The sequence below is a fragment of the Sphingobacterium sp. IITKGP-BTPF85 genome (assembly GCF_001006065.1).
Classification (GTDB): domain Bacteria; phylum Bacteroidota; class Bacteroidia; order Sphingobacteriales; family Sphingobacteriaceae; genus Sphingobacterium; species Sphingobacterium anhuiense.
Map to the genome: position 1 here is coordinate 1 of NZ_ASZT02000011.1, position 57671 is coordinate 57671.

Annotated in this window: 45 protein-coding genes and 8 pseudogenes (1 of these 53 running past the window's edge); 33 read left to right on the plus strand and 20 right to left on the minus strand. The window is 36.1% G+C overall.

Features of this window, described 5'->3' with window-relative positions:
• The 15 genes and pseudogenes from L950_RS03710 to L950_RS37050 form a co-directional block, all read right to left on the minus strand.
• Nucleotides 1–827 (minus strand): annotated as a pseudogene (locus tag L950_RS03710) (carbohydrate kinase); the annotation flags it as partial.
• Nucleotides 824–1111 (minus strand): hypothetical protein, encoded by a 288-nt coding sequence (locus L950_RS31830; protein ID WP_021191826.1) that lies wholly within the window; start codon nucleotides 1109–1111, stop codon nucleotides 824–826. The pseudogene L950_RS03710 and the gene L950_RS31830, both read right to left, overlap by 4 nt.
• Before the next feature lie 10 nt (nucleotides 1112–1121).
• Complete coding sequence (locus tag L950_RS03715; RefSeq protein ID WP_021191827.1) at nucleotides 1122–2396, minus strand: TIM barrel protein; 1275 nt, start codon at nucleotides 2394–2396, stop codon at nucleotides 1122–1124.
• A gap of 81 nt (nucleotides 2397–2477) precedes the next feature.
• A pseudogene (locus L950_RS03720) lies at nucleotides 2478–4584 on the minus strand (bifunctional aldolase/short-chain dehydrogenase).
• A 16-nt stretch (nucleotides 4585–4600) separates the two neighbouring features.
• Complete coding sequence (rhaT, locus tag L950_RS03725) at nucleotides 4601–5677, minus strand: L-rhamnose/proton symporter RhaT (protein WP_021191828.1); 1077 nt, start codon at nucleotides 5675–5677, stop codon at nucleotides 4601–4603.
• 191 nt (nucleotides 5678–5868) lie between these two features.
• Nucleotides 5869–6051 carry a hypothetical protein gene (locus L950_RS29355; protein ID WP_197086221.1) on the minus strand — a complete coding sequence of 61 codons (183 nt, stop codon included), beginning with the start codon at nucleotides 6049–6051 and terminating at the stop codon, nucleotides 5869–5871.
• A complete protein-coding gene (locus L950_RS03730) occupies nucleotides 6048–7610 on the minus strand; it encodes a RagB/SusD family nutrient uptake outer membrane protein (protein ID WP_197086222.1) in 1563 nt (520 codons plus the stop codon). Before L950_RS03730 ends, L950_RS29355 begins: the two co-directional genes overlap by 4 nt.
• Before the next feature lie 91 nt (nucleotides 7611–7701).
• On the minus strand, nucleotides 7702–9513 hold the full coding sequence (locus L950_RS29360; protein ID WP_197086223.1) for a SusC/RagA family TonB-linked outer membrane protein: 1812 nt from the start codon (nucleotides 9511–9513) through the stop codon (nucleotides 7702–7704).
• Nucleotides 9489–9803 (minus strand): hypothetical protein, encoded by a 315-nt coding sequence (locus L950_RS29365; protein ID WP_197086224.1) that lies wholly within the window; start codon nucleotides 9801–9803, stop codon nucleotides 9489–9491. Before L950_RS29365 ends, L950_RS29360 begins: the two co-directional genes overlap by 25 nt.
• 95 nt (nucleotides 9804–9898) lie before the next feature.
• The gene (locus tag L950_RS29370; protein ID WP_197086225.1) at nucleotides 9899–10642 is read right to left on the minus strand and encodes a TonB-dependent receptor plug domain-containing protein; all 744 of its coding nucleotides are present in this window, start codon (nucleotides 10640–10642) and stop codon (nucleotides 9899–9901) included.
• A gap of 608 nt (nucleotides 10643–11250) precedes the next feature.
• Nucleotides 11251–13275: a DUF2264 domain-containing protein gene (locus tag L950_RS03740; RefSeq protein WP_031289336.1), complete on the minus strand. Its 2025-nt coding sequence runs from the start codon at nucleotides 13273–13275 to the stop codon at nucleotides 11251–11253.
• A 2-nt stretch (nucleotides 13276–13277) separates the two neighbouring features.
• Nucleotides 13278–13967, minus strand: a complete 690-nt coding sequence (locus tag L950_RS29375; RefSeq protein ID WP_197086226.1) for a BNR-4 repeat-containing protein — start codon at nucleotides 13965–13967, stop codon at nucleotides 13278–13280.
• Complete coding sequence (locus L950_RS29380; protein WP_197086227.1) at nucleotides 13946–14536, minus strand: BNR repeat-containing protein; 591 nt, start codon at nucleotides 14534–14536, stop codon at nucleotides 13946–13948. The genes L950_RS29375 and L950_RS29380 overlap by 22 nt, the downstream gene beginning before the upstream one ends.
• A 108-nt stretch (nucleotides 14537–14644) precedes the next feature.
• Nucleotides 14645–15865 carry a DUF2264 domain-containing protein gene (locus L950_RS03750; protein ID WP_021191830.1) on the minus strand — a complete coding sequence of 407 codons (1221 nt, stop codon included), beginning with the start codon at nucleotides 15863–15865 and terminating at the stop codon, nucleotides 14645–14647.
• A gap of 13 nt (nucleotides 15866–15878) precedes the next feature.
• Nucleotides 15879–16990, minus strand: a pseudogene (locus L950_RS37050) (glycoside hydrolase family 88 protein).
• A gap of 595 nt (nucleotides 16991–17585) precedes the next feature.
• Here L950_RS37050 and L950_RS03760 point away from each other — a divergent pair.
• From L950_RS03760 to L950_RS03870, 26 genes and pseudogenes are all read left to right on the plus strand, one after another.
• Nucleotides 17586–17927: a two-component regulator propeller domain-containing protein gene (locus L950_RS03760; RefSeq protein WP_084825354.1), complete on the plus strand. Its 342-nt coding sequence runs from the start codon at nucleotides 17586–17588 to the stop codon at nucleotides 17925–17927.
• A gap of 17 nt (nucleotides 17928–17944) precedes the next feature.
• Nucleotides 17945–18910: a two-component regulator propeller domain-containing protein gene (locus L950_RS03765; RefSeq protein ID WP_031289339.1), complete on the plus strand. Its 966-nt coding sequence runs from the start codon at nucleotides 17945–17947 to the stop codon at nucleotides 18908–18910.
• A gap of 179 nt (nucleotides 18911–19089) precedes the next feature.
• A complete protein-coding gene (locus L950_RS37055; RefSeq protein WP_410528089.1) occupies nucleotides 19090–19362 on the plus strand; it encodes a two-component regulator propeller domain-containing protein in 273 nt (90 codons plus the stop codon).
• Entirely contained in the window at nucleotides 19343–20323 is a 981-nt protein-coding gene (locus L950_RS03770) for a triple tyrosine motif-containing protein (RefSeq protein WP_231576835.1), read from the plus strand. The genes L950_RS37055 and L950_RS03770 overlap by 20 nt, the downstream gene beginning before the upstream one ends.
• 9 nt (nucleotides 20324–20332) lie before the next feature.
• Nucleotides 20333–21556, plus strand: coding sequence for a response regulator (locus tag L950_RS03775; protein WP_031289341.1), 1224 nt, complete (start codon nucleotides 20333–20335; stop codon nucleotides 21554–21556).
• Nucleotides 21557–21636: 80 nt separating this feature from the next.
• Entirely contained in the window at nucleotides 21637–22263 is a 627-nt protein-coding gene (locus tag L950_RS03780) for a 3'-5' exonuclease (RefSeq protein ID WP_021191833.1), read from the plus strand.
• A 10-nt stretch (nucleotides 22264–22273) separates the two neighbouring features.
• A complete protein-coding gene (locus L950_RS03785) occupies nucleotides 22274–23755 on the plus strand; it encodes a DUF294 nucleotidyltransferase-like domain-containing protein (protein WP_231576836.1) in 1482 nt (493 codons plus the stop codon).
• Nucleotides 23756–23766: 11 nt separating this feature from the next.
• Nucleotides 23767–24186 carry a putative nucleotidyltransferase substrate binding domain-containing protein gene (locus L950_RS31835; RefSeq protein WP_231576837.1) on the plus strand — a complete coding sequence of 140 codons (420 nt, stop codon included), beginning with the start codon at nucleotides 23767–23769 and terminating at the stop codon, nucleotides 24184–24186.
• A 164-nt stretch (nucleotides 24187–24350) separates the two neighbouring features.
• Nucleotides 24351–24983: a hypothetical protein gene (locus L950_RS03790; protein ID WP_021191834.1), complete on the plus strand. Its 633-nt coding sequence runs from the start codon at nucleotides 24351–24353 to the stop codon at nucleotides 24981–24983.
• Nucleotides 24984–25453: 470 nt separating this feature from the next.
• Nucleotides 25454–26954, plus strand: a pseudogene (gene atpD / locus L950_RS03795) (F0F1 ATP synthase subunit beta).
• A gap of 108 nt (nucleotides 26955–27062) precedes the next feature.
• Complete coding sequence (atpC, locus tag L950_RS03800; RefSeq protein WP_021191835.1) at nucleotides 27063–27311, plus strand: ATP synthase F1 subunit epsilon; 249 nt, start codon at nucleotides 27063–27065, stop codon at nucleotides 27309–27311.
• Between the two features lie 892 nt (nucleotides 27312–28203).
• Nucleotides 28204–29094, plus strand: a complete 891-nt coding sequence (ilvE, locus tag L950_RS03805) for a branched-chain-amino-acid transaminase (protein WP_021191836.1) — start codon at nucleotides 28204–28206, stop codon at nucleotides 29092–29094.
• Complete coding sequence (gene ilvD, locus L950_RS03810) at nucleotides 29078–30778, plus strand: dihydroxy-acid dehydratase (RefSeq protein WP_021191837.1); 1701 nt, start codon at nucleotides 29078–29080, stop codon at nucleotides 30776–30778. Before ilvE ends, ilvD begins: the two co-directional genes overlap by 17 nt.
• A gap of 58 nt (nucleotides 30779–30836) precedes the next feature.
• A pseudogene (ilvB, locus tag L950_RS03815) lies at nucleotides 30837–32581 on the plus strand (biosynthetic-type acetolactate synthase large subunit).
• Between the two features lies 1 nt (nucleotide 32582).
• Complete coding sequence (gene ilvN, locus L950_RS03820) at nucleotides 32583–33173, plus strand: acetolactate synthase small subunit (RefSeq protein WP_021191838.1); 591 nt, start codon at nucleotides 32583–32585, stop codon at nucleotides 33171–33173.
• Between the two features lie 86 nt (nucleotides 33174–33259).
• Nucleotides 33260–33736 (plus strand): DinB family protein, encoded by a 477-nt coding sequence (locus L950_RS03825; RefSeq protein ID WP_021191839.1) that lies wholly within the window; start codon nucleotides 33260–33262, stop codon nucleotides 33734–33736.
• A gap of 40 nt (nucleotides 33737–33776) precedes the next feature.
• Nucleotides 33777–35258, plus strand: a complete 1482-nt coding sequence (ilvC, locus tag L950_RS03830; RefSeq protein WP_021191840.1) for a ketol-acid reductoisomerase — start codon at nucleotides 33777–33779, stop codon at nucleotides 35256–35258.
• A gap of 94 nt (nucleotides 35259–35352) precedes the next feature.
• Complete coding sequence (gene leuC / locus L950_RS03835; protein ID WP_021191841.1) at nucleotides 35353–36750, plus strand: 3-isopropylmalate dehydratase large subunit; 1398 nt, start codon at nucleotides 35353–35355, stop codon at nucleotides 36748–36750.
• A 41-nt stretch (nucleotides 36751–36791) separates the two neighbouring features.
• Nucleotides 36792–37613, plus strand: a complete 822-nt coding sequence (locus tag L950_RS03840) for a methyltransferase domain-containing protein (RefSeq protein WP_021191842.1) — start codon at nucleotides 36792–36794, stop codon at nucleotides 37611–37613.
• Nucleotides 37614–37971: 358 nt separating this feature from the next.
• A pseudogene (leuD, locus tag L950_RS03845) lies at nucleotides 37972–38555 on the plus strand (3-isopropylmalate dehydratase small subunit).
• Nucleotides 38555–39028, plus strand: coding sequence for an ATP-binding cassette domain-containing protein (locus L950_RS31840; protein ID WP_231576838.1), 474 nt, complete (start codon nucleotides 38555–38557; stop codon nucleotides 39026–39028). Before leuD ends, L950_RS31840 begins: the two are co-directional and overlap by 1 nt.
• 29 nt (nucleotides 39029–39057) lie before the next feature.
• On the plus strand, nucleotides 39058–40017 hold the full coding sequence (locus L950_RS03850) for an ATP-binding cassette domain-containing protein (RefSeq protein WP_231576839.1): 960 nt from the start codon (nucleotides 39058–39060) through the stop codon (nucleotides 40015–40017).
• Nucleotides 40018–40151: 134 nt separating this feature from the next.
• Nucleotides 40152–41224, plus strand: a pseudogene (leuB, locus tag L950_RS03855) (3-isopropylmalate dehydrogenase).
• A 35-nt stretch (nucleotides 41225–41259) separates the two neighbouring features.
• Nucleotides 41260–42423, plus strand: a complete 1164-nt coding sequence (locus L950_RS03860) for a 2-isopropylmalate synthase (RefSeq protein ID WP_021191844.1) — start codon at nucleotides 41260–41262, stop codon at nucleotides 42421–42423.
• A 144-nt stretch (nucleotides 42424–42567) separates the two neighbouring features.
• Nucleotides 42568–43821: a threonine ammonia-lyase IlvA gene (gene ilvA, locus L950_RS03865; RefSeq protein ID WP_021191845.1), complete on the plus strand. Its 1254-nt coding sequence runs from the start codon at nucleotides 42568–42570 to the stop codon at nucleotides 43819–43821.
• Nucleotides 43822–44072: 251 nt separating this feature from the next.
• Nucleotides 44073–44591 carry a DUF2911 domain-containing protein gene (locus L950_RS03870; RefSeq protein WP_021191846.1) on the plus strand — a complete coding sequence of 173 codons (519 nt, stop codon included), beginning with the start codon at nucleotides 44073–44075 and terminating at the stop codon, nucleotides 44589–44591.
• Between the two features lie 107 nt (nucleotides 44592–44698).
• Here L950_RS03870 and L950_RS03875 read toward each other — a convergent pair whose 3' ends face one another.
• Both L950_RS03875 and L950_RS31845 read right to left on the minus strand, forming a co-directional pair.
• Nucleotides 44699–46774 (minus strand): alpha/beta hydrolase family protein, encoded by a 2076-nt coding sequence (locus L950_RS03875; RefSeq protein ID WP_231576840.1) that lies wholly within the window; start codon nucleotides 46772–46774, stop codon nucleotides 44699–44701.
• Nucleotides 46775–46802: 28 nt separating this feature from the next.
• Nucleotides 46803–47102 (minus strand): hypothetical protein, encoded by a 300-nt coding sequence (locus L950_RS31845; RefSeq protein WP_231576841.1) that lies wholly within the window; start codon nucleotides 47100–47102, stop codon nucleotides 46803–46805.
• Nucleotides 47103–47466: 364 nt separating this feature from the next.
• On the opposite strand from L950_RS31845, the gene L950_RS03880 reads away from it, so the two are divergent.
• The 7 genes and pseudogenes from L950_RS03880 to L950_RS31855 all read left to right on the plus strand — a co-directional run bounded on the left by L950_RS03880 (nucleotide 47467) and on the right by L950_RS31855 (nucleotide 53822).
• A complete protein-coding gene (locus tag L950_RS03880; RefSeq protein ID WP_021191847.1) occupies nucleotides 47467–47700 on the plus strand; it encodes a thioredoxin family protein in 234 nt (77 codons plus the stop codon).
• Between the two features lie 76 nt (nucleotides 47701–47776).
• Nucleotides 47777–48136 (plus strand): class Ib ribonucleoside-diphosphate reductase assembly flavoprotein NrdI, encoded by a 360-nt coding sequence (gene nrdI / locus L950_RS03885; RefSeq protein WP_021191848.1) that lies wholly within the window; start codon nucleotides 47777–47779, stop codon nucleotides 48134–48136.
• A 96-nt stretch (nucleotides 48137–48232) separates the two neighbouring features.
• Nucleotides 48233–50199 (plus strand): annotated as a pseudogene (gene nrdE / locus L950_RS03890) (class 1b ribonucleoside-diphosphate reductase subunit alpha).
• Nucleotides 50200–50297: 98 nt separating this feature from the next.
• A complete protein-coding gene (gene nrdF / locus L950_RS03895; RefSeq protein ID WP_021191849.1) occupies nucleotides 50298–51284 on the plus strand; it encodes a class 1b ribonucleoside-diphosphate reductase subunit beta in 987 nt (328 codons plus the stop codon).
• Between the two features lie 140 nt (nucleotides 51285–51424).
• A complete protein-coding gene (locus tag L950_RS03900) occupies nucleotides 51425–52141 on the plus strand; it encodes a carboxypeptidase-like regulatory domain-containing protein (protein ID WP_021191850.1) in 717 nt (238 codons plus the stop codon).
• A 104-nt stretch (nucleotides 52142–52245) separates the two neighbouring features.
• On the plus strand, nucleotides 52246–52617 hold the full coding sequence (locus tag L950_RS31850) for a hypothetical protein (RefSeq protein ID WP_231576842.1): 372 nt from the start codon (nucleotides 52246–52248) through the stop codon (nucleotides 52615–52617).
• A gap of 62 nt (nucleotides 52618–52679) precedes the next feature.
• Nucleotides 52680–53822, plus strand: a complete 1143-nt coding sequence (locus L950_RS31855) for a M60 family metallopeptidase (protein WP_231576843.1) — start codon at nucleotides 52680–52682, stop codon at nucleotides 53820–53822.
• A 270-nt stretch (nucleotides 53823–54092) separates the two neighbouring features.
• Here L950_RS31855 and L950_RS03910 read toward each other — a convergent pair whose 3' ends face one another.
• The 3 genes from L950_RS03910 to L950_RS29395 form a co-directional block, all read right to left on the minus strand.
• Nucleotides 54093–55268: a glycoside hydrolase family 76 protein gene (locus tag L950_RS03910; protein WP_031289344.1), complete on the minus strand. Its 1176-nt coding sequence runs from the start codon at nucleotides 55266–55268 to the stop codon at nucleotides 54093–54095.
• Nucleotides 55269–55319: 51 nt separating this feature from the next.
• Nucleotides 55320–56816 carry a RagB/SusD family nutrient uptake outer membrane protein gene (locus tag L950_RS03915; RefSeq protein WP_021191852.1) on the minus strand — a complete coding sequence of 499 codons (1497 nt, stop codon included), beginning with the start codon at nucleotides 56814–56816 and terminating at the stop codon, nucleotides 55320–55322.
• 82 nt (nucleotides 56817–56898) lie between these two features.
• On the minus strand, nucleotides 56899–57671 hold the 3' portion of the coding sequence (locus L950_RS29395; RefSeq protein WP_231576844.1) for a TonB-dependent receptor domain-containing protein. 409 nt of this gene lie beyond the right edge of the window; only the last 773 of its 1182 coding nucleotides appear in the window; the start codon falls outside the window, past its right edge — the gene reads right to left on this strand; it ends in the stop codon at nucleotides 56899–56901.

The window sequence follows — 57671 nt, forward strand, 5'->3', positions numbered from 1 at the left end:
TGGGCTTTGATGAGGTGTAAAATTAAACTATGGTAAGCTTCTTCATAATTATGGAAACGATCAAGCTCAATCGTCGAAAATGCTACTAAATCCACAACCACAGGCTCTTTCATTAATTTTTCTATGATCCGTTGATTAAGCTGAAGATTACGAAACTTTGCTGTAGTAACATGAAAGAAATCAGCAATTCGCTTAGCTTGCAGTTCATGTTCATAACCTGCAAATAACCTCGAAGCCTTCACTGGCTTTCCCAAATAAGATTGATAAAACAAACAATCCTTTTTTAATTCACAAGAAGTTAGAGCACTATTATTAAATGGATTAAACGAAATACACCAAGTTCCCGTAGATATCAATACAAATGGTTCATCAAAATTGAATAAATAAGGAATTAATGCCGAAGAACTATCATGAAGTCCTGCCCCTACTCTAAAAGAACTACCCGGAAAAGCACCATCAAAAACTTCATCTCCTTCAACAATTGGAGCTAAAACCTTTGTAATACCCTCATCTTGAACCCATTTATGATACTCATTTTTTTCAAAGTCCCATAAAGCAGTATGACAACCGATGCTGGTCATATCTGAGTAGAATTTTCCAGAAACCAGAAAACTTAAATATTGAGGCAAATGCAAAGCAAAATTGACATGTTTATAAATTTCTGGATGTTCCTTTTTTAATCGAAGAATTTGGAAACCCGAATTTAAACTACCTAAAGTTGGCGATGAAGTCGTTAAAGAAAAATGTTCCTCTCCTCCATACTTATTATGCAACTCCTGTTGAATAGTAACAGGAAATTCTTTTAGATAATTATATAAAGGAGTCAAGGGTCTACCATTTCGTCAAGATATACAACGCTAGCCCCGTATGATGTAAAATTAATCGCTTTAATTTCAAATTCATTTTTTCTAAAGACCTCATGAAGTGAATCAAAAACCGATAATCTAAGACTTTCAAGATTTTCACACGGATCCCCGTCCTCATCCTTTGTTTCTAAAAATCTTGCTGAACGTTCAAATACAATTTGGTAATTAGAATCAAATAGAAAAAGCTTTTTGTTGGTTTTACCAACATCGAAAATAGCAACTACAGGAATTTTATCGTTATTCATTCTTAAAACTTTATAACCCTGTTGCAATAGTTCGTAAACCTCTCTCTGCGATCAACTTATCACGTAATTTTTCCTCCTCAAATAACAATACTGGATTTAAAGCGGCACCACTCCTCAACCTAGATTCAGCAACCAATGGCCTTACATCGGTACGAAATGCATCTTGAAGAATTTCTTGTGATTTTACAACATCATTCGCTTGTTGAGCTGCCTTGAGTGCAACACGATCGATAAGTAATGCTTGTGCATAAGCAATTTTAATGGCTTCAACAGATTGCAATAAGTCCACTAAAGGATCTTTAAGATTATGTGACGCATCAATCATCCAGCCTAAGCCAGTAGCATGTTCCATTCCATTCAGATCCATACCATCAATTAATTCATTAAAAATCAGAAAAAGCTGATATGGCTTAATACTCCCCGCTGTTAAATCATCATCGGCATATTTACTATCATTAAAATGAAAACCGCCCAGCTTTCCTTCCATTAACAACAATGATACAATCTGTTCAATATTAGCATTTGGTAAATGATGTCCCAAATCCACTAATGTGTATGCTTTAGGTCCCAGCTTATTTGCCAATAGTAGAGACTGCCCCCAATCTCCAATGGTCATCGAATAAAAATAAGGTTCGAAAGCTTTATACTCGATAAACAATTTCCAATCCTCGGGTAAGTGTTTATAGATTTCCTGCAAGCTGGATAACGTATTCTGAAAAGCCTCACGGAAATTCAATTGACCGGGAAAAGATGAACCATCAGCTAACCAAACAGTCAAAGCCTTTGAACCGAGAGCTTTTCCATAATTGATAACCTCTATATTATGATCAATAGCCTGCTTGCGAACCTTAGGATCGACATGATGCAAAGATCCATACTTATAACTATGTTCCTGCTGTGGTTGATCTTGAAAAGTATTGGAATTAACAGCATCGAACGTGATATTTAAAGAACGTGCCAATTCTTTCATTCTTGCGGTGTCTTCTGGAATATCCCAAGGTATATGTAAGGAAATAGCTCCGCTAGATTTATTAAGAGCATGTAGTAGACCAACATCTTCAAACTTTTGCTCCAAACTCCCTGGCTCGCCAGGGCCAGAAAAACGTCCGAAGCGTGTACCACCTGTCCCTAGTGCCCAACTTGGTATCCCGATCTGAAATTTCTGAAGTTTAGCAATAAGCTCCTCAACATCATCAATATCTTGGGAAATAAATTCAAATGCTCGATTATGTTTTTTTTCTAATTTATTATTGTGCTTTTCTATCAATTGTTGATCTAAAATCATATTAAAAATGGTTATTGGTTAAAATTTACTTAGATACAGCATGTACTTTCTTTTCATCACCTAAAAACTAAGATATAAAACCTACCTTAAAAAAGCCATTGCCACTCCCCCATCAACGTTTAAAATATTACCTGTAGATTTGTTTAGTAAGCCACCAACATGTGCAAAGCAAGCATTTGCAATGTCTTCTGGTAGAATAATCTCATTTAACAAAGTACGCTTTGCATAGTACGCCGGTAACTCCTCGATCTTTATACCGTATGCCTTAGCACGACCTGCGGCCCATCCACCTGCCCAAATATTACTATCAGAAATTACAGCATCCGGATTCACTACATTTACTCGAATTTTTGCTGCCCCTAATTCAGCGGCACTTAAACGGCTCATGTGCAATTGAGCCCCCTTTGCACTACCGTAACCAATATTATTTGGACCACTTACTAAAGCATTTTTACTTACAATATTGACGATATCACCACTGATATTTTGTGCTTTTAAAATAGCTGTTGATGCCTGAGTTACCAGAAACTGACCTTTAACTAAAACATCATATAAAAGATCCCAATCTTCTTGCGTATGGTCCTCGATCGTTTTAGAAATTGATAAACCAGCATTATTAACGACAATGTCAATCCCACCAAAAGCTAGTACAGCATCATTGAGCGCATGTTTTATCTGTTCCTCATTAGTGACATCGAGCAATGTCGTCATAACCGCATCTCTACCAAACGCTTCTACAAATTCTTCCTCGCATGATGCAAGCCGATCAGCATTGATATCATTTAACACAACAACAGCACCTTCTTGCGCCATCTTCCTTGCAATCGCCTTTCCAATCCCACCACCACTACCCGTTACAAGTACAATCTTACCTGATAATGCTTTTGATTTTGGCATACGTTGTAATTTTGCCTCTTCCAATAGCCAGTATTCAATATCAAAAGCTTCCTGACGTGGCAAAGCAGTATATTCACTTACCGCTTCAGCACCTTTCATTACATTAATGGCATTAATATAAAATTCAGCAGCCACACGAGCAGTTTGTTTATCCTTTGCAAACGAGAACAATCCAACACCGGGATATAAAACAATAACAGGGTTTTATCCCGAATAGCAGGGCTATTTTCATGTTTACAACTGTCATAATACTGTTCATACATCTCTCGATATCCTGCAAACAAAGGCTCCAATTTTCTTTTAACCTCCGCTACATTGTCTAAACATTCAGATTTATCTAAATTTAGTACTAAGGGCTGGATTTTAGTTCTTAAAAAATGATCCGGACAGCTTGTCCCTAATGGTGCCAATCGGTCCAGATCGTTTGAATTGATAAATTCCAAAACACGTTCATCGTCTGTAAAATGTCCGATCATATGCCGTTCACTTGAGCAAAATCCCCGCAAAATAGGAGCTAATTTTACGACTTGCGCATTTCTTTCTGCTTTACTAAGACTTACCATTTTCTGGCTGCCAAAACGTTATTCTTCTTGCTATAACTTTGTTCAAGGTATGTAGCACAAGTCTCAATAACATCCAAAGAATTAATATAACAATCGTAAGCAGTGTCTCCCCAAGTAAACAAGCCATGAGATCCCAACATAATACCCTTGATATCAGGATTTGCTTCTAAACAGGCTTTTAATTGTAAACCTAAATCAAAACCAGGACGTTGCCAATCAACCCAACCGATCGATCCTTTGAACAATTCAGCAGTTATTCTTTTCCCATCTTTGGATGCTGCAATTGCAATTCCGGCATCTGGATGTAAATGGTCAATATGCTTAAATGGTAAAAATCCGTGCAAGGGCGTATCAATAGAAGGTGCCTTAGAGCTTAAATCAAAAATACAATGATTAAATAGTGCGACCATTTCATCCTCATATTCTATTCCTCTATACACATTTTCAAGATTACGTAAGCGCTGAAGATATAATGCTGCAAGCCCTGACTTCTTCAGCGTGCCGATATCTCCTCCAGACCCCTTTATCCACATGACTTCAACACTTTCATCAGTAAGCGGATCTTTCTCCAAAACTTTACAAGAGGTATTTCCTCCTCCATAATTAGTAATTCTTAGATCGGCGCCTAGAATATTTGAACGATATAATAATAAAGCAACTTCATCACCTTGCAATGATTGCGCTATTTTATCGTCCCACAAATAATTTACATGTTTGTATGTTTTCACTGCTATATATATTAAATTAATTTTCTAAAGTTCTTGCAAACCCTACGACACAAATAGAAATTATGATTGTCGCTATTCCTGCAATTATAGATCGATATGCCATTCTATTCACGCCCTTCCACTCATTTAATATAATTCCCCAAGCATTTGAAATTAAAATAATGAACGCCATGTGAAGAATCCAAGAACTGGCACCATTACCCAATCGACTCTCACCCATACCATAAAAAAAGAACTGTAAATACCACATGGTACCAGCCAAAGCACAGAGAAGTAGGTTCTTTCCCTTCGGTATATTGGACTTAGTATAGTCTGAAAAAGTTCTATTTTTGATTAAGAGATAGACACACCATATAAAATTTGTAGTAAAACCTCCCCAAAGGATAATGATATAAGTCACATTATTTTGATAAAGAAATTCTCCACTGTTCGAATTACTATTTTTCCATATGGAATTTGCAACATTAGCAAGCGGTTTACCTGCTTCGATACCAAAATTGAAACAAGCACTAAGTACACCAGAAATGATCGCAACGATAATACCCAGAGTAAAATTGTAATCAGACCTTGCGGCCTTAGAAAGAGTCGAAAGACTTTTCTCTTTTGAAACACCTGCCCGACCGCACAGCACAACACCCATTAGACATATTAATAAACCTATCAATATGCAAGTTCCTGATTGAGTCGTAAAAAAATAGTTGACTCCATGTTTACCCACTGTGGGGTAAAAAAAATAATAAAGACTTGGCATCAGCGAACCAAAGACCATACTTAAGCCCAAAATAACACTGCTACCTAAGGAAACACCAAGATAACGTATCCCTAGACCATAGGTAAGTCCACCTATACCCCATAACAATCCAAATAAAAAAGTATAATATAAAGTAGCTGCCTGGGCATTGCTGATAATCTCCCAAAAATTAGGAATAGTTACCCATGCTGCAAATGGTGGTACAATAATCCAAGAAAATAGACCACCTAGGATCCACATGGATTCCCATGACCATCCTTCAACTTTCTTATAAGGCACATAAAAACTTCCTGACGCAAAACCGCCAATGAAATGAAATAAAACTCCGAAAACAGCATTCATATTTATCTTTTTAGGTATTGTACATAAACTAAATTACAAGATTAAAATAGGTAAACTGTTATGGACTGTTATGCATAAATACAGAGATTATAGCCAACAGATATTTCATGATTTAGAAGCAAAAGGTCAATTTTCAATGTGTGGAAAATTGACCTTTTGCATATTATTATTATTAAAGTAATAAAACTAGATTATTTATATCCTAAATTTTGTTTAAGTCCTTCCCCTTCTTTGTTATTTAATTGAATTTCACTCAAGGGGATTGGAAGTAAAATATTATAATCTTGGAAACCACTGGTTATTTTATTTGCCGGTCCTTGATCACCATTTAAAGCAATACGTTCTTTGAGTTTATTTGTTCTCACCAAAGTCATTCTAGATTTTCTTCTGAAATCAACTCACGGGCACGTTCATCAAGAATAAAATCGATCGTCATATTTGATGCGAGAACCTTTCCTAAAGCGGTGTTTCCAGATTGAATACGCGTATCTTTAAAAGAACGATCTCTCAACTTATTGATATCCTCAGCTGCTCCGCCTAGATTATTTTGTCTAAGACGTGCCTCTGCCCTTAATAGATACGTTTCTCCAAACCGCATGACTGGCCAATCTTTGACCAATGCATAGCCAAAATCATCTATCGGATCATAACCACCCCACTTTGTTGGGAAAGGATACCATACTTCCAAACTGTCTGTACGAAAAGGAATCACTTTATCACCAGTTTTTATCGTCACATTTCTAACCCCTGCACCTTTAGCAACACGATAACCATCGGCATCCACACCGATTTCTGTACTCCATGGTGTTACCACAGCATTGTTGACGGTCATATTAGGTCGGTTATAATTTGTGGTACGACGGATATTATAATTGCTATTCCGAATATCACCTTGAAGTCCTTTCCAGACCGTATACTTCATAAAATTGCTTAATCTCAAACGTCCATTACCCCTTCCTCCAAGAGAATCAGCGTTTACCATTCCATCCCACTTGTGATAGGAAGGTTGCCATACACGACGATGCTGCGGATTATCGATGGTTCCACCATTCACTTCGCGATTAAATTCAACTTCAAAAGTCCATATGGCTTCGGTATTTCCTTGAGCGCGGCGCATATTGCCCTGTCTAAACATATCTCGAAAAGCATCGCCACCCTCATTTAAGTATTTACCGTAACGACTGTCAATTAATTTATAACTGCCGCTTTCAATGATGGCTGTTGCCATGGCTTCTGCTTTAGCAAAATAAGCAGGATCTCTCATGCCCATTCGAAGATAAACTTCAGCAGCCAATTGTCTTGCCATATCTTTATTGATCCGGCTTGGAGCAGCAGCTTGTCCAACATTAGCCAATTCCTTAGCCGCATATTCCAGATCTTCAACAATCACTTTGTCCACTTCTACAGTAGAATTTCGTACATAATTGAACGTTGGAACTTTAATAGAAGTAGTCAACAAAGGCACATCGCCCCATAGCGTGACCAACATATGATAAGCATAAGCTCTAAAGAATCTTGCTTCTGCTGCTGCCTTTGGATTAGTATCCCCTACAGCTTCAATAATGCTATTTGCATTGTTAATAAACTCGTAACAGCGTTGCCATAAGTAGCTTACTCCACCATTTTCTGGATTGAGATCAGCATATTGAAAAAAAGGATTTTCCACACCTTCCGTAGAACCAGCATTTGCGATATCAGTACCGATCTGCCAACACGACAAAAATCCTTGACGCCCACTATAACCCCACAATTGACCAAAAGTCGCATGCAAACCTAAAACTCTATTTTCTATTGTTGATGGATCACTATTTCCAGCTTCGTAATTAGAATAGGGTTTCTCTTCCAGAAAATTCTTACTACAAGATGCAGAACCTAACAAAAAGATCGCAAAGACAGGTAATAACTTATTTTGAATATTCATTGTTTTTTTCATCAGTATATATTATTTTTTATCGATGATGAAGCTATCATGAGCAGTATATCTTTCTTTGTGCACATTTACTCATGATGGTTTCATGATTTCATTAAAAGGTTAAATTAACTCCAAGTACATAGGTGCGAACCATTGGATAATTTAGATGAGCATTATCAGATCCACGAGTGATATCTCGAGCTTCGGGATCCCAGCCAATCCAATTGGTCCATGTATATAGGTTTCGGCCACTGACATAAACCGTAGCCCCATTGATACCCAATTTATTCAAGGTATTTTGTGGCATATTGTAACTTAAGGTCACATCTTTCAACCGTGTAAAACTTGCATTTGATGGAAACCCATAACCATATACATTGGAACGATTACTCAATGAACGCCATTCGTTACTTTTATTTTCAGGAGTCCAATAGCCCAATTCTGCTGGCGTACTTTTACGTCCCATTTCATCTGCAGCCGAACCGATCTGCGGATTATTGCGTAGTGCTCCTTGCACCGTATTGATGAAAATATTTAATGAAAATGCTTTATAGCTAAATGTATTGGTAAGTCCAGCGGTCCATTTCGGGGCAGTTTGTCCCAATACAGATCGGTCGTCCTCATTAATTAGACCATCACCATTTAGATCCGCTAATTTTACACTTCCTGCTTCTGCTTGTTCATCCCATCCTTTATTAGCTCCCGCTTTTATTTCCTCTTCCTGCCAGATCCCCACTTTGGTAAAATCATAGATGATACCCAGCGGATGTCCGATCAACCACCTATTGCCCAGATCTTCTTTTCCATCACCATAAACTTCTACAATCTTATTTTTATTGCGGGAGAATACAACCGTACTGGACCAAGTAAAATCATTCTTCACAATATTTTTGGTATTCAGCGTCAGGTCTATACCTGTATTAGCAACCTTTCCAATATTAAAATACACATCTTCAAAACCCGTAAGTCTTGGAAGGCGCTGTTTTAAAAGTATATCATAAGAATTGGTTTTATACACATCGATGCTTCCACTTATTCTGCTTTTAAATAATCCGAAGTCAATCCCTGTATTGAATCCCTTTGTTTTTTCCCATTCCAAATCATCATTTCCCATTCTTTTACGAATATTCAATGCCGTATTGGATAAGCCTTTCATCGCAATAGTACTGGCATCCATTAACGAAAGCGTTTCATAGATGCCAATAGCCTCATTTCCAGAAATACCGTAAGATATTCTCCATTTTAAATTGTCCACCACATCTTTAGTGCTATTCATGAACCATTCATTATGTATATTCCATGCGACAGCGGCAGATGGAAACATTCCGTATTTATTATTTCTACCAAAGATAGAGGCCCCATCTCGACGTGCAGTTACTGTAAATAAATAACGGCTATCGTAAGAGTAATTTAATCTACCCATTTGGGAAATAGAGCGGTACAAGTCGGCTTGAGAAGACACTTTCTGTGTGGCGGCAGCACCTAGATTACCCCATTCCAAGGCATCATTAGGGAATACCTCTCCTGTAGCAATAGCCTGTTGCCAATATTTACTTTTTGAGGCATATAATCCTGTGAAATCAAGATGATGCTTACCAAAATCCTTGTTATAGGTTAATATATTCTCTACTGTATATGACTGAGATTCACTGTTGGTGATACGACCCATCCCGGCAAAATTATAAACACTCTCCCCTTCATATTCGTTGGTACGACCAGGGACATAAGTATATCCTGCATTGAGTTTATATTTTAAACCTTCCAGCGGTTTGTAAAGCTCCCCAAAATTAAGATCTGCATAACCGTTGAGGGAGATATTAAATTGACGACGCTCTGGATTTAATGTCGTTGGCAAAAGTGGATTGGTCCAAAGCTGTTCCGAATACATGGGATGCTGTGTTAAAGTGCCGTCATCGTTATACATTTTGGCATAAGGCTCATTGCAGCAGCCTGTAGAAGACTCGCGCGTCCACCATCTCTATTATGCGCTATGATATAAGATGATGTACCTACCGATAAATATTTAGTTGGTTTAAAATCTGTATTCGTTCTAAATGAATATCTTTTATAGTTGTATCCTAATAAAACGCCTTTTTGATCCAGATAATCTCCAGAGACATAGTATTTGGCATTCTCACTTCCACCTGATAAACTGACATTGTGATTCTGGATCACACCTGTCTGCATCACCGCATCCAACCAATCGATGGTCACACCATTGGTGTAATTATCAAGCTCATTCCGATTGCGAACCGGACCACCATTATATAGCGGACTATTATTAATGCGGGAATATTCAGCATAACGCTTTAAAAGCTCTTCTCCCGAAACGGCTTAAGAATATGTGCAACATTTTCTACACCGCCATAACCACTGTAACGAATACGCGGGGTTCCGGATGTACCGCGCTTTGTGGTGATCAAAATAACACCATTAGAACCATTCACACCATAAATCGCAACAGCTGATGGATCTTTTAAGATCTCGACCGACTCAATATCATTGGGATTGATATCATTAATAGAACCATCTGTACGCGATAGCGGAATTCCATCAACGACAATATACGGTTCTGAAGATGCATTGATCGAGTTCTTACCTCGAACTTGAACATTTGGAGCATCTCCAGGTATAGAGGATGCTTGCGAAACCGAAACATTGGATACGGCACCTTGGATAGCTTGCATCACATTCGTAACCGGAATTTTTGACAATCGATCCTTTGGTACTGATGCCACAGACCCCGTAACATCCGATCTCTTTTGTATTCCATATCCGACCACAACTAATTCGTCAAGTACATTTTCAGATGGAACAAGCGTAACATCAACAATTCCCCCCTGAGGTACAATAACCTCCTTTTCCTGATATCCGACCGAGGAAATGATCAAAGTATTTCCGGGATTAGCTTGAATGGTAAAGCTACCGACGGTATTTGTTTGTGTACTGACCGAACTTCCTTTTACTTTAACGGTAATGTTGCTTATGGTTTTTCCTGTAGAAGCGTCTCGAATAGTTCCCTTTATGGAAGTTGCTTGACCATAAGTAGTCATCGCTATTAAAAATAAACTGTTTAATAGCAATGTGCTTTTTGCGTATTTATTGCAATAGTGGGTTAACATAATTTACAATTGGTTTTTAGATTAGAATTACTATTTTATTCCATTTATTATAGGACCATACCTTTATCCTATAATCCCCCTAAAGGTTGATTTCAACTTGATCCCATCATCGTATAGTTTATATTTTTGTTTATAATTGGTACTTAGCAAACTCAAGAAGATCGTTCGCTAAAATTCCATTGGTTAGGAAGAGAAGCACTCTTGTTGCGCTATTTTCCAATTCCCTCTAGGTCAAAATTATAGCGGATTCGCTTATAAACGGTTTGAAATCGATTCAATAAGGTTGAAAATCTATTCAGGAGTCATAATAATTCACTAAAACTCAATAAAAAGCAAAAACCATTTTATTTAAGAGATGCCTTGGGGACATTTTAAATAAAATGGTTTTAAAAATTTTGTTGCGATATATACTAGCTCTTGCGCAGTAGCATTATCTCTTTTCTCTAAATACTTAAAATAGATTCTTAACCATAACGACCTTTGATATAGATCATATTCGCCATTACACTTTTCACTTGCAAAATATTGATCAAAGGTTATTATTGTTGATCCGTGGATATCAAATTCAAGGCTTGATAACGACCATTTTTCCTACTAATTCCTACTTGATTCAGCTTTTGGTTCAATTTTTTTATTGGGAATAATTCATCATTAGTCCATTTTTCGCCCGATTTTTTCCATAACATAAGTGTCGCAAACAATTGCTTTTGATTTGCACTTGTGTTTGCTTTTAAATTCAGGACTTTACTCGTTTCAGAAACTGGGTTTAAACCTGCTGCACTTACTATCTCCACCTCTTCCCAGCCCTCAACAGGAATAACAGCTAACTGATACTGCCCATTGTCAATAATACTTGCTGTCCATTTTTTATATTTAATTTGATGCTCAACAATTGCTCTATCTTCATATTGTGGCAATGCGTAGTGTCCCAACCGTAGCGCAATAGATTTTTGGCTATACACCTGATCTATACGCAAGATTCCGTTAGGAAGTATAATATCTGCAAGTTGCAAGCTGATGGTAGAATCCGAAGCTAATACAGCGTCCCTGTAATAAATATCATCCTGATAGCCTTTGAATTTATAACGGCGAAGTGATTCCCATTTCTTCCCACCAATTTGAAACATATAGTTCATTGATACTTCACCATTCTTTCCATCCGCTTGCCAAGGAAATGCGCTATTATAAGCCAGTTTATTATAATTCTCAGTTCCCTGATAATAGCCGATAGTTTTACTATCACACCAAGCCCTGATCTCTGATGCGCCAATTCCAGCATAATCAGTAATCAAAATTTCAGCACCAGGAGCAAGCTTATTCAACACCTTCGCTTTTGGTATCTCGCTCTCCCAAGCACCTAAATTTTCATTTGCTGTCCAAAATATATTATCATCAGGAATGAGCAATCCTAAAAATATTTTACCCAACCAAAAAGCACTTCCCCTACAGCTGTATTCCTGCACGGCAGGTTCAAATGCACCATAAAAACCAAGTGTAGGAATACCTTCAGATAAAAAATCAGGCTGTTTGAGAAATTGTAGCAGTGTTCCTGATGCAATTCTTCGCATCCATCCATAATTGATGCTTTTGTCCTCTAGAAAACCCATCAGAGGAAAGGGAACAGCAGCTCCCATGCGATAGGCAATACTTCTCCCCCACATAATCATTTCCCCGTCCTTACTGAACATATAAGGATAATGACCGACCATTTCTCTTAAATGAGTCCTGAACTTCTTCGCATAATCTGGATACATCTGATCGCCATAATAGGTAGCCCATAAAGTTCCGTACATCTGATACCCCCACATACTATAATAATCATAATAAGGCTGGTCATTATACCAACCATTCCCCTTATAATCAGATAAACATTTCTCCAACAATTCCTTTAAATAATCTTCACGTATCGAGTAACCTTTACTCTTAAAAAAGCTTAAAATCATGACATTAAAAAAACGCCAATTCATATCAATAGTAGGTCCGTTACCATAACTTAAGAGTGTATGCGCTAAAGTATCTTTTTTCTCCTGTGATAGCGGATCCCATAAAATTTCGGGAGCGGCCATCAGCGATACGGCCAAACCACCAAATTCAACAAGCTTTTGACTTGGTCCTCCTTTTTTGGGTAAAGGTGGAATGAAACTCGTCGAATTTGGATTCACTAATTGCGTAATCTGATGCCGGTAATAATCGGCAATCTTTAGACCACCAATTTCATAGTCGGGATTTCCCTTCATCAAAGGCAAAGCAATAAACAGAGTCCTACAAAGTCCTTCCAACCGTTCTGTTTCCGTATGAACGCCGTCTCTAGGATAACTACGTCCTGGTTGTTTAGGAAACTCCATCGGGCTATCCAGATTACTGACGTAACTAAAGGCACCCTTTAAAAGATATTCGGCTGCATCTAACCAATGTTGACGGTTCATACCGGTATAGGGACTGAGATTCAGATCTGGATTTTTGACGTTAAAAACAGCATCTCTTGTCCCTTGTCCGAACATATCCATGGGATAGGATACAATGAATATGAAGCAGGACATAAACCCAAACATGTATTTTTTCATAATTAATGTTTGATTATATTTTGTATTGCCTCGAGACTAGGCGCCCATTCAATAACCCTGACCTTACTTGGACCAGATTCTAAAAGTCCTTCTCCATCCTTTTGATCAGTAGCTTGAACAAATAGTGATAATCGCCCCTTGTTTCGCCACATCTCAGTATCATAACTGGGTTCCCATGCTCCTAATGATTCGTTATTCAAATCAAATAGTTGATAATCATTATCCGTCACCTTATTTAAGTTCAAGACAGAAGCTCGACCTAATCTTTCCTTATCCCGGAACAAGAGCATGACAGCAACCCTATCTCCTTTCCCTTTAACCATTAATTGTGGTCTCGCTATAGGTATTTCTTTTGTCCCATGTCCACTCAAACTGAAAGACATTTTTCTAAAATCAAAAGAACGGACTTCCCAAGCACCTTTCCTATAATAAATAAGTTTATATTGAGGAATTGTAGAACCTGCAGCCCGCCAGTAAGTCGCAATAAATGGATTCCCATCATCATCTGCAGCCATCGATGTTTGATTGATCAATTCACTGTTTTGAGGAATACGCACCGCATATTCCGCTGTTGATTCCTGTATAGGTAATGTATATTGAGCTCCAGTAGTAGACTCCCAAGTGAGCCCTCCATCCTTAGAACAAGCATATGCCATATCATGATTACTGGCTACATCGGGACTTCTCGCCATACCCAAGACAAATGTATCGTTCCTTGGTTGTCGACATATGCCTGCCAATAAGCATTTCGTTTCCCTTCTCCATCGATTAAATTACGATGCAGTCTAGTCCATTTTTTATTCTTGGGATCATAATTATTCATAACAAGATTTCCTGATCCAGAACCGCCATCACGATAAAGAAATAATAATGAACCATCAGGCATTTTAAAAAATTCAGGATAAGTCACATACTGTTCATCTTCCCCGATCATAGACTGCTCAGGTCCTAAGTCCAGTGTATGCGGCTGCTTTGTTCGAGCATATCGCAACTGACCATTATGATGATCCCAACAAACATGTAAATATCCCTCTCCATCAATCATGATACTGATAATATTATGTGCATCCTTAGCTCTGCCCGTATATTCGGTAACCTGTAGCTGCCAGCTCTTCTCGTTCAACTTTCTTTTTCCTAATACAACTTTTCCCTTCTCGTTGTAGTAGGCTATGTATTGAAACTTCGCATCACTAACGAGAGAATTTTTTCGAAAAACAGCTGTATTGACCGTATTCTTAGCCCAACCGTCTCCAACTTCCATGACCTGAAGCTGCTTGCTTTGCGAAAAACAGAAATTTAAGGAAAGGATAAGATAAAAATAAATTACTCCAACTGTACAAAATGTTATTAATCTCATGACTCTTATCTATTATTGAATGACCTTACTTTGATCTTTTTTCCAATCCTGTCCAGACCAAATACGCTTCGAACTCCATTCTTCTTCTTTGGAAGTCCAAAAACTATCCGTTTCAGAAAGTCCAAGAGGTAAAAAAATAGTACTGCATAAATATGGACTCCCCTGATTGTTATAAAAATCCCCTAATCCGGGCTGATCTCCATATAAACCAATCGTTAACCAGTTTTGATGGTAAGTTGATGGGCTTTCAAATGTTTTCTTCATAACGGCAGATAAAGCGGCGCGAACTTGTCCTTCCGTTAACTCTTTGGGTAATCTCTTTTTCAATGCCATGTCTGCCAGGTGATGAAATGCTGCTCCACGATAAATTACTGACCGGCCCGATGGTGGAAAAGTCCCATCTGTATTAATCAACCTTTCCAATATAGTGGCATATCGTTGGTTTCGTAATTTAATTTTTGCAAACATGCTATCATAATTTTTAGTCTTTTGCTCGATGACATCCATAATTCCGGATAAAAAAGGATGAATGACATAACTATTATAATAATCATATGCGTAATGAGGACCATCCATATACATCCCATCTCCAACATACCATTGTTCCAGTTGTTGCAAAGCATAATCCACTCGCATAACATCCCAACCTGTACTGTACTGGGCTAAAAAAGCTTCATTCATAGCAGAAAAAAGTAACCAATTGGAAAACACCGGTCTGAATTGACGTGTCGTTTTGATAGCCTCAATCAAATGACCTTGGGTTACAGGATCCAGATGATCCCATAACCAAGGACAACGCAAAAAAGCAACTGAAATAAATGAGGCATCCACTAATTGCTGCCCACCTAGATCAAAACGCATAAAATCATTTGCATTACTATCCAAGGCATTTTTTAAGGCTTGAATAGTCCAATTGCGATATTGTTTTCTCAATGCTTGCTCTTCTTCCGAACCATCATTCAAAGCCAACCAAGGCGATATTCCGCTTAAAACTCGACCTAATACCTCTACATATTGTACTTGAATGCGATGTTCTTTATTGTCAACTGCAACAGAAGTAATTTGCGGCATATTGATCTTTAAACTGTCATGAGCCAGACTACGCATAACCGGTCTTGCCATACGATCCATCTCCTTTAGCCAAAAGGCTCTTGAAGTTTCTTTCCATGCCATAGGATTTCTCTTCTGCCCATATGTAACAGCGGCGAAGCTATGAATATCAATAATGTCCATACATTTTTCATCATTACTCGCTTAAATATCTATACATCTCAACACCTGCCAATAAAAATGCTCCGACACCGAATGGCGATGTTGAATGGGCATCAACCACTTGACCCGGTATGGCCTTTTCTCCTATAGGCTGAATATAACCTACTTTTCCATCACGCTGTAAAGCAATAGTACTTAAATAATACCAGCCTTTTTTTGCAGCACCCTCAAATTCGTTTTTGTTCAGAATACCATTATTAATGCCCCAAAGAAGTCCATAAGTAAAGAATGCCGTTCCACTGGATTCTTTACCGGGTGCATGTTCTGGATCCAGCATACTTCTCGTCCAGAAACCCTCCTTCTGTTGACACGCTACAATAGCATCGGCCATATCTTGAAAACGTTTTACATAATGTTTATAATGAGCATTGTCTTTGGGTAGATCTTGTAGCACTTTTGCTAATCCCGCGAATACCCAACCATCACCTCTTGCCCAAAAGTCTTTTTTCCATGGGCAGTCTTATGTTTTGGATAAACGTATTTTGCATCCCTATAATACAATTTTTCATCCTTATCATACATGATACCATCTGCATAATCCAAATATTCATGAAGTTTTTCTAAATAGAGCGGGTTTTTAGTTAAATTGTACATCTTAGTCATTACAGGCATAACCATATATAGTCCATCAGCCCACCACCAGTAATCATAATGTTTGGAATGAATTTGGTAATTCATCACTTCTTGCGCTCGAGCTATCTTGTAAGCTTTAGGGGCGATATGATAAAGATCAATATACGTTTGAAAACAGATCTGCCAATCGCCAAATAACACATAGTCATCGGTCTCCCCATAGCTATATTTCCAATTCGCTTTATCAGTTGATTTTGCACCCTTCCATTCATTAAAATCTGCCCAATCTTCTGTATATTTTAAGAAGTTTTTATTTTTAAACTCTTTATAAAACTCCATATTACCACTGTGATAAGCGGCTTGATCCCAAAATGCCCAAACTTGAGGCTTATGATTGGTCTGCCAATATTGATTAGCAACATTCAATTGGGCCAAAACATCACTCTTTTTAAAGTCTTGTCCAAAGACAGAATAAGTAATCAGAAGAAAATAAACAAGAACGTATTTGTGCATATCTTAAAATTTTAAGGTTTAAAAAATCCAATCAACAGGGTTTAGCAGATGTAAATATGATTGAAGATTGGTTATTCAAATCTAGATAAAATCTATACGGTCGATGTTTAATTTTAGTTTATTCAACATACAAAATGGGATCATTTTATGATTATAGCCATTGATTACATGTTTCTTTTGACTAAAAACGCATTTTTACGGAGCTTTTGATAAAAAAGAGACACAAACAAGAAAGTAATCAATTTTTAAAATAAATGTTTATATTACATTTATTTTAAATAACATTCTATATCTTTAAAGAAGATACCAATTTGAATCTGACTTTTTGAAACATTTAGATGCTCAAGTAAGACGGAAAAAATGAGCTATTTAAAGCTAACCATTATTGATTAAGGAATTAAATTAAGTTTCCCTTTTTTCTTGTGTTATCTAATTCATTGGCTCTTTAGACAAAGTTGATGCAAAGAGATATAAGTGAAGAACAAATTGTCGATCTGATTAGATTAAACCAATTGATTATGAAAAATACATATCAAACCTTCTTCTTCATTATATATTTACTTTTCTATATCCAAGTTAATGGTCAACAAATGGGATTGAATCCCATTACCAAAATAATGAATTACCCTCATTGACAATCAATCAAACTTGTCAGGATAAGGATGGGTATATCTGGTTTGCTTCTACACAGGGATTAAGCAGATATGACGCCTATAATATTTTAAATTTCAAATTGAAGACCAATGATGGTAAAACGGCTACCAACCAGAACATTAAAACACTAGTAGAATATCATAATTACCTCATTCTAGGTACAGAAAAAGGATTATATACATTAGAAAAAGAAAGCTATGTGATCAAACCCTTCAAAAATAACCTCCAATCTGCAACACGTATTACAACATTACTGATTGATAAAAAAACAGATTATGGGTAGGATCAGACAATGGTATTGTGGTATATAACAAAGACTTATCCATTATCCAAAACTATCAAGATGATCATAATTCCATTTATAAAATACCACCGGGGACTGTTAATACCATATTTGAAGATAAAAATGGCAATATTTGGGTAGCCATTTGGGAACAAGGGTTATTTAAATTAGATATACAAACAAATCAATTCGTTGCGTACCCAAAACTTGGAACACGTAACAATCCTTTTAAATTATTTGAAGATCATAATAAACAACTCTGGGTATGTACCTGGGGGGATGGAATTTATTTATTTAATCCAGACAATAGAAAGAATTTATATCAAGAAATAGAAATCAAAAACAAGCGTCGAAATATTGGAAAGGAAGATTTATTCTATAACATCGTTCAAGATCGGCATCGCAATTATATTTGGATACTTTCATTTTCTGGTATCTCTACTTTTCAATATATAGATGGTGCACTTCAAGAAGTAAATATGGCTCCCCATTTTGATCATACAACCAATATCTTCAATGATATTTATCAAGATAGATCAGGAACATTATGGTTGTCTATCGGTGGGAAAGGAATATCTACGATTAGTTTTGATAAACCTCTCATTCAAAATTACACCTTTAAAGAAATTAAAAGTCGATATAGCATTGCTCCCAATGTAAATATGTTATATCGAGATAAAAAGGGTATCTTTTGGTTTAATCTAGAGCGTTTTGGTTTTGGAAGTTTAAATCCTAAAGATGGTTTATTAAATACCTATAGTAACGCCAATCTACGCGAATTAATCTCCATTAGAGCTGCTAGCTGCGCCATTGATGTACAGCATGAACTGTGGGTCGGTTCTGCTTATGAAGCAACTATAAACGTTTTCAAAAAAAAGCATAACAATATCAAGTTAGACTATAAGATTGATCTAAAACGTGAAGCCAATCACTCCGGGTCCCCATCTTCTTTTTTCAAGATAATCAATCGAGAACTTGGATAGCGACAAACCAAGGTGTATTATATAGTGATCCAAAAAGCAAAAAAATAAAGCTCATCACAAAAATAAAAGATCAAGCGGTTAGCATAGCTGAAGATAAAAAATCAAATATCTGGATTGCCACCAAAGGAAGCGGCATTTATTACATCAATAAAAATAATCCTGATCAGGTACTCCAACATATTGGTCAATCAACAGCAGTTCTCAAAACGAATCAAATTGAATCCTTAGATGTTGATAAAAATGATAATCTATGGATTGGAACCAAAGATAATCGCTTACTCTATTATCAAACAGGTTTAAAGAAAATGGAGGAATTGGCAAATTCGGCTTTATTTGGAAAGAACCAACTTTTGGATATCGTTTGCCTAAATAATACCGTATGGCTTTCCAGCACCAGAAATATATTTAAAATAAATGCACTCAATAAAGACATTGGAATTTACATCGACTGACAGCCTGCAAGTCAATATGTTTTCCAAAAGAGCATTTACGATTGATAAGAAATCAAACTCGGTCTACTTTGGAGGATATAACGGAATGGTTAGATTGGATGATAATAGCAATATCCCAAATTATAAAGCTAAAGTGCAAGTAACAGATATCAAGATTAATAATAAGTCCATTGTCCTTGAATCCAATCAGAAAAAATTTAATTTCAATCAACAGATATTAACATTAGAACCCGAAGACCAAAATATAGAATTTTCCTTTTCATCCCTTGGCTATACCCAGGATAATAAACTTCGATATGCCTACAAGTTAGAAGGTATTGATCAGGATTGGATCAATGCATCCCGAGATCGAATTTTTGCAGCATATAATAATTTAGGAAAAGGATCTTATCGTTTTTTAATAAAATCGACTGATTTAAATAATAAATGGAATACGACGATTACTGAAATTAATATTTACAAAAAGGCTGCATTTTATGAGAGTAACTTAGCCTATTTCTTATATGCGTGTCTACTGATTGGTATATTTTACTATTTCATAAATTTTACTTTACACCGTTTAAAATTAAGAAATGATCTAAAAATAGCCCAAATAGAAAAAGAAAATGCACATGCACTGGCACAGTCCAAACTCAGCTATTTTACAAGTATTTCTCACGCCTTGTTAACACCACTAACCATTATTTCTTGTTTAGTAGATGATGTTCAAATGACCACAAAGCATCATTTAAGTCAGTTTGAAAAAATGAGATTGAATCTAGATCGCCTAAAACGCTTATTGCAACAAATTTTGGATTTCCGCAGAATAGAAAATAATTTGATGGAATTGAAAGTTAGTCAAGAATATCTGCCCACATTTATAAATCAATTGAGCCATGTGTTTTTTAACCCATTAGCCATTCGAAAAAATATTGAATTTGAAATCAATCATGGAGAGTGTACAACAGATAATCTACTATGACGCGGATAAATGGATAAGATTCTTTTCAATTTACTCTCGAATGCCTTTAAATATACACCTAGAGGTGGTAAAATCACCCTGTCATATTATATTAAAGAAGATAAAAAACAAAAACTGCTCTATCTTTTTGTACGTGATAATGGCATTGGAATCGATAAAAATGAGTTAGATAAAATATTTAAACCATTTTATAACAATAAGTCATTTGTAAATCAAGAAAGCAATGGGATTGGTCTCTCAGTAACAAAGGAGTTAGTTGATATTCATTTTGGTAAAATTACTGTTGAAAGTGTTCCTGATCAAGGAACCTGCTTCCAAATCATATTACCAGTTGATCAGGAATTTTATGTCAAAAATGGTATTCAGATATGGAACGAATCTTTTGCTAAAAAAGACGAAATTACTTACGAAGCAGACAAATTCACAACAGCTATCATTGAAGATACGAATGAAAATTCAAAACAACTACATATTCTATTAGTAGAAGACAATGAAGATCTTCAACAAACCATGTTTAGCATTTTATCAAAAAAATATCATGTTCACGTTGCCTCTGACGGTAAGCAAGGACTCGATCTTTTAAATAAAAATGAAATTGATATCATTGTTAGTGATATCATGATGCCTGAAATGGATGGGCTTTCTCTGTGCAGAGCTGTCAAACAAAATATGGAAATCAATCATATTCCAATATTGTTGCTAACTGCCAAAAATAGTATGGAAGATCGTATAGAATGCTATCAAGCTGGAGCTGAAGGTTACATCAGTAAACCTTTTGACATTCAAGTTTTAGAAGCCAAAATACAGAGTTTTATCATCAATAAACGGACGAAGCAAATCAACTTCAACAACAACACACAAATTAATATCGCTACTTTGGATTATACGCCTGTTGATGAACAGTTTTTACAACGGATGATCAAAGTTGTTGAAGAAAATTTAAGTGATGATCAATTTGATATTATCAAGCTCGGTGAGATTCTGGCACTATCCAAATCAACTTTGTATCGTAAAACCAAAGTTTTGCTAGATTTATCTCCAAGTGAATTTATAAAGAATATTCGCCTTAAGCATGCATGTCAAATGATGGAAAAAGATAAATCAATTACAGTTAGTGAAGTGGCATTCGCGACAGGTTTCTCTGACCCAAGATACTTTGCAACTTGCTTCAAGGCATCATTTGGGATAACTCCTACTGAGTTTCAAAAAAATACAACTGCACAACATATTTGATCAAACTGTCTTTTTCATCTTTTAACTATCCATATCATCGATAATTTACTTATTTTTAATAATAAATAGAAAAATACTTTTTGAAAAAATACATATTATTTCTTGATACAGAAACCTCAGGGTTACCCGAAAAATGGGATAAAAAATATAACAATACACAAAATTGGCCCCGTGTACTTCAAGTTGCATGGATAATATATGATTCAGATTTTAATGAAATTACACGCACAAACAAATATATTTATGAACCCTTTATTTTTATCAACCGAGAATCTGAGAAAATTCATGGTATAACACCACAGTTTTTAAGAGAAAATGGTGTCAACAAAAAAGATGTATTACGTAAATTAGCTTATGATTTAAAAAAATACAATCCCTTAATTGTTGGACACTTTTTATCATTCGATTTACAAGTCCTTGCTGCTGAATTTGTCAGAACTAAACTCAACATGCCATTTAACCATTTAATTTATTTCTGCACACTATGGCATAGTAAAAAGTATGTCAGAAATCCCCATAGAGTTCACCTGAATCTTTCACTGCTCCATGAGATGTTATTCTCGACCATACCTCAGTCTTTACATAATGCAGTAACGGACGCCGAAATAACTGCAAAATGTTATTTTGAGATGGCTAACAGAAATGAACTGACGTCCGAAGATATTGAAAATCAACAGGCCCGTTTCTTTAATTTATTTCAAATCTAATTTTGAACCTATGCATAATTCTGAAATTATTTTATCCCTATTAAAAACTACAGCCCCTTTCCATGTACTGCAAGAATCTGTACAAAAAAGTTTAGTGGATCTGATGACAAAATGCACATTTTCAAAGGAAGAACTTATTTACCGACAAGGAATAACAGATATAGATGGAGTAGATCTCATTTACAAGGGACAGTACGAAACATTCTTTCTCGATAACATGGAGAATAAACGATCAATCGAAATCCACGAAAATCCTTATTGTTTTGGCGGAATTTCAGTGCTTTTAAATCGGAAAAAAGCATTAAAATCAGTAATGGTAAAAAAGGGGACAATCATATATCGATTGCCTCGTAAAGATTTTTTTGAACTTTGCAACGCCAATGAGGAGTTCTTTCATTTCTTCACAAATGCTTTTGGCCGTAAAATGCTGGAAGAAGAATTTTCACATTTTGTAAAATCCCCTGCATCATTTGAAGAAAGTTATTACGCAGCAGATCAACTCTACTCCCGTAAGATTGATAATATCATTTATAAAGATATCGTCTCAACAGATTACAATACGCCCATTTATGAAGCTGCAAAAATAATGTCATCCAATAAAGTGAGTTGCATTTTTATTATGCAGAAAGATAAAATTGTTGGGTATGCAACAGATATAACACTCCGAGATAACGTTATTGCAAAACAAATCCAGGCTGATAAAGCTATTGGAACCGTTATGGATAATCCTATCGTTAGTATTTCTAACCAGGCAATTCTATACGAAGCGGTATTGATGATGTTTAGAACAAAAACGAAGTATTTATTAGTTGAAAAAGATGGAGAGTACGTTGGCTTCTTGAGCCGTAACCGCTTATTAAGCGAACAGGGACAATCACCTTTAGTTTTTATACAATCCGTAAAGCTCGCGGAGTCATTAACCGAACTTAAGGATAAGTGGGATAATGTACCGAAAATCATCAACCAATTACTCGGCCGAGGTGTCAATGCCGCTGTTGCAAACCAGGTTATTACAATGATTGCTGATACCATTGCCATAAAAGTGATTGAGAAAACGATTCACAATATGGGACCTCCCCCAGCTAAGTTCGTATTTATGGTAACAGGAAGTGAGGGCAGAAAAGAGCAGACCTTAAAAACCGATCAGGACAACGCCATTATTTATGAAGATAAAGCCAATGAGCAACGTGAGTACGTGAGAGACTACTTCCTTAAATTCGCCAACCAAGTTTCAGATGACTTAAATAAAATTGGATTTGTCTACTGTACAGGAGGATATATGGCCAGTAATCCCGCATGGACACATTCATTATCACACTGGAAAAATAATTACAAAAGTTGGATCGAAGATACCATACCAGAAAATGCTATTAAATTTTCCACCTTCTTTGATTGTAGAAGACTGTATGGTGACAAGGGAATCATTGATGAACTTAAATCTTTTCTCAATCACGAATTACAAAAACCCAACGAACGTTTTTTTCTTTTATAGCGAAAAATGCTTTGCAATATGAACCACCGCTAACCTTCTTCAATGCCATCAAAACACAGACTATTGGTACTTCAGAATTTCTAAATATCAAAAAAGCAATGAATCCGATTGTAGATCTCGTACGGGTATATGCATTAAAAAACCTAATCTATGAAGAAAATACCGGAGTTAGACTTAAGAAGTTAGTAGAAATAGGAGTTTTCACACAATCCCAATATGAAGAACTTAGTCAATCCTATTATTATTTAATGGCTCTTAGATTAAAAAATCAAGCAAATCAAATTATAACAATAAAATCAAATCCCGATAATTACATCCGAATTGACAGTCTAACGAAAATAGAAAAAGCAACATTAAAAGAAATTTTTAAAACTATTAGTAATTTTCAATTAGGTATAAAATTTAAATTCACAAACAACCTTTTAGGATAATTCCGATCGCATTAGACTAAAAGATCTCTTTAATTTATTATAAACAGACCACATGAATATGCAATTTATAATAAATTTAAAATTTAAAGCCTCAAATCTTAACTTTTTAGTATATATTAGAAGCAATCATTACTTTTGTAAAAATCTGTAACATCAATTTATATATGCATATTTTAAAATCATTAATTATCACTGTATCTCTTCTATGTGCGCAACAGCAATTCGCATCGGCTCAAGCTCCAGTAGCTCAACCAACAACAGCGAGTGCTAATAAGTTTGGCCCAGAAGGTTTGAGTAAAGGTAGTCTTGCAAATCAGTTTGACCATTTGAACTACATATCAAAAAATAATTATGATTTCAAGATGGTGCGCAAAACAAATCTTGAAATTATCAAAAAAAATGTAGTTGATACTGTAAGTAAACTTCAGAAAGAAATTAACACCTTAAAGTCTGCTAGTTCTAATTATGGATCAACAACAAAAGGTTTACAAGATAGTGTTCAAATTTTAAAAGATCAATTAGCGCAAGAGCAAGAAAAAGTAGATAGTTTTTCATTTTTAGGTATTAATACGACAAAGTCAGCTTATAGCAGTATCGTGTGGATAATTATTGCTGTACTTTTAATCAGCACCGTTACATTTTTATTTTCTTACCGCAAGGCTAAGGTGAATACTGATGAATATCAAAAAACAGCAGATCAAGCACAAGAAGAACTTGCATTATTCCGTAAAAAAGCGCTTGAAAAAGAACAAGCTTTAAAACGTCAACTTCAAGACGAGTTAAATAAGAAATCATAAGATTCTAAGATAGATAATTAGGGGCAATCCACATGATGTGAATTGCCCCTATTTTATTGGATGATAGATCAAAACGATTATAGAAATAAAAAATACAAGGAGGTTTTTTCTCCCAATCATCAACTTTCGAAAATTAAAATCACCTGATTAACAATAATTATGATCATATCAGCTATCATGAATTGTTAAAAATAAAGATTTCTTGATCTCCTCAGGCTGTATAGCTAAAAATAAAAGATCCAGAAAAATGCCATTAAGAAGCATAGGCACGTATTATGGAGCCAAAGATGATTTTTTCAGCGAACCCAGTCAATTAGAATGAATAACAAATTGACATATTTAAATAAAAAAGAATTTAATTGAAATTTCTATTTGTTTTTCAGCGACAATAAGCTTATTTTTGCTGACCAAAAAGAGGCGGTTTTTATTGCCTTTATAAAATTGATTAATAAATATTTAGTCCCTATAATATGCCCAATATTGGTAAAATAGCGCAGATTATCGGCCCAGTGGTTGACGTCAACTTCGCCGACAATGAAAATCTACCTAGAATTTACGATGCCTTGATTATCGAAAGAGAAAATGGTCAGCGTGTCGTTTTAGAGGTTCAACAACACTTAGGTGAGGAACGTGTTCGTACAATTTCTATGGATGCAACCGAAGGTTTGGTTCGTGGAATGAAAGTTGTCGACACAGGTGCTCCAATCAAAATGCCTATTGGTGAAGAAATTAAAGGTCGTGTATTCAACGTTGTGGGTGATGCCATTGACGGGATCAAAATTAGATAAAACAAATGGTCGTTCGATCCATAATGTTCCACCTAAATTTGAAGATTTATCGACTGAAACTGAAGTACTTTTTACAGGTATTAAAGTAATCGATTTATTAGAACCTTATTCTAAAGGTGGTAAAATTGGATTGTTTGGTGGTGCCGGTGTAGGTAAAACTGTATTAATCCAAGAATTAATCAACAATATTGCAAAAGGACACGGTGGTTTATCTGTATTTGCTGGTGTTGGAGAGCGTACACGTGAGGGTAATGACTTATTACGTGAGATGTTGGAATCAGGCATTATCAAATACGGTGAGCATTTCATGGAAGAGATGGAAAAAGGTCAATGGCCTTTAGATGCTATCGATACTGAATTAATGAAAGAATCAAAATGTACTTTCGTATTCGGTCAAATGAATGAGCCTCCAGGTGCGCGTGCACGTGTTGCTTTATCAGGTTTAACAATCGCTGAATATTTCCGTGATGGTGAAGAAGATGGTAAAGGTAAAGACGTATTATTCTTTATTGATAATATCTTCCGTTTTACACAAGCTGGTTCTGAAGTATCTGCTTTATTAGGCCGTATGCCTTCTGCAGTAGGTTACCAACCAACTTTGGCAACAGAGATGGGTTTAATGCAAGAGCGTATCACATCTACTAAAAATGGATCAATTACATCAGTTCAAGCGGTATATGTACCTGCCGATGATTTAACTGACCCTGCACCAGCGACAACATTCGCTCACTTAGATGCAACAACAGTATTGTCTCGTAAGATTGCTGAGTTAGGTATTTACCCTGCGGTGGATCCATTAGATTCAACTTCTCGTATCTTAAGCCCTGCAATTTTAGGTAATGAGCACTACGATACAGCACAACGTGTTAAAGAAATCTTACAACGTTACAAAGAATTACAAGATATCATCGCTATCTTAGGTATGGATGAGCTGTCTGAAGAAGATAAATTAACAGTACAACGCGCACGTCGTGTTCAACGTTTCTTATCTCAACCTTTCCACGTTGCGGAGCAATTTACAGGTTTAAAAGGTGTATTAGTAGATATCAAAGATACAATCAAAGGATTCAATATGATCCTTCAAGGTGAAGTTGATGAATATCCTGAAGCAGCTTTCAACTTAGTAGGTAGCATCGAAGAAGCAATCGAAAAAGGTAAAAAATTATTAGCTGAAGCAGTTTAATTAGATATTAGACATTAGATATGAGGTAATGGAGACGCTATTATCTCATATCTATTTGAAGACCTCAAGTTCTCAAATTTCAAATCTCAAATCTTATATCTAAAAATAATGAAATTATCTATAATCACTCCAGACAAAATAGTATTTGAAGGTGATGCAACTGCAGTAACTGTTCCAGGAACTTCAGGATCTTTTCAAATATTGAAAGATCACGCGGCTATCATTTCGACTTTGGAAGACGGAAAAGTAATTGTTCAGCAAGGTAAAGACGAGCAGATCTTAGACATCAAAGGTGGTGTTGTAGAAGCTAAGAATAATGTCGTTACCATTTTGGCCGAAGGAATTATTGAAGCATAATCATCTTACGATGATCTCAAAAGCCTCTTATTAAAAAATAAGAGGCTTTTATTTTTCAACACATTATAAACAAATTGTTGAAAAACTATTATAAATCCGAAAATGATTTCCCTCTTAACATGTCAATAGAAAAGTGGCATATCCTCCAACCTAAAATAAACATCATTTGTCCACAATGTGGATAAGTTGACAAAATAGTGCATTATGCATCAAGATTAGTTTTTCTCCTTATACTAAGACAAGAAAATCATCTTAAACAAACACTTTAGAAGACTCTTAAATTCCACCATAATAAAAACGTTCTGACCCATTCTTGACATTTCTCCATACACAGATCCACAAGACACATCCAATCTAACACCCAGCAATCTGAAAGCTATCAACAATTTGTTTAAAGCAATGCAACTTGTCGGTTTCCAAGTCCCCAGTTTTCACAACCTATCCCCCCATCATCCCATTTAAAATTTTTTCCACATATTGTTCATAAACTGTAGTCTCATGAATCAAAAAAACGGAGTATCGCTTCAAAGAAATAACACTCAAAAAAATAAAAAGAATAAGGAATTATCAATTTTTAAGAAGAATTTGAGGTTAAAATGAAAAAAAATATTTTTGACCCAAGTAGACCGATTTTAAATACGGTCTACTTACTGCATTCTAAAATATCACTAATATTAAAAATATAAAAATTTAATTTTGCAAAAAACAAATAATCAAAATTATATACTTAATCAAAAAAGTTAGATAATGCTATTGCCAATTATTTTTATTCGGAGTAACTTAAAGAAATAATTTCAGCTGTAAAGTTTACGCTTAAATTACATTTACCCAAGGGAAACAAAAACAGGTCATTTTCTAATTATTACTAATAGGGAGGGTAGATAACAAGGTTATGAAATATTACGACGAGAACACATTAATTTACTTAGACGGATCTTACGTCAAAGCTTTTGCTACGGGTCTTGACCTGTATACTCAAGCTTTGCATTATGGATATGGTGCGTTTGAGGGTCTTAGGGCATATAACACCCACAATGGACCTCGTATTTTTAAGGCACTGGAACACTTTGAGCGTCTAGAGAAGTCATGTGAGGCAATCAACATACCATATACGTGGGATAATAGGGAGTTGATTGACCGTGCTTATGAATTATTATCCATCAACAATCTACGTTCAGCCTACATTCGTCCATTGGTATTCTCTGGATCCAACATGCATCTCACTTCATCAACAGAAGCTCGGATCATGATGGCGGCATGGGAATGGGGACCTTATTTAGGACAAAATTTATTAAAGGTTGAAATATCGGATATTCAGCGACCAAGTTCAAAGGCATTTCCGATTTCATCAAAAATATCAGGCCAATACATCAACTCCATTTTAGCAAGTAGTAAAGCAATAAAAAATGGATATGACGAAGCACTGTTGTTAGATCAGGATGGTTATGTTGCACAAGCGTCAAGTGAAAACTTATTTATTGAAAAAGATTTCAAACTGTATACACCGCCTATTCAGAATATTTTTCCTGGCATAACCCGAAAACAAGTCATGCTGATCTGTAAAAAATTAGGAATTGAACTAATTGAGAAAAGGTTGACAGTGCAAGATATCCACGAAGCAGATTCAGCTTTTCTATCAGGAACGGCAGCAGAAATAATAGGAATCAAACAAGTCGATCACATTATTTATAAAGAAGATTGGGAGCATACAATAGGTGCTTCTATACAAAGAAGATATAAAAATTTAGTATTAGAGAACGAGAACTATGAAGTCATCATCTGATAAAGAACAAATATTGAATAAATACAGCCGTACATTCACACAAGACGAAACACAACCCGCAGCAAAAGCAATGCTTTATGGTATTGGTCTTACGGATGCGGACATGGAAAAAGCACAAGTAGGTATTGCAAGTATGGGTTATGATGGGAACACCTGTAACATGCATTTAAATGATCTAGCACAAGTCGTTAAAAAAGGTGTCTGGGCAAGTGATTTAGTCGGATTAACATTTGGTACAATCGGTGTCAGCGATGGTATGAGTAATGGTACTGCGGGTATGCGTTATTCATTAGTAAGCAGGGATGTCATTGCTGATAGCATTGAGACAATCTGTGGTGGCCAATATTATGATGGATTGATTGCGATCCCAGGATGTGATAAGAACATGCCAGGTGCAGTTATCGCTATGGGCCGTTTAGATCGTCCTGCGATTATGGTATATGGTGGAACAATTGCACCCGGTCATTATAAAGGCGAAGATTTAAATATTGTCTCCGCATTTGAAGCTTTAGGGCAAAAAATATGTGGTAATATTTCCGACGAAGATTACGATGGTGTCATCCGTAATACATGTCCAGGAGCAGGTGCCTGTGGTGGAATGTATACCGCAAATACAATGGCTGCTGCCATCGAAGCATTAGGAATGAGTTTACCTTACTCATCATCCAATCCTGCTGTATCACAAGATAAAAAAGATGAATGTTTAGAAGCAGGTAAATATATCCGTATCTTATTAGAAAAAGATATCAAGCCTTCCGATATCATGACACGTAAAGCATTTGAAAATGCCATCCGTGCGATCATCATACTAGGAGGAAGCACAAATGCCGTATTGCACTTTATAGCAATTGGCAAATCCGTTGGAGTAAATATCACACAAGATGATTTCCAACGTATGTCGGATGAAACCCCGGTTTTAGCTGATTTTAAACCATCAGGTAAATACTTAATGCAAGATTTACATCAGTACGGTGGAATCCCTGCAGTTTTAAAATATTTATTAAATGAGGGATTGCTACATGGGGACTGTTTGACTGTAACAGGAAAAACATTGGCTGAGAATTTAGCAGATGTTAAATCCGTAATAGATTATGATCAAAAGATCATTCATAAACTAGCCGATCCTATTAAAGCAAATGGACACTTACAGATCCTATATGGAAACTTAGCCGAGAAAGGTTCGGTAGCAAAAATTTCAGGAAAAGAAGGAGAAAAATTTGTCGGACCCGCACGTGTATTTGATGGAGAACAAGATCTTATCGCAGGTATCTCTTCAGGACGTGTCAAAAAAGGAGATGTAGTGGTTATCAAAAATGAAGGACCGGTTGGAGCACCTGGAATGCCAGAAATGCTAAAACCTACTTCAGCTATTATTGGTGCAGGATTAGGTAAATCCGTAGCATTAATCACAGACGGAAGATTCTCTGGAGGTACGCATGGTTTTGTCGTGGGACACATTACCCCTGAAGCGTATAAAGGAGGTTTGATCGGATTAGTAGAAGATGAAGATATCATTGAAATTGATACCATCAACAATACACTAAATCTAAAAGTAGATGAAGCAACAATTGCTGCTCGACGTGCAAAATGGATACAACCAGCACTAAAAGTAACAAAAGGAGTACTTTACAAATATGCTAAAACTGTTGCTGACGCATCAGAAGGCTGTGTAACAGATCTATAAAGAAGAAGACCGAATAATCAACAAAACAAAGAATTAAAAATCGAATAAATTAAAAATAATGAGTACGCTGGAAAAAACTGAAAGCAAGGAATGTGCGAAGCAACCTCAACCTATTAGTCAACTAAAAGGTTCGCAGGCGGTATTAGAAGCCTTATTGTGTGAAGGTGTTGATACCGTATTTGGATATCCTGGAGGGGCTATTATGCCCATCTATGATGCATTATATGATTACAATGAAAAATTGACTCATATTCTAGTCCGCCACGAACAAGGTGGTATTCATGCAGCACAAGGCTATGCAAGAACCTCAGGTCGTACCGGTGTTGTATTTGCAACTTCTGGTCCCGGAGCAACAAATTTGGTTACTGGTTTAGCCGATGCTATGATTGATAGTAACCCTATAGTCTGTATCACTGGACAAGTATTTGCTAGTCTATTGGGTACCGATGCCTTTCAAGAAACAGACGTCATTAATATTACTGCTCCTGTCACCAAATGGAGTTATCAGGTGACAGAAGCATCAGAAATTCCTACAGCTATAGCAAAAGCTTTTCATATTGCCAGTACTGGCGTCCAGGTCCCGTATTGATTGATATTACCAAAAATGCACAAATGGAATTATTCGATTATTTAGGTTATGAAAAATGTACGCACATCCGTTCGTACCGTCCATCTCCTATTGTAAGAAAAGAATATGTACAGGAAGCGGCAGCTTTAATCAATAGTGCACAAAAACCATTTATACTATTTGGTCAAGGTATTATCTTAGGTAAAGCTGAGCAGGAGTTTAAAGATTTCTTAGAAAAATCAGGAATACCTGCTGCAGCCACAGTAATGGGGCTTAGCGCACTCGAAACAGATCATCCACAACATGTTGGAATGCTTGGTATGCATGGTAACTATGCACCTAATGTGATGACTAACGAGTGTGATGTTTTAATCGCTATAGGTATGCGTTTTGATGACCGTGTTACGGGACGTCTTGACAAATATGCTAAACAGGCAAAAGTAGTTCATTTGGATATTGACCCTGCCGAAATTGATAAAAATGTTCAAACAACAGTTGCAGTTTGGGGAGATTGTAAAGAAACTTTGCCGCAACTGACCGAGTTAATTGACAAAAAAGAACATACCGATTGGTTAGAACAATTCAGAACCTTAGAAAAAGAAGAAATTAAAGAGGTCATCCAAAATGAGCTTCACCCTACAGGTGATGTGCTAACAATGGGTGAAGTTGTTCATTTATTAAATGAATTGACTGGCGGAGATGCAATTATCACGACCGATGTCGGTCAACATCAAATGGTTGCCTGCCGTTATGCAAAATTCAATCAAACCAAATCCAATGTTACTTCAGGAGGATTAGGAACCATGGGATTTGGTCTACCTGCGGCAATAGGTGCCTGGTATGGCGCTCCACATCGCGATGTTATTGCTATTATTGGCGATGGAGGATTCCAGATGACACTCCAAGAGTTGGGAACTATTATGCAATTTGGTGCTAAAGTAAAAATCTTGATCCTAAACAATCAATTCTTAGGAATGGTTCGCCAATGGCAACAGCTTTTCAATGAAAAACGCTATTCTTTCGTGAATATTACCAGTCCAGATTTTGTTGCCTTAGCAAAATCATACTACATAGAAGGGCAAAAAGTTTCAGAAAGAGATCAGTTGAAAACAGCTTTAAAAACGATGTTGGATCATGATGGAGCTTACCTTCTCGAAGTAATGGTTGGCAAGGAAAACAATGTATTTCCAATGGTTGCCCAAGGGACAAGTGTTTCAGAAATTAGATTGAAATAAAATGGAAAAACAAGAATATACAATCACAATATATACAGAAAATTCTATCGGTATGATCGGTAGAATATCAACCATATTCTCAAGAAGAAAAATAAATATCGAAAGTTTAAACACTTCTCCTTCCGAAGTAGAAGGGATTCATCGCTTTACGATTTTAATTACTGAAATAGAAGAAGTAGTACGCAAATTATGCCGTCAAATCGAAAAACAGGTAGAGGTACTCAAAGCATACTACAATACTAATGATGAAGTAATCTGGCAAGAACAAGCTTTATACAAAGTTCCAACAGAAGTCATTACAGAAAAAGTGTATGTAGAAAGACTATTACGTCAATATGGCGCATCTGCAGTTGTTATCCGCAAAGACTACACCGTCTTCGAAACCGCAGGTCATCGTGAGGAAATTGATAAGTTAACAGAAGAGTTGACCAAGTATAATTTAATAGAATTTGTACGTGGTGCACGTATCGCTATCATTAAAGAAAGTGCTGGATTTCATGCTAAATTAAAAGAATTTGAACGCAGAGAACCTTCTGAAGATGTCGTTGAAAACGAATATCTCGAAAAAGGAGATGATGTTTTCACCATGTAATGGCAACATTTCTTAACTTTCAAAAATGAGGCAATGTCCTATAAAAATCATTGCCTCATTGAAAATTTCGATTAAAAAAGTAAAAAATGACACAACACATATTTGAATTTATTATCAGTAGCCGTAAAGGATTTATAAGATTGCTAGATGATTTGACATTAGACGAATTAAATCTTATACCAGAAGGATTCAATAATAACATCTTCTGGAATTTTGCGCATATCGTCGTTTCAACACAAACGTTGAGTTATGTTCGCACCGGTATCTTAGCAGATACGTCATCAGTAAAGTACAATGAAGACTATAAAAAAGATACTAAACCGACACGTAACGTGACACAGGAAGAAGTAGATGAATTGAAAGCATTAGCGCTAACAACCATCGATCAGATTCAAAGCGACTATGAGAAAGGTGTTTTTACGACTATCACTCCTTACGCTACAGCAACCTATGGTGCTGAGATGAAAACAATCGAAGAAGTACTGATCGCAACCCTGTCTCACGACAATTTGCATTGGGGATATGCCTTAGCACAACGCAAAGCAATTAGAAACAGTAAATAAAATAATCAACAAACCATCAATAAAGAAATTAACAACAACAATGGCAAATTATTTCAACACACTACCACTTAGAGATCAATTACATCAATTAGGTCAAGCAGATTTTATGGACAACAGTCAATTCGCTGACGGTGTAGATGCTTTAAAGGGTAAAAAAATCGTAATCGTAGGCTGTGGTGCACAAGGTTTAAACCAAGGTCTAAATTTGAGAGATAGTGGTTTAGACGTATCATATACTTTACGTAAAGAAGCTATTGAGCAAAAAAGAGATTCTTGGAAAAATGCTACAGATAACAATTTTACAGTAGGAACTTATGAAGAATTAATTCCTACTGCAGATCTAGTAATTAACTTAACACCAGATAAGCAACATACTGCTGTGATCAATGCTGTAATGCCTTTAATGAAAGAAGGTGCTACTTTGTCCTATTCACACGGTTTCAACATCGTAGAAGAAGGTATGCAAATCCGTAAAGACATTACTGTTATTATGGTAGCACCTAAATGTCCAGGATCTGAAGTACGTGCTGAATATGTACGTGGTTTTGGTGTTCCTACTTTAATTGCTGTTCACCCAGAAAACGATCCACAAGGAAAAGGATGGGCTGAAGCAAAAGCATATTGTGTAGGTACAGGTGGTCACAGAGCTGGAGTATTGAAATCATCATTTGTTGCTGAAGTAAAATCTGATTTAATGGGCGAGCAAACCATCCTATGTGGTTTATTGCAAACAGGTTCTATTTTATCGTTCGATAAAATGGTTGAACAAGGAATTGACGCTGGATATGCATCCAAACTAGTTCAATATGGTGTGGAAGTTATTACTGAAGCATTAAAGCACGGTGGTGTAAGTGGTATGATGGATCGTTTAAGCAATCCTGCTAAAATCAAAGCTTTTGAATTATCAGAAGAATTGAAAGATATCATGCGTCCGCTATTCCAAAAACACCAAGATGACATTATCTCTGGCGAATTCAGTAAAACAATGATGGAAGACTGGGCTAACGGTGATGCGAATCTATTAAAATGGAGAGCTGAAACTGGTGAGACAGCATTTGAAAAAACTCCTGCAGGTGATGTGAAAATTGCAGAGCAAGAGTACTTTGACAACTATACTTTGATGGTTGCTTTCATCAGAGCTGGTGTTGAATTAGCTTTCGAAACTATGGTTGAAGCAGGAATTAAACCAGAATCAGCTTACTACGAATCATTGCACGAAACTCCTTTAATCGCGAATACAATCGCTCGTAAAAAATTATTTGAAATGAACCGTGTTATTTCAGATACAGCAGAATATGGCTGTTATTTATTTGATCAAGCTTGTAAACCATTATTAGCTGATTTCATGAAAACAGTACAAACTGATTTAGTCGGTAAAAACTATAATGCTGGTAAAGACGCATCAGTAGATAACGCTCAGTTAGTGGAAATTAATGATATTTTACGTAATCATGAAGTCGAAATTGTAGGTCGTAAATTACGTCAAGCAATGACTGCAATGAAAGCTATAAAAACTGTTTAAATTTTCGTAATTTAGACTGCAAAAATTCGGTTGTTTTTAGGAAGTTCCAAAAAAACAACCGAATTAAATTGAAAAATTAACATTAGAGAAGAAAATGTCAAAAACATTAGTAGAAAAAATTTGGGATGCGCATGTCGTCAAACGTGAAGAAGGATTTCCAGATATTATTTATATAGACACCCACCTTATCCATGAGGTAACTTCCCCACAAGCATTCGATGGTCTGCGCAAAAGAGGTTTACCGGTATTTCGTCCCAACCAAACTGTTGCCACGGCAGATCATAATGTCCCCACTTTAAATCAGCACCTTCCCATCAAAGAAGAATTATCACGCTACCAAGTTGATATGTTGACTAAAAACTGTGCTGAATTCGGGATTAACCTATATGGTTTAGGTCACCCCTACCAAGGTATTGTACACGTGATTGGGCCAGAATTAGGGATTACATTACCAGGTAAAACTATGGTATGTGGAGATAGTCATACCTCAACACACGGTGCATTTGGTGCTATTGCTTTTGGAATAGGCACTTCTCAAGTGGAACAAGTTTTTGCAACACAATGCTTACTGCAACAAAAACCAAAAACGATGAAAATCGAAGTAAATGGTGATTTGCAAAAAGGAGTAGGCGCAAAAGATATTATCTTATACATCATTGCAAAAATCTCTGCAGCAGGTGGTACAGGCTATTTTATTGAATACGCTGGTTCAGCAATCCGTTCATTAAGTATGGAAGCTAGAATGACCATTTGTAATATGAGTATTGAAATGGGAGCTCGTGGAGGCTTAATTGCTCCCGATCAAACTACTTTCGATTATGTAAAAGGACGTGAATTCGCTCCTAAAGGAGAAGAATGGGATAAAGCATTAGCATATTGGAAAACATTATATTCTGATGATGACGCACAATTTGATGCTGTATTAGAATTTGATGCAGCAGATATCGCACCGATGATCACCTATGGTACTAATCCAGGAATGGGCATGGGCATTACAGAAAGTATTCCAGCTACACAGTCACAACCTGAATCAGAACAGCCATCTTATCAAAAAGCACTCAACTATATGGGCTTTGCTGATGATGCCCCAATTTTAGGAAAACCAGTAGATTATGTCTTTATTGGAAGCTGCACAAACTCCCGTATCGAAGATTTACGTGAAGTTGCTGCATTTGTTCAAGGAAAACAAAAAGCAGAACAAGTAGAAGTTTGGATCGTTCCTGGCTCAAAACAAGTTGAAAAACAGGCAATCGAAGAAGGATTAGATAAAATTTTCGAAGCGGCAGGATTTCAATTACGTGAACCAGGCTGTTCAGCATGTCTAGGCATGAATGAAGATAAAATTCCTGCAGGAAAATACTGTGTTTCGACATCAAATAGAAATTTCGAAGGACGTCAAGGACCTGATGCCCGCACGATGCTGGTATCACCTTTAACTGCTGCAGCGGCAGCTGTAACAGGTAAAATTACCGATGTTAGGGAGTTGATATAATCTAATTGCTAATAGTAGCTGTTCTTAAATAACTTTTACAAATGTGCCAAATTTGTCAGACAGTCGCAGTCACCGAAAATAAAGTGATTCAACGTGAAGAGCAAAGTGCAAACGCAATCTTTAATCAAAGAACGTTGGAAAAAGATTATCATACATTGAAATCTGCTTTAAAACCAGGATTAAGAGTTTTGGATATCGGTTGTGGAACAGGTGCGATCACAAAAGATATCGCAGCCATAGTCGGCCCATCAGGTGCTGTTGTTGGAATTGATAATACAGAGTCTTTTATTACGGAAGGAAAAAATCTATTTGGTAGTATCCAGAATCTAGAATTGATTCATTGTGATTTACTAGATTTTGACAGCATCGAAAAATTTGACCTGATCGTTTCAGCACGTACTTTTCAATGGATTTCAACACTTGATAAAGCGATTGATAAATTGAAAACGTTATTAAAACCCAATGGGCAAGTATCGATATTAGATTATAATCATGAAGCCATCGATTGGACTCCAAAAATACCCAGAAGTATGGAACATTATTATCACATGTTTTTGATGTGGCGAAATGACGCTGGTATGAACAATAGAATCGGATACGATCTGGATGACATTTTTGAAGAACATGGTTTTGGTCAAATTGAAGTCTTTAACGCCGATGAACATTATGAGCGCAACAACCCATTACACCTAGACAAATTAAAAATATGGTCGCAGGTAGCCAACTCAAAACAAATGGTAGAAGAAGGGTATGTGAGCGATCAAGAACGTTTAGATGCTATTAAAGATTACAACAATTGGGCTGATAATTTAGCCGTCAGCATGACTATGAAGCTTAGAGAAGTTAGAGCAGTTTTAAAATAAAACATTGCACTGACAGCAACATAACACGGAAAATATCAAGAGCTTGAAACAGCTCACATATAAAGTGAAACGAGTTGTTCATTGATACAGTTAAAGACAGATACTCGTAAATAAATAATGAAGTGGAGGAAACCATCATGAGCAGAAAGTGGCTCAAAAAGGAGATAAATACTCTTCTCATGATAGCTTCATCAACATAAAATAACATACCGAGTGAAACGAGTTCATTGATACAGTTAAGAACAGACACTCGTAAATAATTATTTAGATGAAACCATCATGAGGCAAAAGTGGCTCAAAAAGGAGATAATTCTCTTCTCATGATAGCTTCATCACCATTAAATAACAAATTATTTAGATGAAAAAATTTGAAACAATAACAACAACGGTAGTTCCTTTACCGATTGAAAATATAGATACCGATCAGATTATCCCAGCACGCTTTTTAAAAGCGACTACACGGGATGGATTTGGTGACAATTTATTCCGCGACTGGCGTTATGATAGCGAAAATCAACCCAAGTCTGATTTTGTAATGAACAACCCTACTTACACAGGAAAAGTTCTTGTAGCAGGTAAAAACTTTGGTTGTGGTTCTAGTCGTGAGCATGCTGCTTGGGCTATCCAGGATTATGGATTTGATGTTGTGATCAGTAGTTTCTTCGCAGATATCTTCAAAGGCAATGCCTTGAATAATGCGTATTGCCGATTCAGGTAACAGACGAGTTTTTAGAAACTATTTTTGATACCGTATTTAAAAACCCGAACACAGAAATTATCGTGGATCTAGAAAATCAAACCGTTACATTATCTGAAACAGGTGCACAACAATCTTTTGAAATTAATCCTTACAAAAAATCATGTCTTATTAACGGATATGATGATATTGATTTCATCCTAAACAACAAAAGTGCAATCGAAACTTTCGAACAAACAAGATAATGATAGAACCTGTCGTCCATATTGCCAATTTAACTGTCCAGCACCAATATCACGTGGTACTGCAGGACTTGAATTGGCAAATTGAACCAGGTCAGCACTGGTTAATCGGTGGTAGAAGCGGTACGGGAAAGACTACTTTGGCACAAGCAATTGCAGGCCATATTCCATACAGTGGACTTTTAAATATCAACTTTAACAGCAACTCCCCTCTTCCTGCAGAAGTTTTATATGTTTCCAATTGGTATCAATTCACCAATTTAGAAGGCGATAAAAACTTCTATTACCAGCAACGTTACAACAAACATCAAACCAACGATACGTTAACAGTACAGGCCGAATTTCTACATTTTGCAAAAGAAAAACATTTGCAATTTGAAGAGGTAAAACCATACCTCCAAACTTTTGGGTTTGAAGATGTTCAAAACACACAGCTTATAGAATTATCCAGTGGTGAACATAAAAACTGCAGTTAATTAAAGCGTTATGGCTAAAGCCACAAGTATTGATTATTGACCAACCCTATACAGGTCTGGATCGTCAATCTCGCCAAGAACTTAATCAAGCGTTCGATGATTTAGCACACGCTGGAGTGACTTTGATATTAATCAGTAATGATCAAACAGTGCCAACCTGTATCAATCATTTTGCAGAAATACAGGAAGGTCAGTTGCATGAGGTTTCTTCACAAGCAGCATTCTCACGAGAAAAAGAGCGCGCAAGAAAACCGCTTCCACATTTTTTACAGAAATCTCCACGTATTACTTCCCAAATCATGGTAAAAATGTCCAATGTGGATGTAAGGTATGGTGAAAAAGAGGTACTAAAAACAATTAGTTGGGAAGTAAAAGCAGGTGAAAAATGGTTATTGCAGGGGCATAATGGATCTGGAAAGTCTACGTTATTAAGTTTAATCAATGGAGATCACCCTCAGGCCTATGCCAATGATATTGTTCTTTTCGGTAAACAAAGAGGATCTGGAGAAAGTATATGGGACATCAAAGCTCATTTAGGAATTATTTCACCTGAAATGCATTGGTACTTTGATCAGTCAGCGAAAGTTTGGCAAAGTGTTGCTTCAGGTTTTTTTGATTCCGTTGGACTATTCCGTAATCTCAGCTTTGAAAACCAACAATTCCTCGATCAAGTATTGGATTTCTTTGATTTGAAAGAAGATAAAAATAAATTATTAAATACACTACCCTTAGGCAAACAACGTTTAGCTTTGCTAGCAAGAACAGTGATTAAGAATCCTGAATTATTAATTTTGGACGAACCCTGCCAGGGTCTTGATTACGAACAAACACAACATTTCAATGCAGTTGTAGATGAACTATGCACCTATGGAAAAACATTAATTTATGTTGGCCATTTTGAGACACAGCTACCGGCATGCCTTGAAAAGAAAATCATATTAGAAAAAGGAATGGTTAAAACCATTGAAGATATTTTACAGTACGCATAACAGGAAACTATCATGCCCACGCTACTCCGAACATACAGTAGATATGCGCATGATAGTTTCATCATAAAAAATAAAAACGAGTGAAATGGAGTCGATTATCCAATTGAAAACATACACTCAAAATAATTAATCTGATGAAAAAAAATATACTCGTTATTCCTGGTGACGGAATAGGACAAGAAGTAACTATTTGGGGTAAAAAAGTTCTAGAAAAAATCGGACAAAAATATGGTCATGAATTCAGTTTTGATGAAGCGATCATGGTCACGTTGCTATTGAAGCTACCGGAAACCCATTGCCAGATGAAACCTTAGAAAAAGCAAAATCAAGTGATGCAATCCTATTCGGTGCCATTGGACATGCTAAATACGATAATGATCCATCTGCTAAAGTACGTCCGGAACAAGGATTATTAAAAATCCGTAAAGAATTAGGTCTTTATGCAAACTTACGTCCCATCTTGTTATTTGATGAACTATTAGACGCATCTAGCTTGAAACCAGAAGTATTAAAAGGAACAGATATCCTTTTCTTCCGCGAGTTAACAGGAGACGTATACTTCGGTGAGAAAAATCGTTCTGAAGATAATAATTTCGCTTCAGATCTAATGAATTATAACCGCTATGAAGTAGAACGTATAGCACGTAAAGCTTATGAAGCTGCCCGTACACGTTCTAAGAAATTATGTTCGGTAGATAAAGCAAACGTATTAGAAACATCCCGTCTTTGGAGAGAAGTCGTGCAAGAGATTGCAACAGAATATCCAGATGTCGAAACTGAACATATGTTTATTGACAATGCTGCGATGCAATTGGTGAAAAATCCAAAGAAATTTGATGTGGTACTAACCGCCAACTTATTTGGTGACATTTTAACAGACGAAGCTTCACAGATTGCTGGTTCTATGGGCATGCTAGCTTCTGCATCTATTGGTGACGGTACAGGGTTTTTTGAACCTATCCATGGTTCAGCGCACGATATTGCAGGACAGAATAAAGCCAATCCATTGGCATCGATTTTATCTGTTGCATTAATGTTAGATATTAGTTTTGGTTTACAAGCAGAAGCTAAAGAAGTAACGGAAGCAGTTGCAGCAACTTTAAAAGCTGGCTGGAGAACAGGTGATATTGCAAATGTAAATACACCTGCAGACAAAATATTAGGCACACAAGAAATGGGTGCTAAAGTATTAGAATTTATTAAATAGACTGAACAGAGTTTCTAAATTATAAACATAAAGCTATGTTACACGATCCAAATCATCTATACATCTTCGATACCACTCTTCGCGATGGCGAACAGGTACCAGGATGTCAATTAACTACTCCTGAAAAAATCGACATTGCAAAAGATTTGGAGAAACTGGGTGTCGATGTTATTGAGGCTGGTTTCCCAGTTTCTAGTCCCGGAGATTTTCAATCGGTTGTTGAATTATCCAAGGCCGTAAATGATGTTATTATCTGTGCTTTGACACGTGCCAATGAAAATGATATTAAAGTTGCTGCAGAAGCCTTAAAATATGCAAAAAGACCACGTATACATACGGGTATCGGAGCTTCTGATATGCATATCAAGTATAAATTCAACTCCACACGCGAAGAAATATTAGATCGCGCTGTTGCGGCAGTAAAATATGCAAAATCACATGTTGAAGATGTAGAGTTTTACGCAGAAGATGCCGGCCGCGCTGATTTAGTTTACTTAGCGCAAATGGTCGAAGCAGTTATTGCCGCAGGTGCTACTGTTGTCAACATTCCAGATACGAACGGTTACTGTTTACCTGATCAATATGGCGCTAAAATAAAGTTTTTGAAAGAAAATGTTAAAAACATTGATCAAGCGATTATTTCTGCACATTGCCATAATGATTTAGGATTAGCAACAGCCAATTCCATTGCTGCAATCCAAAATGGTGCGCGTCAGGTAGAATGTACCATCAATGGTATCGGCGAACGTGCTGGAAATACCTCTTTGGAAGAAGTGGCTATGATTCTAAAAGTTCATAATCAGTCTTTCGGTAACCTAACTTCAAATATTGACAGCAAGATGTTCACTTACCTTTCACGTAAAGTAAGTGAAATGATGAATATGCCAGTACAACCTAATAAAGCAATTGTTGGGCGTAATGCCTTCGCGCACAGCTCCGGTATTCATCAAGATGGTTTCTTAAAACACCGTGAGACTTATGAAATTATTCGCCCCGAAGATGTGGGATTAGAAGAAGCAGGTATTATCTTAACCGCTCGTTCCGGTCGTCATGCTTTAAAGCATCACTTAGAACGTCTCGGTTACACCTTAGAAAAAGAAGCCCTTGCAGAAACATATGAGCGCTTCCTAATTCTAGCAGATGCCAAAAAAGATATTTGCGACGATGATCTCAGAAGTTTATTCGCAGAAAGCGTTTAATAACACAAAAACTTATTAAAACGTCATTTTGACAAAGAATAAATTTGCAAGTAAAAAGTCAAAAAACTTATTTACTTTTATTCTAAGTCGAAATGACGTTTTATTTGAATAAAAAAAACAATCACCTAATCATAATAGAACAAAATGAGTTTAGATTTTTCTAATTTACAAATCGACTCAGAAAGCACTTACCATCGTATCAAGGACGTCGTCAATCGCACAGCTTTGCAATACAACACTTATCTTTCTGAGAAATATGGCGCAGATGTCTATCTGAAACGAGAAGACCTGCAAATCGTTAGATCATACAAATTAAGAGGAGCATATAATAAAATAATTTCGCTGAGCCAAGAAGAGCAAAAGCGTGGTGTGGTGTGTGCAAGTGCAGGCAATCATGCACAGGGAGTTGCCTTCTCTTGTAAAAAGCTCGATATTAAAGGTGTTATTTTTATGCCCGGCCCAACACCAAAACAAAAAATAACACAAACAGAAATGTGGGGCAATGGCAATATCGAAATTATATTGACCGGAGATACTTTTGATGACTGTCAGAAAGCGGCTCGCATTTATACTGAAGAAAATAACATGACCTTCATTCCTCCTTTTGATGATCCAAAGGTTATTGAAGGACAGGGAACAGTAGCCGTAGAAATCTTACAAGACTTACCAGATGTTAATGCTGTTTTTATTCCAATCGGTGGCGGTGGACTTTCTGCAGGAACGAGTTACTATTTAAAAAACAAAAATCCCAATATCAAATGCTATGGTGTAGAGCCACAAGGAGCAGCTTCTATGCAGGCGGCATTTACAGCGGGAAAACCTGTCGAACTCGAGAAGATCAATAAATTTGTCGATGGTGCTGCTGTTCAAAAAGTTGGAGACCTTACATTCGAGATCAGCCGCGAATATTTGGATGATATCCGATCGATCCCAGAAGGAAAAATCTGTACCTGCATATTAGAGCTATATAATAAAGATGCAATCGTCGTTGAACCTGCCGGAGCGCTTTCGGTAGCGGCATTAGAGTTTCATAAAGATGAAATAAAAGGAAAAAAAGTTGTCTGTATTATTTCAGGAGGCAATAATGATATCAACCGTATGAGTGAAATCCAAGAATTATCACTCTTATATGAAGGATATAAACATTACTTTATTGTACGTTTCCCAAATCGCCCAGGAGCTTTAAAACTATTCGTATCCGAGGTATTAAGTCCCAAAGATGATATTACCCGTTTCGAATTTATCAAAAAAACCGAACGCGAGCGTGGTCCAGCCTTGATTGGTATCGAACTAAACAACCCGGCAGATTACCAATCGTTGTTACAAAGAATGACGGAAAACAAATTTGAATATATCGAATTAAATAAAGATCAAACCTTATTTGAATACCTCGTTTAAGTGCTTAATGAGAAAAAATAAAAGGGGAATATGCAAAACACATATTCCCCTTTTTGTATTAAAATTCATTTATAGCCTTCTCCAAGTACAACTATTCCTCATTTACACCAAAACTTTACCAGACGATCTACCTATGTATCAACAAAACCAAAATTGTGGCATCGATATCTCTAAATACAAGAAATTACTTTAAAAAGCTTACTATCAATTTTTTACTTTAAATTTTTATGTATATTTAATTAAAAAATATTATGAAAACAACAGCTATCTTATTTATGTTAACGATCATTTGTACCACTGTATTTGGACAAACTGATAAAACCAAGAGACCTAGCCCACCTGATAGTGTTAAAGTCACTACTAGTGATGGTGTAACCATTGATGTAAACTACAGCCGTCCATCTTTAAAGGGTAGACAAATTGGTGTTGATATTGTCAAAGTTGGAGAAATATGGCGTACGGGTGCAAATGAAGCAACAACAGTAGCATTTGATAAAGACGTCCTTATTGAAGGTAAAAAATTAACAAAAGGAAAATATAGCTTATATACTATTCCCGGTGAACAAGAAACAATTGTTATTTTCAATAAAACATGGAATCAATGGGGAACAAAATATGATCAAGCACAAGATGCATTACGTGTAAATGTTAGAAATTCAACAAGCACTACACCACAGGAACAATTTAAAATTGATGTGGATAAGTCTGGTAAAATTGCATTAATATGGGGCGATCACTTACTACCAGTACAAGTCAAAGCTGCACGCTAATTAAGAATTTCAAAAGAGGTCAAACTGTAAAATAACATTTGACATGCGTTAAAAACGCATAAGTATTAAAAAAGCCAGATAATTTTTATCTGGCTTTTTACTAAGGGTTATTTGTTTTTTAAATATTTTTCTAAAAACTTATCCTGTTCCCACAATAGGTGGAAAATATTCTCCTTTGCAACATAACCATGTGCCTCACGCGGTAAAATAACCATACGAACAGGAGCTCCAAGATTTTTCAATGCTTGGAAATAACGCTCCGTCTGTAATGTAAAGGTACCCGGATTATTATCTGCCCCCCCATGTACAAGTAATAAAGGAGTTTTCATCTTATCAGCACTTACAAATGGAGACATGGTCATATACAGTTGTGGGTCATCCCAAAAGTTACGTTGTTCACTTTGAAATCCAAAAGGAGTTAACGTACGATTATAAGCACCAGATCTTGCTATTCCGGCAGCAAATAAATTTGAATTAGATAAAAGATGTGCGGTCATAAAAGCACCGTAAGAATGTCCTCCAACAGCCACTTTCTTTCTATCAATATAGCCTAAACTATCGACCGCATCGATTGCCGCTGCACCATTCGCAACAAGCTGTTCAATAAAAGTATCATTTGGTTCCTGAGTACCCTCGCCAACAATTGGGAATGCGGCATTATCCAATACGACATACCCCTTAGACACCCAATAAATAAATGATCCATAACTCGGATAGGTAAATTCTTTCGGGTTTGCCGTACTTTGCCCAGCAGTATTTTTATCTTTATATTCTCTTGGATAAGCCCAGATCAACAAAGGAAGTTTTTCTTTATTCTTAAAATCGTAATCTGCAGGCAGGTATAAAGTACCTGAAAGATCAACACCATCTTTACGTTTATAATTCAAGATCTCCTTGTGTACTTTTTCTAAATTCGTAAATGGATTTTTCAACTGTGTCAATGCCTTTTGTTTTCCTGTTTTAATATTCTTTGTAAAATAATTGGGAAATACCGAAGCAGATTGCAGAGAAACCATCATGTCTCCCGTTTTCGGATCAATAAGTTGAACAATACGTTCCTGAAGTTCTGATTTTTTAGCTGTGTAAAGTCTTTTTTTCTTTAAACTCTTTAGATCCAGTTCATCCATAAAAGGAAATTCTCCCTCCTTGGTAAATCCCTTCCCTATTAAAAACACTTTATCATTTTGAATAGACATCGGATACGTTCCAAAGTTATTACGCGCCCTAAACACATCTCCTGGATCATTGTAGATATCTTGGCTATTGCGGTCATTAATCAATTTTGACGCTCCAGAACTTGGGTTAATCAAAAATGTTTTCACATTACGGGTATCATACCATTGCGAACTGACCATTGCATATTGATCATTTCCCCAGATGACACCAGCAAAGCGATCTTTGGTTTTGGTGATCAATTTAGGTGATGAGGTAAAAGGAAAGTCCAATGTATATAAAGCATCACGAAATTCAACATTCTTCCCGGGATCACCGCCGTCCAAAGCCTCAACATAGGCTAAAGTTGCTGGTTTATCATCTCTCCAATGCAAATTCCGACGACCTGTACGTGTAGCAGAAAAACCCTTAGGCATAACTTCTATCAAAGGAACATCATTTACCTTGGTAATTAATTTGCCTGTCAGATCGTAAATAGCTGTTTCCTGGGGAAATCTAGAATAAGGTACAATATAAGAATAAGGCTTTTTAATGGTATTCACTAAAATATATTCGCCATTTGGAGAAAAAGAGGTCCCGGCAAAAATTGCTTTATCACTAAACTTTTGAACTGCACCTTCTAGATCTACAATTTGTAATTCAGACTGAACCAACGTTTCAAAATTAGTCTCATCCTGTGGATTTTTCAGCAAATCCTGATATGTTCGCAATTGCGACACCTGTCCATCACTTGTCGAAACAACTGGCCCGGTCGGCAAATCTTTTGTTTGGTCAATTAATTTTATTCTATTTACTGGTAGTGTTGAAATCAACAAACGTTCAGAATTACGGAACCATTTATAAGGTACATCTAATAACGTATTCAACACATATGATGTCAATTGTTTAACCTGCAATGATTTTAAATCTAATATAAATAAAGCCGTACCGGTAGTATTTGTATTGGTAAAAGCTAATTTCGTATTATCTGGTGAAAACGTTAAATTTGCCAATGAAGGATTAGCAGGCATGCCTGTAAAATCTGTAATCTCCTTATCATCAGCAATTCTTTAAAGAAAATTTACTAAAGAAGGTTTCTGCACTTTCAACATTTGTTGCCGGATTGATACGAAGACCGGCCAGCTTCATCTCTTCCTGCCCCAATTCTGCCAAAGACTTATAAGTAGGTCGATATAAAAATAAGATCCAATTATGATCATTAGACATTCGTATCTGTGGAGGGCGTATAAAATCAGCTAAGGCTAAAATTTCAGAAGAAGGTTTTTGGAAAGTGACATTCTCTTGAGCGGAGGCTTCCAGAGATAATAAAAATAGTAAACCGCAAAGTAATTTTTTCATATATATATTTTAATATAATAAGCTGTCAAAATATAGTAAATAATTAGATTAAACGAAGAAAGTGTAGTCACTTTATGACATAAATATTAGACTAAAAAAAGATTCTTAAAATACAGATATTTTCTATCTTCTAAAGTTATCAACATTAAATTAATATTGATAACCAAGCGAATACAAATATTCCGCATGCGCAAAGCCCTATATCGATCATTTTTCCACCAATGTGGAAAAGTCAAATTACAGCTTCAAATTAAATTTATGATATTTGTTAGAGTTGGGAAATTAGGCTTCTCAAACTTGTTAAAATCATTCAACTCAACTCGCCTTCTTTTAGGAAGCGCGATTTTTAAATTTAAGTATAATCATGGCAAGAATCATCAAATTCGAGAAAAACGATTGTGCACCTTGTGCGCAAGTATCTGCATATCTAGATCAAAAAGGTATCAAATATGAGTCTATCAACCCATTTGACCAACCAGATTTAGCTGCAAAATTTAAAGTTCGCACAGTTCCGACCGTAATCGTTTTGGAAAATGACGAAATTCAACACCGTATCATTGGATTTAAGCCTGAAGAATTAGGAGCGATCGCATTATAATAATAATCTGGTATCAAATTTTTATAATCCATGATACATATTTATTACGATAGCAAAACTGGAAATGTGCAACGTTATGGACAAGCTTACCCAAATCACAGGCTGGCATGCTCATAAAATAACCACAGATCTTATTGCTGAAGAATCGGGGCATCTCGTAACGTTCACAACTAATTTCGGACAAATGCCCGAAACGACCCGCATATTTATGACAGCAAACGCGTCTAAAATATATTCGGTCACTTCGAGCGGGAACCGCAACTGGGGACAGAACTTTGGACTTGCCGCTGATAAAATTTCAGCTGACTTTGACATCCCATTGGCTTTCAAATTTGAATTGTCTGGTACAATGGAGGATATTAACCAATTTATTGACATCATAAAGAACAACTGCGATGGTAGCAAACGAGGTAGCAAAAAACTGGATATTGCTTAACAACGAAATCATGATTAAACATGATGACGAGTTTAGCTTACATAAAGATAAAGAGGCCGTACGTGCCTATTTTTAGAGTATGTAAATAAGAACACGGTGTTCTTTTATACTTTAAAAGAAAAAATCGATTACTTAATTGAGCAAAATTACTATATCAATTTCTACGAATGGTTTACATACGAAGAAATGGAAACAGTCTATAATTTTGTTTTCGCAAAAAAATTCCGCTTTGCCTCTTTTATGGCTGCGTTTAAATTTTTCCAGAGCTATGCGTTAAGAGACGATTCTGGAGAAAAGTTCTTAGAACGTTATGAAGACCGTGTCGTAGCAGTAGCTTTATTTTTAGCGCGTCACGAAGGTGTAGAAAAAGCAATTGCTTATGCCGAATTATTCATCAATCAAGAATATCAACCAGCAACACCAACATTCTTAAATGCAGGTAAAAAACGTTCTGGAGAATTGGTTTCTTGTTTCTTAGATGAAATTGGTGACAATTTAAATGGTATCGGCTATGCGGTTGATTCAGCAATGAAATTATCTTCCATCGGAGGCGGAGTTTCATTCAATATATCGAAAATTCGTGCTCGTGGCGAAGCCATCAAAGGAGTTGAAGGTCGCGCAGGAGGTGTTCTTCCAATCATGAAAATCATGGAAGATACTTTCTCATATGCCAACCAACTGGGTCAGCGTCCTGGTGCTGGAGCTGTATACTTAAACATTTTTCATGCCGACATTGAAGAGTTCTTAGACTGTAAAAAATCAATGTGGATGAGAAAGTACGTATCAAATCCCTTTCTATAGGTATCATTATTCCTGATAAATTCATGGAGTTGGCTGAAAAAGATGAAGCCTGTTACTTAATATATCCACATACTGTGATGCTGGAATACGGCATTCCATTGGATGAAATGGATATGGACAAAATGTACGAAGAGTTGATTACCAATCCGAATATCAAGAAGAAGAAAATCAACGCCCGTCACATGTTAGTAAAGGTTGCACAGACACAAAAAGAGTCCGGCTATCCTTATATCTTCTACAAAGAAAACACCAACCGTGCTCATGCATTGAATGGCATTGGTAAAGTAAAATTCTCAAACTTATGTACTGAGATCATGCAGGTGTCTGAAGTTTCAGAAATAAATATCTACGGAGAAGAAGATCAAATCAAATATGGTATCTCATGTAACTTAGGTTCCTTGAATATTGCTACCGTAATGGATAATAAGCGTGTTAAAGAATCTGTTAAATTAGCAATGCGTGCTTTAACAATGGTATCTGATGTTACAGATATCAAAATGGTTCCTTCTATCGCCAAAGCAAATAAAGAATTACATTCAGTAGGACTTGGAGCTATGAATCTACATGGTTATTTAGCGAAAAGCTTTATTATGTACGAATCGGAGGAAGCATTAGACTTTGCCAATGCATTCTTTATGATGATGAACTTCTACTCTTTGGAAGCATCGATGGAAATCGCACGTGACCGTCAAAGAACATTTGTAGGATTTGAAAAGTCAGCTTATGCAGATGGATCATATTTCAACACATATACAGAACGTGATTATTTGCCAAAAACAGATAAGGTTAAAGAATTATTTGAAGGAGTACATATTCCAACAATTGAAGATTGGGAAAAATTGAAAGCAGAAGTTCAAGAGCACGGTATTTATCACGCTTATCGTTTGGCTATTGCACCAAACCAATCTACATCTTATATCATGAACGCAACCGCTTCTGTTATGCCGATTGTGGATATCATCGAAGTTCGCGAATATGGAGACAGTACAACCTATTACCCAATGCCTTATTTGACAAATGATAATTACTTCTACTTCAAATCGGCATATGACATGGATCAATTCAAGGTACTTAAATTAGTATCTGTAATCCAACGTCACATTGATCAAGGAGTAAGTACTATTTTACATACAAATTCTAAGGATAATACACGTGATCTATCTAGATACTACATTTATGCACATAAATTAGGATTAAAATCATTGTATTATACGCGTACACGTAAGTCATCTATTGAAGATTGTGTTTCTTGTTCAGCATAAACTTCATTTAAAATAAAACCCATAAGCAATTCAAAAGTTATTAAAACTTTTGAATTGCGCTATTAACATATACATTCAATAATTCTCGCTGTAAAATAATGAGTAAACAATATACTGCTGTAAACTGGAATACGCCAGATAATGATTATGCCTTGATGTTTTGGGAGCAAAATATTAGACAATTCTGGATTGATACCGAATATATCCCTTCAAAAGATATTGATAGTTGGAAAGGATTAAGCTGGGAAATGAAAGAATGCTACAAAAAAGCATTGGGCGGATTGACTTTGTTAGATACTTTACAGAGCCATACAGGAATGCCAAAAATCATCGAACATACAGAATCGTTACAAAATAAGGCTGTATTATCGTATATGTGTATGATGGAGGCGATCCACGCAAAATCATATTCGACTATTTTTACAACGGTATCTACTACAAACGAAATCAATGATATTTTTGGTTGGGTTGAACAAAATAAATTTTTGCAATTCAAAGCATCCACCATTGACTCTTATTACCATGTATTAGACAAAAAGAATCCAACAAATGAAGAATTATTTATGACACTGGCAGCTTCAGTGCTTCTTGAGTCATTTCTATTTTATTCAGGTTTCTTCTTACCATTGTGGTTATGTGGTCAAGGACAAATGGTTGCTTCAGCAGATATCATCAAAAAAATTATTGCGGATGAGTCTATCCACGGTGTTTTCGTTGGATTAATGGCACAAGAAGTCTTCAAAAAACTAAAAAATCAAGAAGAAGTGAAACAAAAATTCATCAATTTATTGAACGAATTGTTCGATAACGAGATGAAATATACAGAAGAAATCTATACCGAAGTTGGTTTAACAGCAGAGGTAAAAGAATATGTTCGTTACAACGGTAATAAGGCATTAATGAATCTTGGATTTGATCCGATCTTTGAAGTGAAGCAGGTGAACCCAATTGTTTTAAATGGCCTAAATACAGAAACAACGCAACATGACTTCTTCTCGAAGAAATCAACAAACTACGAAAAATCAATGGAAATCGTACACCTGAAAGATGACGATTTTAAAATGGATGCTACGGTCAACGTATAACTATCTAAATTCCATTATAGCGATTCCCTTTACAGATTATGTAAAGGGAATTTTTATTTTAAACTAATTGAATCCGTCGTAGTCATACAGGTAGATAACCTAAAGTAATCATACAGGTAGATAACCTAAACCTGACGATTATGACCACATTGCAAAAACAGCCTTCAGGCACACTTGTATTTCTAAGCTTTTTAATTATATACTTATGTTGCACCCATCTGTGCCAAGCCCAATTAAAAAAAATTATTCTGCTTGATGCCACAACATCAAACCCCATACCCAAAGCAAGTATATTTTTAGAAGAGGAAAATAATGGAACCGTTTCGGATGAAAATGGAATTGCACGTCTAGGAAATACACAAAGTAAAAATATACGAATATCGCATCTCAATTATAACATGCTCACTATAAAAACCAGCGATCTTACTCACGAGATAACAACTTTAAAATTAATCCCAAGGCCCGCCAATCAACTGGAAGAAGTCATTGTTTCAGCAGGATTTGATAAACTTTTAGTCGGTAAATGGAAACTTCTTGAAATCACTAACATTCGGATTCTATCCGATGGGACAGAACACAGTACCAAGAGAAAAACTTCTTTTGGCAATATAAAAGAATATAACGCAGATCGATCCTTCATAATTACCAGTTCAAATGGATCCAAACAATTATCAGGTAGATTTACAGCATTAAATAATCAGATATATGAAGACATCGATTATTCATATGATAAATCACTGCAAGGGATAACCAATATCTTATTTTATTCCAAAACAGAAGAAGACCACCAGATAAGAGTGAAATATCAACTTCCAAACTCCGTGTGGGTAACCGAAGAAATATGGAAAAAATTATAAATAGTAAAACCTATATTACACAATCGTTTGTCTTAAATGAAGGTTATAAATAAAGCTATCTTTTGGATTATATTTGAAATTACCTTCAAACCAATTCAATAACGATGAATAAACTATTTACTTTTTTATTGATAACTGTAATAACTGTACAGTCTTACGCTCAGCAACAGTATAGCCAAGTATTTGCAAAAGACGATTACAGTCAATTAAAAAAGAATGCCAGAGATCAGGACATTGAAAATATCAATAATTTGATATTAAAGCAGACTGCTAGACAATTAAAAGAGGGATCTTACCCCATTCAAAAACGTTTACGCGCTTATACAAATTATCAATCTCCCAATAGCCTAAGCAAGCGACTTAAAACAAGCCCTTACTCCCAATATGAAAATCCTACTGGTATTTCTTCACAGCAGGAGATGAAGCTATTGTATGGGTTGGAAAGACCAATGGAAGCCCTATTGCGCTACGCGTAACAAACTGGGATGATAAAAACTTCAAACAAAAAGACTACAATCTAAAAGAAGGCTATAATGCTTTGAAAATTGAAAATAAAGGAAATGCTTACATTCAATATTTCACAGAAGACAAAGTATCTTCAAAAAAGATCAACATTCACATACTAGGTGGAAAAGTGAATGATGTATTTGAACGAGGTAAGCATACCAATAAAGATTGGGATCGTATGCTAGCAAATGCTTCTGGACCCATCTTAGATATTGTAGGAAAACAAGTACAACTTGCATATTCGGTCAAATCATTACAAGAAAATGCACCCCATCAAGGCGTAGAACTGATCCAACTTTATGATTCAATTATTGGTATCCAGCACCAAATCATGGGGTTGACACAAACAAAAAGAATTCCGAAGAACAGAATGTTTGGCCGTGTTATCTGGCAAGGATTTATGCATGCAGATGGTATCGGCGCCGCATTTCACGATAATACCATGAAAGATGTCGCAAATGTGGCTAATCTTAGGAAAAATTCTTGGGGAGTAGCGCATGAGTTTGGTCATGTCAACCAAGTAAGGCCTAATATGAAATGGGTAGGTACAACAGAGGTAACCAATAACATCTATTCCGTATGGACACAATATACGTATAACAGCCATAGTCCCAAATTAGAACGAGAACGCTTAAAAGACTATGATGAACCTAAAATTGGAGGCCGTATCACTGCTTATATGGAATCTGCATTTGTACACCGTCAACCCTGGTTAACACAAGCAGGCCCAGACAGGTGGGATCGCCAACGTCCACGTGATTGGGGCGGAGATCACTTCGTAAAACTAGTTCCACTTTGGCAATTACAGCTGTACTTCAATGTCGCAGGAAAAGGAAATTCATGGGAGAACAAAAACTTTTATGGTGATATCTTCACGAAAGCAATTAATGCTCCAGCAACAGCAACTAAACAAGACGCATACTACCAGCTCGAGTTTATCAAAAACGCATGTGATGCATCAAAATTAGATCTCACAGATTTCTTTGAACAGTCTGGAATGCTTATCCCTATTGACCTTTGGGTAGATGATTATACCTGCGCACAGATGACCATCACAGCAGCTGATATTGCAGCCGTAAAACAGTATGCATCTAAGTATAAGAAACCTTACACACCGGTATTACATTATATTACTGCAAACAGCACTTCAATTTATAAAAATAGACTGCCTTAAACGGGATCGAAGGTTCTGGTTTCGAGAAAAGAGAAGATAAAATCATTGTTCAAAACAGCGCTTGGAAAAATGCTGTAGCATTTGAAACCTATGCAGGTGATAAACTTGTAAAAATTGCATTTGTAGGAGCTGGGTCTAATGACGTCTCCAGCACAACCGTTCATACTCCAAAAGGTACAACACAGGTCAAGGCTGTGGGATGGGATGGAAAAAGAATCAATGTATTATAATTTAATAAAAATAGGCTGATATAATCAGCCTATTTTTTTATTAGTATCCAAGTTTTGCCAGTCGCGCATACATCTCTACAAATGCACACTGATCTAGCAACCCTTTCGTTTCCTTCCTATCTTTAAGTGTCCAGTCCGTATAGAACAAACCTTTTTCATCCCGCATATAGTTCCAGGCATATTGCAGATTATTAGCAAAAACTGCCAAATACTTAGGATTATGATCTTGTTCAAATAGACTGATAAATCCCCGCATCATCACAGCATGAAACCATAGATTGCTGTTTTTTAACAATTTAAATTCTTGTCCTGTGACATCTTGAAAAAAATAAGAATAACAGGCTTCTCCGAGCTTTTGAGCATCCATCAAATATTGCTTCTCCTGAGTCAACCGGTACAATAAAGCCGCTGCTTGCAACATCTGACCCGAATTATAAGAGTATTTTGCTTTATCTATATGTCCATTTAAACTCATATTATCCCAAAAAAGGCCATCATTAGGATCTTCTAATTTTTCTTTGGTCCAATAGTAAAGTCTCCTGCCCTCTTCCAAATAATGGTTATCGTTCGTTGCTTCATACATCTTAAGCGCAAATACACTCGCAGGAGCATTAGAACATGCATTTTTAGATTCTTTTTTTTGTTCACACCAGTAGATACCACCACCAAGTAGGTCGTCTTCACCGCTCATCACAAACGCCCACACTTCCTTCGCTTTAGTAAGATACGCTTGTTTTTTCGTCAACAAATAACTATCCGTAAAATCAATACCTAGCCAGATATTATCATCATAAAAGCGATCGGAAACAGGAGCGTTATTTAAGTATGATGCATATCCCACAGGAAGACGTTTTTGATCACGATACCCCGCAAGGCCGACCAATACTTTTTGATCGAGTATATTCTGATATTCCCTTTTTTTCTTCGGCAACTCCATCAAAGCATTAACAGCTGAAAAACTACCCGAAAAAGGCCATAGATAAGCATATTTCTTTTGCTGCGATGCTTGTTCGGTATTATTCAAATAATCGGCTTTAAAACCCTCATCAAAAGGAAACCTTTCCAATAGAAGCTGGTTTTCAACATTTCCAAATAAATGATAAATCTGTTTCATAGTCTGCGCGGCTGCAACATCAAAGTGTACTTTTTCCTGTGCCTGTAAACCATTCGCCAAAAGTGTAATACTAAAAAGTAGGTAAAAACTAAATATTCTCATAATTAGATCCTTAAAAAAGGCTGTCCAATTTGATTGGACAGCCTCATTATGCTATTTATAACCTTCGTTTTGCGTTAGTTTATTATTTCTTTGAATTTCATCCGGTGATATAGGCCACAAAAGATCAGACTCTTTAAATACTGCACCTGATGCATTTTTAGCACCAATAAGGGGTACAAAATCTATTTTACCAGCATCAGTAGTTGAGATAACAGGAAACATCTTCGTCCTTACAATATCATCCCACATCTTGAACTCTAATGGAAATTCTCTCAAGCGTTCAATCCAACATTCTTTCACAAAAAGATCAACAGATAAACCTTGTAAATCAGAAGTAAATTGAGCAACAGTTTTACCTTCTGTATTTGCACGAGCTTTAACCTGCGCTAAGTAGCCCGCTGCTTCAGCAGTCACACTACCACTTTTAGCAATTGCTTCAGCGGCAATCAACAAAGCTTCAGGGTAGCGATAAAAGTTCCAATCTTTTGTTGCTTTACCAGTAGTTAATAACGCTTGTTCATCAAAATAATACCAAATACCTGCATCAGTAGATTCCCAAACTTTACCATTAATTGGATTTGTATATTTCCAGTGAAAAAATTGATTGGGTTGAATACGAAGATCTTTTGTATCATACACATTCAAAAATTGTTTTGTTGGTCCAAAAACACGTTCAAAGATCGAATATTTATCAAATACCGATACAGCAGAAGAATTAAAAGCATAAGTTGGCCACCAGCTACCACTACTGATATTAGCATCATATTCTTGTGCGTAAATCACTTCATCCAAATCATCTGTAGTACGTAAGCGATTATAAGCACTACTCATGCCTAGATCAGTATTTACAGTCATGCTATGGCCTGAATTAACAACAATTTTAGCTGCTGTAGCAGCATCTGCAAATTTTCCTTGCTGTAAATATACATTCGCCAAAGTCATTGCTGCAACATACTTAGTGATTCTATGACCATTTTGAGCAAATTTAGCTGCAGGTAATGCCTCAACTGCTTCTTTAAGATCAGCTTCAATTAGTTCATATACCTTTGCAGCAGGTGTTCGATCTAAATATAGATTATCATTCAAAGTTTCAATAGGAGTCGTAGATAAAGGTATTGCTCCAAATGTTTTCACTAAATAGAAATAATTATAAGCTCTAAAAAACTTAGTTTCTCCAATTAGACGATTTTTAGCGGCTTCGGCCATATTGATATTAGGAATATATTTTAAACCCGCATTAGCAATATTAATAGCTGTATAACTTTCATCCCAAATGGTATTCATAGTACCTGAAATCAAGTTTGTATTATTTTGACGCGTCAATTCCCTCGAAAATAAACAAATTCGTTCTTGTCCTTCATAGCTATTGGTAAAATATCCAGTTAGCATCGTACTCACTGAGGCCGTAGGACCAATGTAAGCACTACTTGCATAAGATGTCCGCAGTTGAGCGCCGCGACGATAAAGAGAATTTACTGTACCTTCAGCTTGTCCAGCATTTTGATAATAATATTCTAACGATAAATTTGATTTTGGATCTTCTTCCAAATTTATTACAGGAAGTTGTCAGTGTCACTCCGGCCAATAACAACATTACTAATTTATTTTTCATTTTGATAAGTTCTACGATTTAAAAAGTTACATTCACACCTAAAGAGAAAGTCTTCGCTCTTGGATAAGCAAAAAATGTCATGTTTTGACCAAAATTCCCGGTCCCTTGAGAAGTACTTTCTGGGTCATATCCTTTGAAATCACTGGATGTGAATAAGAATGGATTATTAGCATTTGCATATATCCTTAAATTAGACATCCCTACACGTTTCAATACATCCGGATTAAAGGTATATCCCAGTTGAATTAGATTAACTCTGATATACGATCCATCCGCTACCCACGAATCGTCGACATTCGTATCCTGACCAGCATGTCCCCCATTGGTTAAGTAAATCGCTTGCTGCATGGTATTAGGATTTGTACCATTGTAAGCATCCGTCAAAATTTCTTTTAAGCCATTCGTGATTCCAAAACGATCATAAGTAGAGTGGTAAAATTGTTGCATTACTTCTACACCTTTCACAAACTGAAGATCTAACGTAAAATCAAAGTTTTTATACTTTAAATTATTGATAAAGCTACCTGTCCAATCTGGTATTCCCTTTCCAATAATTTCTTTCTCAGTTGTACGTTTAGCTCTACCAACTTGGCTTAATGTAGCATTACCAGCATCCACATCTTCTTGTGTATAAACACCCAATCTACGGTAACCATAAAAACTATTTAAATTTTCTCCAACACGAATTACACTATTAGCACCACCGACCCAATTATTCATTAAAATATCGGCATTATTTTCACCTAATTTTAACACCTTATTTTTATTATAATTCATATTTACAGATGATT

Excerpts from the sequence above, each read along its gene's own strand:
- L950_RS31830 (WP_021191826.1), bottom strand. The coding sequence starts at position 1,111 with ATGAATAACGATAAAATTCCTGTAGTTGCTATTTTCGATGTTGGTAAA.
- L950_RS03715 (WP_021191827.1), bottom strand. The coding sequence starts at position 2,396 with ATGATTTTAGATCAACAATTGATAGAAAAGCACAATAATAAATTAGAA.
- rhaT (WP_021191828.1), bottom strand. The coding sequence starts at position 5,677 with ATGAATGCTGTTTTCGGAGTTTTATTTCATTTCATTGGCGGTTTTGCG.
- L950_RS29355 (WP_197086221.1), bottom strand. The coding sequence starts at position 6,051 with ATGACTTTGGTGAGAACAAATAAACTCAAAGAACGTATTGCTTTAAAT.
- L950_RS03730 (WP_197086222.1), bottom strand. The coding sequence starts at position 7,610 with ATGAAAAAAACAATGAATATTCAAAATAAGTTATTACCTGTCTTTGCG.
- L950_RS29360 (WP_197086223.1), bottom strand. The coding sequence starts at position 9,513 with ATGTATAACGATGACGGCACTTTAACACAGCATCCCATGTATTCGGAA.
- L950_RS29370 (WP_197086225.1), bottom strand. The coding sequence starts at position 10,642 with ATGACTACTTATGGTCAAGCAACTTCCATAAAGGGAACTATTCGAGAC.
- L950_RS03740 (WP_031289336.1), bottom strand. The coding sequence starts at position 13,275 with ATGAAAAAATACATGTTTGGGTTTATGTCCTGCTTCATATTCATTGTA.
- L950_RS29375 (WP_197086226.1), bottom strand. The coding sequence starts at position 13,967 with ATGGCGAGAAGTCCCGATGTAGCCAGTAATCATGATATGGCATATGCT.
- L950_RS29380 (WP_197086227.1), bottom strand. The coding sequence starts at position 14,536 with ATGGAAGTTGGAGACGGTTGGGCTAAGAATACGGTCAATACAGCTGTT.
- L950_RS03750 (WP_021191830.1), bottom strand. The coding sequence starts at position 15,865 with ATGGACATTATTGATATTCATAGCTTCGCCGCTGTTACATATGGGCAG.
- L950_RS03775 (WP_031289341.1), top strand. The coding sequence starts at position 20,333 with ATGGATAAGATTCTTTTCAATTTACTCTCGAATGCCTTTAAATATACA.
- L950_RS03785 (WP_231576836.1), top strand. The coding sequence starts at position 22,274 with ATGCATAATTCTGAAATTATTTTATCCCTATTAAAAACTACAGCCCCT.
- L950_RS03790 (WP_021191834.1), top strand. The coding sequence starts at position 24,351 with ATGCATATTTTAAAATCATTAATTATCACTGTATCTCTTCTATGTGCG.
- atpC (WP_021191835.1), top strand. The coding sequence starts at position 27,063 with ATGAAATTATCTATAATCACTCCAGACAAAATAGTATTTGAAGGTGAT.
- ilvE (WP_021191836.1), top strand. The coding sequence starts at position 28,204 with ATGAAATATTACGACGAGAACACATTAATTTACTTAGACGGATCTTAC.
- ilvD (WP_021191837.1), top strand. The coding sequence starts at position 29,078 with ATGAAGTCATCATCTGATAAAGAACAAATATTGAATAAATACAGCCGT.
- ilvN (WP_021191838.1), top strand. The coding sequence starts at position 32,583 with ATGGAAAAACAAGAATATACAATCACAATATATACAGAAAATTCTATC.
- L950_RS03825 (WP_021191839.1), top strand. The coding sequence starts at position 33,260 with ATGACACAACACATATTTGAATTTATTATCAGTAGCCGTAAAGGATTT.
- ilvC (WP_021191840.1), top strand. The coding sequence starts at position 33,777 with ATGGCAAATTATTTCAACACACTACCACTTAGAGATCAATTACATCAA.
- leuC (WP_021191841.1), top strand. The coding sequence starts at position 35,353 with ATGTCAAAAACATTAGTAGAAAAAATTTGGGATGCGCATGTCGTCAAA.
- L950_RS03840 (WP_021191842.1), top strand. The coding sequence starts at position 36,792 with ATGTGCCAAATTTGTCAGACAGTCGCAGTCACCGAAAATAAAGTGATT.
- L950_RS31840 (WP_231576838.1), top strand. The coding sequence starts at position 38,555 with ATGATAGAACCTGTCGTCCATATTGCCAATTTAACTGTCCAGCACCAA.
- L950_RS03860 (WP_021191844.1), top strand. The coding sequence starts at position 41,260 with ATGTTACACGATCCAAATCATCTATACATCTTCGATACCACTCTTCGC.
- ilvA (WP_021191845.1), top strand. The coding sequence starts at position 42,568 with ATGAGTTTAGATTTTTCTAATTTACAAATCGACTCAGAAAGCACTTAC.
- L950_RS03870 (WP_021191846.1), top strand. The coding sequence starts at position 44,073 with ATGAAAACAACAGCTATCTTATTTATGTTAACGATCATTTGTACCACT.
- L950_RS03875 (WP_231576840.1), bottom strand. The coding sequence starts at position 46,774 with ATGCCTGCTAATCCTTCATTGGCAAATTTAACGTTTTCACCAGATAAT.
- L950_RS31845 (WP_231576841.1), bottom strand. The coding sequence starts at position 47,102 with ATGAAAAAATTACTTTGCGGTTTACTATTTTTATTATCTCTGGAAGCC.
- L950_RS03880 (WP_021191847.1), top strand. The coding sequence starts at position 47,467 with ATGGCAAGAATCATCAAATTCGAGAAAAACGATTGTGCACCTTGTGCG.
- nrdI (WP_021191848.1), top strand. The coding sequence starts at position 47,777 with ATGGACAAGCTTACCCAAATCACAGGCTGGCATGCTCATAAAATAACC.
- nrdF (WP_021191849.1), top strand. The coding sequence starts at position 50,298 with ATGAGTAAACAATATACTGCTGTAAACTGGAATACGCCAGATAATGAT.
- L950_RS03900 (WP_021191850.1), top strand. The coding sequence starts at position 51,425 with ATGACCACATTGCAAAAACAGCCTTCAGGCACACTTGTATTTCTAAGC.
- L950_RS31850 (WP_231576842.1), top strand. The coding sequence starts at position 52,246 with ATGAATAAACTATTTACTTTTTTATTGATAACTGTAATAACTGTACAG.
- L950_RS03910 (WP_031289344.1), bottom strand. The coding sequence starts at position 55,268 with ATGAGAATATTTAGTTTTTACCTACTTTTTAGTATTACACTTTTGGCG.